51 protein-coding genes (2 of these 51 only partly in view) are annotated in these 57,671 nt (G+C 54.8%); 36 read left to right on the top strand and 15 right to left on the bottom strand.

Going from position 1 to position 57,671, the window contains the following annotated elements; genetic code table 11:
- The 5 genes from WEB64_RS11485 to nadB form a co-directional block, all read right to left on the bottom strand.
- Window positions 1-73, bottom strand: partial view of an HDOD domain-containing protein gene (locus WEB64_RS11485; protein ID WP_368061308.1) — the beginning only. It extends 761 nt beyond the left edge of the window; only the first 73 of its 834 coding nucleotides appear in the window; the start codon lies at window positions 71-73; the stop codon falls past the left edge of the window.
- Between the two features lie 104 nt (window positions 74-177).
- Complete coding sequence (locus WEB64_RS11480) at window positions 178-1,173, bottom strand: folate-binding protein YgfZ (RefSeq protein ID WP_368061309.1); 996 nt, start codon at window positions 1,171-1,173, stop codon at window positions 178-180.
- 62 nt (window positions 1,174-1,235) lie between these two features.
- A complete protein-coding gene (locus WEB64_RS11475; RefSeq protein ID WP_368061310.1) occupies window positions 1,236-1,730 on the bottom strand; it encodes a hypothetical protein in 495 nt (164 codons plus the stop codon).
- The gene (locus WEB64_RS11470; protein WP_368061311.1) at window positions 1,714-1,968 is read right to left on the bottom strand and encodes a succinate dehydrogenase assembly factor 2; all 255 of its coding nucleotides are present in this window, start codon (window positions 1,966-1,968) and stop codon (window positions 1,714-1,716) included. The genes WEB64_RS11475 and WEB64_RS11470 overlap by 17 nt, the downstream gene beginning before the upstream one ends.
- Before the next feature lie 51 nt (window positions 1,969-2,019).
- Window positions 2,020-3,624, bottom strand: coding sequence for an L-aspartate oxidase (gene nadB / locus WEB64_RS11465; RefSeq protein WP_368061456.1), 1,605 nt, complete (start codon window positions 3,622-3,624; stop codon window positions 2,020-2,022).
- Window positions 3,625-3,823: 199 nt separating this feature from the next.
- On the opposite strand from nadB, the gene rpoE reads away from it, so the two are divergent.
- The 13 genes from rpoE to pdxJ all read left to right on the top strand — a co-directional run bounded on the left by rpoE (window position 3,824) and on the right by pdxJ (window position 17,150).
- Entirely contained in the window at window positions 3,824-4,435 is a 612-nt protein-coding gene (gene rpoE, locus WEB64_RS11460; protein WP_368061312.1) for an RNA polymerase sigma factor RpoE, read from the top strand.
- A gap of 51 nt (window positions 4,436-4,486) precedes the next feature.
- The gene (locus WEB64_RS11455; protein WP_368061313.1) at window positions 4,487-5,053 is read left to right on the top strand and encodes a sigma-E factor negative regulatory protein; all 567 of its coding nucleotides are present in this window, start codon (window positions 4,487-4,489) and stop codon (window positions 5,051-5,053) included.
- 15 nt (window positions 5,054-5,068) lie between these two features.
- A complete protein-coding gene (locus WEB64_RS11450; protein ID WP_368061314.1) occupies window positions 5,069-6,082 on the top strand; it encodes a MucB/RseB C-terminal domain-containing protein in 1,014 nt (337 codons plus the stop codon).
- Window positions 6,079-6,513, top strand: a complete 435-nt coding sequence (locus WEB64_RS11445) for a SoxR reducing system RseC family protein (RefSeq protein WP_368061315.1) — start codon at window positions 6,079-6,081, stop codon at window positions 6,511-6,513. Before WEB64_RS11450 ends, WEB64_RS11445 begins: the two co-directional genes overlap by 4 nt.
- Before the next feature lie 128 nt (window positions 6,514-6,641).
- Window positions 6,642-8,051 carry a DegQ family serine endoprotease gene (locus WEB64_RS11440; RefSeq protein WP_368061457.1) on the top strand — a complete coding sequence of 470 codons (1,410 nt, stop codon included), beginning with the start codon at window positions 6,642-6,644 and terminating at the stop codon, window positions 8,049-8,051.
- Window positions 8,052-8,210: 159 nt separating this feature from the next.
- Window positions 8,211-10,937 carry an EAL domain-containing protein gene (locus WEB64_RS11435; protein ID WP_368061316.1) on the top strand — a complete coding sequence of 909 codons (2,727 nt, stop codon included), beginning with the start codon at window positions 8,211-8,213 and terminating at the stop codon, window positions 10,935-10,937.
- 118 nt (window positions 10,938-11,055) lie between these two features.
- Entirely contained in the window at window positions 11,056-12,861 is a 1,806-nt protein-coding gene (gene lepA, locus WEB64_RS11430) for a translation elongation factor 4 (RefSeq protein WP_368061317.1), read from the top strand.
- A 9-nt stretch (window positions 12,862-12,870) separates the two neighbouring features.
- Window positions 12,871-13,671 carry a signal peptidase I gene (lepB, locus tag WEB64_RS11425; protein WP_368061318.1) on the top strand — a complete coding sequence of 267 codons (801 nt, stop codon included), beginning with the start codon at window positions 12,871-12,873 and terminating at the stop codon, window positions 13,669-13,671.
- 17 nt (window positions 13,672-13,688) lie between these two features.
- Window positions 13,689-14,078 carry a DUF4845 domain-containing protein gene (locus WEB64_RS11420; RefSeq protein ID WP_368061319.1) on the top strand — a complete coding sequence of 130 codons (390 nt, stop codon included), beginning with the start codon at window positions 13,689-13,691 and terminating at the stop codon, window positions 14,076-14,078.
- Window positions 14,075-14,764 (top strand): ribonuclease III, encoded by a 690-nt coding sequence (gene rnc / locus WEB64_RS11415; RefSeq protein ID WP_368061320.1) that lies wholly within the window; start codon window positions 14,075-14,077, stop codon window positions 14,762-14,764. The genes WEB64_RS11420 and rnc overlap by 4 nt, the downstream gene beginning before the upstream one ends.
- Window positions 14,764-15,681, top strand: a complete 918-nt coding sequence (era, locus tag WEB64_RS11410) for a GTPase Era (RefSeq protein ID WP_368061321.1) — start codon at window positions 14,764-14,766, stop codon at window positions 15,679-15,681. Before rnc ends, era begins: the two co-directional genes overlap by 1 nt.
- A 7-nt stretch (window positions 15,682-15,688) precedes the next feature.
- Window positions 15,689-16,417, top strand: coding sequence for a DNA repair protein RecO (gene recO / locus WEB64_RS11405; protein ID WP_368061322.1), 729 nt, complete (start codon window positions 15,689-15,691; stop codon window positions 16,415-16,417).
- Complete coding sequence (pdxJ, locus tag WEB64_RS11400; protein ID WP_368061323.1) at window positions 16,407-17,150, top strand: pyridoxine 5'-phosphate synthase; 744 nt, start codon at window positions 16,407-16,409, stop codon at window positions 17,148-17,150. The genes recO and pdxJ overlap by 11 nt, the downstream gene beginning before the upstream one ends.
- A 34-nt stretch (window positions 17,151-17,184) precedes the next feature.
- Here pdxJ and WEB64_RS11395 read toward each other — a convergent pair whose 3' ends face one another.
- The gene (locus WEB64_RS11395) at window positions 17,185-20,067 is read right to left on the bottom strand and encodes a response regulator (RefSeq protein ID WP_368061324.1); all 2,883 of its coding nucleotides are present in this window, start codon (window positions 20,065-20,067) and stop codon (window positions 17,185-17,187) included.
- Between the two features lie 252 nt (window positions 20,068-20,319).
- On the opposite strand from WEB64_RS11395, the gene cysM reads away from it, so the two are divergent.
- The 5 genes from cysM (at window position 20,320) to WEB64_RS11370 (ending at window position 26,305) form a co-directional block, all read left to right on the top strand.
- A complete protein-coding gene (gene cysM / locus WEB64_RS11390) occupies window positions 20,320-21,213 on the top strand; it encodes a cysteine synthase CysM (RefSeq protein ID WP_368061325.1) in 894 nt (297 codons plus the stop codon).
- Between the two features lie 33 nt (window positions 21,214-21,246).
- Window positions 21,247-22,578 carry a 23S rRNA (uracil(1939)-C(5))-methyltransferase RlmD gene (gene rlmD, locus WEB64_RS11385; protein ID WP_368061326.1) on the top strand — a complete coding sequence of 444 codons (1,332 nt, stop codon included), beginning with the start codon at window positions 21,247-21,249 and terminating at the stop codon, window positions 22,576-22,578.
- Between the two features lie 93 nt (window positions 22,579-22,671).
- A complete protein-coding gene (relA, locus tag WEB64_RS11380; RefSeq protein ID WP_368061327.1) occupies window positions 22,672-24,909 on the top strand; it encodes a GTP diphosphokinase in 2,238 nt (745 codons plus the stop codon).
- A 13-nt stretch (window positions 24,910-24,922) separates the two neighbouring features.
- The gene (gene mazG, locus WEB64_RS11375) at window positions 24,923-25,777 is read left to right on the top strand and encodes a nucleoside triphosphate pyrophosphohydrolase (RefSeq protein WP_368061328.1); all 855 of its coding nucleotides are present in this window, start codon (window positions 24,923-24,925) and stop codon (window positions 25,775-25,777) included.
- Between the two features lie 183 nt (window positions 25,778-25,960).
- Entirely contained in the window at window positions 25,961-26,305 is a 345-nt protein-coding gene (locus WEB64_RS11370; protein WP_368061329.1) for a pilin assembly protein, read from the top strand.
- A gap of 108 nt (window positions 26,306-26,413) precedes the next feature.
- Here the strand turns inward: WEB64_RS11370 and WEB64_RS11365 are convergent, their stop codons facing one another.
- Window positions 26,414-26,647 (bottom strand): hypothetical protein, encoded by a 234-nt coding sequence (locus WEB64_RS11365; RefSeq protein WP_368061330.1) that lies wholly within the window; start codon window positions 26,645-26,647, stop codon window positions 26,414-26,416.
- Window positions 26,648-26,823: 176 nt separating this feature from the next.
- Between WEB64_RS11365 and ppc the strand changes: the two genes are divergently transcribed.
- The 7 genes from ppc to WEB64_RS11330 all read left to right on the top strand — a co-directional run bounded on the left by ppc (window position 26,824) and on the right by WEB64_RS11330 (window position 34,538).
- Window positions 26,824-29,466, top strand: a complete 2,643-nt coding sequence (gene ppc, locus WEB64_RS11360) for a phosphoenolpyruvate carboxylase (protein ID WP_368061331.1) — start codon at window positions 26,824-26,826, stop codon at window positions 29,464-29,466.
- Between the two features lie 48 nt (window positions 29,467-29,514).
- Window positions 29,515-30,888, top strand: coding sequence for an HDOD domain-containing protein (locus tag WEB64_RS11355; protein ID WP_368061332.1), 1,374 nt, complete (start codon window positions 29,515-29,517; stop codon window positions 30,886-30,888).
- Between the two features lie 195 nt (window positions 30,889-31,083).
- Window positions 31,084-31,737: an adenylate kinase gene (gene adk / locus WEB64_RS11350; protein ID WP_368061333.1), complete on the top strand. Its 654-nt coding sequence runs from the start codon at window positions 31,084-31,086 to the stop codon at window positions 31,735-31,737.
- Window positions 31,738-31,754: 17 nt separating this feature from the next.
- Window positions 31,755-32,450, top strand: coding sequence for a tRNA (adenosine(37)-N6)-threonylcarbamoyltransferase complex dimerization subunit type 1 TsaB (gene tsaB / locus WEB64_RS11345; RefSeq protein WP_368061334.1), 696 nt, complete (start codon window positions 31,755-31,757; stop codon window positions 32,448-32,450).
- 33 nt (window positions 32,451-32,483) lie between these two features.
- Entirely contained in the window at window positions 32,484-33,281 is a 798-nt protein-coding gene (locus tag WEB64_RS11340; protein WP_368061335.1) for an undecaprenyl-diphosphate phosphatase, read from the top strand.
- Window positions 33,282-33,354: 73 nt separating this feature from the next.
- Window positions 33,355-33,720 (top strand): UDP pyrophosphate phosphatase, encoded by a 366-nt coding sequence (locus WEB64_RS11335; protein ID WP_368061336.1) that lies wholly within the window; start codon window positions 33,355-33,357, stop codon window positions 33,718-33,720.
- Window positions 33,720-34,538, top strand: coding sequence for a class I SAM-dependent methyltransferase (locus WEB64_RS11330; RefSeq protein ID WP_368061337.1), 819 nt, complete (start codon window positions 33,720-33,722; stop codon window positions 34,536-34,538). Before WEB64_RS11335 ends, WEB64_RS11330 begins: the two co-directional genes overlap by 1 nt.
- Before the next feature lie 24 nt (window positions 34,539-34,562).
- On the opposite strand, the gene plsB is transcribed toward WEB64_RS11330, so the two are convergent.
- A complete protein-coding gene (plsB, locus tag WEB64_RS11325; RefSeq protein WP_368061338.1) occupies window positions 34,563-37,028 on the bottom strand; it encodes a glycerol-3-phosphate 1-O-acyltransferase PlsB in 2,466 nt (821 codons plus the stop codon).
- 135 nt (window positions 37,029-37,163) lie between these two features.
- Here plsB and nudC point away from each other — a divergent pair, with 135 nt between their 5' ends.
- From nudC to WEB64_RS11310, 3 genes are all read left to right on the top strand, one after another.
- A complete protein-coding gene (gene nudC / locus WEB64_RS11320) occupies window positions 37,164-38,000 on the top strand; it encodes an NAD(+) diphosphatase (protein WP_368061339.1) in 837 nt (278 codons plus the stop codon).
- Entirely contained in the window at window positions 37,997-38,827 is an 831-nt protein-coding gene (gene murI / locus WEB64_RS11315; RefSeq protein ID WP_368061340.1) for a glutamate racemase, read from the top strand. Before nudC ends, murI begins: the two co-directional genes overlap by 4 nt.
- A 94-nt stretch (window positions 38,828-38,921) precedes the next feature.
- Window positions 38,922-39,746: a transporter substrate-binding domain-containing protein gene (locus tag WEB64_RS11310; protein ID WP_368065602.1), complete on the top strand. Its 825-nt coding sequence runs from the start codon at window positions 38,922-38,924 to the stop codon at window positions 39,744-39,746.
- 44 nt (window positions 39,747-39,790) lie between these two features.
- On the opposite strand, the gene WEB64_RS11305 is transcribed toward WEB64_RS11310, so the two are convergent.
- Together WEB64_RS11305 and WEB64_RS11300 are read right to left on the bottom strand one after the other, a co-directional pair.
- Window positions 39,791-41,962, bottom strand: a complete 2,172-nt coding sequence (locus WEB64_RS11305; protein WP_368061342.1) for an EAL domain-containing protein — start codon at window positions 41,960-41,962, stop codon at window positions 39,791-39,793.
- 17 nt (window positions 41,963-41,979) lie between these two features.
- A complete protein-coding gene (locus tag WEB64_RS11300) occupies window positions 41,980-43,962 on the bottom strand; it encodes an HDOD domain-containing protein (RefSeq protein WP_368061343.1) in 1,983 nt (660 codons plus the stop codon).
- 329 nt (window positions 43,963-44,291) lie between these two features.
- On the opposite strand from WEB64_RS11300, the gene WEB64_RS11295 reads away from it, so the two are divergent.
- The 4 genes from WEB64_RS11295 (at window position 44,292) to WEB64_RS11280 (ending at window position 50,351) form a co-directional block, all read left to right on the top strand.
- Window positions 44,292-45,683 (top strand): MinD/ParA family protein, encoded by a 1,392-nt coding sequence (locus WEB64_RS11295; RefSeq protein WP_368061344.1) that lies wholly within the window; start codon window positions 44,292-44,294, stop codon window positions 45,681-45,683.
- A gap of 159 nt (window positions 45,684-45,842) precedes the next feature.
- Window positions 45,843-47,378 (top strand): fatty acyl-CoA reductase, encoded by a 1,536-nt coding sequence (locus WEB64_RS11290; RefSeq protein WP_368061345.1) that lies wholly within the window; start codon window positions 45,843-45,845, stop codon window positions 47,376-47,378.
- A 318-nt stretch (window positions 47,379-47,696) separates the two neighbouring features.
- Entirely contained in the window at window positions 47,697-49,643 is a 1,947-nt protein-coding gene (gene acs, locus WEB64_RS11285) for an acetate--CoA ligase (protein ID WP_368061346.1), read from the top strand.
- 42 nt (window positions 49,644-49,685) lie between these two features.
- Window positions 49,686-50,351, top strand: a complete 666-nt coding sequence (locus WEB64_RS11280) for a response regulator (RefSeq protein WP_368061347.1) — start codon at window positions 49,686-49,688, stop codon at window positions 50,349-50,351.
- 54 nt (window positions 50,352-50,405) lie between these two features.
- On the opposite strand, the gene WEB64_RS11275 is transcribed toward WEB64_RS11280, so the two are convergent.
- Window positions 50,406-50,963 carry a DUF1415 domain-containing protein gene (locus WEB64_RS11275; protein WP_368061348.1) on the bottom strand — a complete coding sequence of 186 codons (558 nt, stop codon included), beginning with the start codon at window positions 50,961-50,963 and terminating at the stop codon, window positions 50,406-50,408.
- A 158-nt stretch (window positions 50,964-51,121) separates the two neighbouring features.
- Between WEB64_RS11275 and WEB64_RS11270 the strand changes: the two genes are divergently transcribed.
- The gene (locus WEB64_RS11270; RefSeq protein ID WP_368061349.1) at window positions 51,122-52,213 is read left to right on the top strand and encodes a fatty acid desaturase; all 1,092 of its coding nucleotides are present in this window, start codon (window positions 51,122-51,124) and stop codon (window positions 52,211-52,213) included.
- 63 nt (window positions 52,214-52,276) lie between these two features.
- On the opposite strand, the gene WEB64_RS11265 is transcribed toward WEB64_RS11270, so the two are convergent.
- Entirely contained in the window at window positions 52,277-52,831 is a 555-nt protein-coding gene (locus WEB64_RS11265) for a DUF1439 domain-containing protein (RefSeq protein ID WP_368061350.1), read from the bottom strand.
- Between the two features lie 101 nt (window positions 52,832-52,932).
- Here WEB64_RS11265 and WEB64_RS11260 point away from each other — a divergent pair, with 101 nt between their 5' ends.
- Complete coding sequence (locus WEB64_RS11260; RefSeq protein ID WP_368061351.1) at window positions 52,933-53,535, top strand: HAD family hydrolase; 603 nt, start codon at window positions 52,933-52,935, stop codon at window positions 53,533-53,535.
- A gap of 15 nt (window positions 53,536-53,550) precedes the next feature.
- Here the strand turns inward: WEB64_RS11260 and WEB64_RS11255 are convergent, their stop codons facing one another.
- Both WEB64_RS11255 and WEB64_RS11250 read right to left on the bottom strand, forming a co-directional pair.
- The gene (locus tag WEB64_RS11255; protein ID WP_368061352.1) at window positions 53,551-53,742 is read right to left on the bottom strand and encodes a CPXCG motif-containing cysteine-rich protein; all 192 of its coding nucleotides are present in this window, start codon (window positions 53,740-53,742) and stop codon (window positions 53,551-53,553) included.
- A 4-nt stretch (window positions 53,743-53,746) separates the two neighbouring features.
- Window positions 53,747-54,970, bottom strand: coding sequence for a pyridoxal phosphate-dependent aminotransferase (locus tag WEB64_RS11250; RefSeq protein ID WP_368061353.1), 1,224 nt, complete (start codon window positions 54,968-54,970; stop codon window positions 53,747-53,749).
- Window positions 54,971-55,180: 210 nt separating this feature from the next.
- On the opposite strand from WEB64_RS11250, the gene WEB64_RS11245 reads away from it, so the two are divergent.
- Window positions 55,181-56,161 carry a D-2-hydroxyacid dehydrogenase gene (locus WEB64_RS11245; protein WP_368061354.1) on the top strand — a complete coding sequence of 327 codons (981 nt, stop codon included), beginning with the start codon at window positions 55,181-55,183 and terminating at the stop codon, window positions 56,159-56,161.
- A 71-nt stretch (window positions 56,162-56,232) separates the two neighbouring features.
- Here WEB64_RS11245 and WEB64_RS11240 read toward each other — a convergent pair whose 3' ends face one another.
- Complete coding sequence (locus WEB64_RS11240; protein ID WP_368061355.1) at window positions 56,233-57,384, bottom strand: isocitrate/isopropylmalate dehydrogenase family protein; 1,152 nt, start codon at window positions 57,382-57,384, stop codon at window positions 56,233-56,235.
- Between the two features lie 209 nt (window positions 57,385-57,593).
- On the opposite strand from WEB64_RS11240, the gene WEB64_RS11235 reads away from it, so the two are divergent.
- Window positions 57,594-57,671: the beginning of an EAL domain-containing protein gene (locus WEB64_RS11235; RefSeq protein ID WP_368061356.1), read on the top strand. It continues 699 nt past the right edge of the window; only the first 78 of its 777 coding nucleotides appear in the window; its start codon is at window positions 57,594-57,596; its stop codon lies beyond the right edge, outside the window.

Genomic DNA, 57,671 nt, shown 5'->3' with positions numbered 1-57,671 from the left:
TGGGTAACACCAGTTTGTCGTTTTCGATAGCGGTGAGCAGGTCATTCTTGATGGTTTCAACGATCGTTGACATAGATAGTCTTAATCCGTGGGCAGTGTGTTAGGGAGCCTCTGTATAGCTCCTTAGCCTTGATTCAGTCGTAGTTATAGCAAATTATTACGTGGCTGCCTGTCAACTTATGTATCTTTTGGAGCTGATTTTTGACGTTCAATTACCGTGTATGGGAGGTTTTCGAGGGTAACTTCGACAGGCGGAACTGTATCCAGTAACAGGGTTTTGTCGGTTGCATCGTGCCGTAGTACGGCAAGAAGTTCAGCGGTACCGTCGTTCAACATCGCGACATTGACGATATGGCCCACAGGGTGATCGCCAGCGAGAATTGCCTGCCCGGGAATGGGGGTGGTCTGTAGCTCAGCGGTGTGAAGTCGGAACAGGCTTTTTTTCAGTTGACCGAGAAAATGCATCCGGGCGATCACTTCCTGCCCGGTGTAGCAGCCTTTCTTGAAATGGATACCGTCGACATGTTGCCAATTCAACATTTGCGGTATGTAGGTATCCTGAGTGTCCGGCGTCAGGCTGGCCACTCCTGAGGCTATTTCGGTGGCTTGCCAGTCGGCATCTGAGGCGTGACAGGATGACCTCAATGCGCTGTCGAGTTCGGAACTCAGCGGCCCGAGGCGCCATAGTTCGAAGCGTGGCGTGCCATCTGCGGTATCCTGGGTTCTGATCAGCCGATGATTATCGACCATACGGGTGGCGCCCGGTTTATCAAGCGCAACCCCTCCTTCACCAACAAGCGCGTGGTGCCCGATGAGTCCGATGACTTGGGCGTCGTCCACGATGTTCATGGTGGTTCCGCGAAACAGCATCAGGTACTTCTTTAGGTGTGTGATGGTGGCCTCAGCGAGACTTCGGGGCAAGGCCAGCAGAAAATCCTCGTTATGGCGTACCAGGCGGGTCAGAAGATACGCGCGACCCTTCGGGTTGCACGCCGCAGCCCGGGGTGAGTGGGTGTCCGTGGCCTCGTCCAGGCTCTGGGTGAGCTGCCCATGGAGAAACTGCCGCGCCGAAGGGCCGCTGACCCGGACTATCTGTAGATTATCCAGCACCGCATGGGCGGGTTGCGTAAGAGCTTGGCTTGTGCGGGGTGTTGGGTTGACGGCTTCCGGCATGGAGCGCTCCAAAAAGGTTTATCGAAATGAAAGGTCACCGGCAAGTCTGTGGTCTCTGCCTGTTATCGCTCAGTGCTGTCATTATGATCGTCGCGGCTGCGACTCGGGCCAGACAGTCTGAGCCACACTCGAAGTTGTCTGAAGGCCTCAGGGTTGCTGTTACGGGACCACCGGAGTTCAGGAGACAGCGCTATGATAACGATCATCGGTGGTTTTAATGTGGTGTCGTGAAGAGTCAGTTTCAAGAGCGCCATTTTTCCAAAAACACGGCTTTCGGCGCTGGCCCGGGCCCGAAATTGTTTTCCATTACGCAGTCGGGCGAATAACTGATCCTCGTCGACGCTGAGCTGCACGACAGAGTCGGAGGATGCCAGTAAACCACTGGCCCTCGCTTGCCACAGGGCGCCTGCCAGTCCAACCGGACAAAACCATAGCAGTAAGGGTGGGCCGGTCAGGCCGATCAATAATGCCGAGATGACCAATGCCAGCCAGGGCGATGAGGCGATAAACCCCGCACTCAGCGAGGGGTAAAGCCGAACGTCAATCTGGCTGGACACGATTCACTATCATATTGACGATGGACTTCAGCTCGGGATCGTCAGGCTCCCCCCGTTGCATGAACCACTGCCATATATCGGCGTCTTCACAGGTCAGCAATTTTTCATACTTGACCTGATCTTCTCTCGGCAGATCCCGGTACACTTCTTCCAGAAACGGAATCAGCAGCACATCAAGTTCCAGCATGCCGCGTCGGCTATGCCAGTAAAGGCGATTGAATTCTGTGTTATCAGCCATCAGCAGTCTCGTTTAAGGTTCGAATAAAGGTTTCAGCGACGCGGGCAGAGCTCAAGGCGACTTGGTCCGAAAAGTGGTCGGGACCAGGACGGTATCTTTTACCTCATGAAGCAGGCCCGGGTAGTCCAGCGTGTAATGGAGTCCTCGGCTTTCCCTGCGCTGCATCGCAGAACAGATGATCAGATCGGCGATGGTAACCAGGTTACGGAGTTCGAGCAGGTCATTAGAAACCCTGTAGTTACTGTAAAATTCGCCAATTTCCCGGGATAGAAGGTCGACCCGATGTTTTGCCCGTTGCAGTCGTTTTGTGGTTCTCACAATACCGACATAATCCCACATGAAGTGCCGAAGTTCGTCCCAGTTGTGGGATATGACGACGTCTTCATCGGAATCCCGAACCTGGGATTCATCCCAATCCGGGGCTTCAGCAGGCGGCGGTATGTCGGTGGCACAGCGTTCAATATCTGCAGCAGCGGCGCGGCCATAGACCAGACACTCCAGCAAGGAATTGCTCGCCATCCTGTTCGCGCCATGAAGGCCGGTAAATGCGACCTCACCTACAGCGTATAGTTGATTAACGTCGGTTCTGGAGCGGTGGTCGGTCATGATTCCGCCGCAGGTATAGTGGGCGGCGGGCACTACCGGAATAGGCTCCTTAGTCATATCAACCCCAAATTCCAGACACTTTTCATAAATGGTCGGAAAATGACGTCGAATAAAATCTGCTGGTTTATGGCTTATATCCAGGTAAAGATGATCTGCTCCAAGGCGTTTCATTTCGTGGTCAATGGCTCGCGCCACTATGTCCCGGGGCGCCAGTTCGCCCCGGGAATCGAACTGTTCCATGAACCGGGAACCATCCGGTAATCGCAGGTAGCCGCCTTCTCCACGTACAGCTTCTGTAATCAGAAAAGATTTTGCGTGGGGGTGGTACAGGCACGTAGGGTGGAACTGATTGAATTCCATGTTGGCGGTGCGGCAGCCCGCACGCCAGGCGATAGCGATACCATCTCCAGAGGCGCCATCCGGATTGCTGGTATAACGGTACGCCTTACTGGCGCCGCCGGTCGCAATAACCACGAACCTGGCACGGAACAACTCTACATGATTGTCTTCAAGGTTCAGTACATACGCCCCGACACAACGATTACCCGGTAATCCCAGCTTGCGATGGGTGATCACGTCGACCGCAACCCGGGACTCCATCAACTCAATATTGGCGCGGCTAGCTGCCTGTTGACTGAGGGTGCTGGAGACGGCATGGCCGGTGGCATCGGCGGCATGAATAATACGGCGATGGCTGTGGCCCCCCTCACGGGTGAGATGGAACTGCGCGTTATCGTCCTTGGTAAAATCAACCCCGCTGGCGACCAGCCAGTCGATGCTTTCTTTACCATGCTCGACCGTAAAACGCACGGCGTCTTCATGACAGAGCCCGGCGCCAGCCGCCAGGGTGTCTGAAATGTGGTCCTCTACAGAGTCTTCATTGTCCAGTACAGCGGCGATACCGCCTTGTGCCCAAAGCGTGGCGCCGCTGGTGATCTTGCCCTTGCTCAGAACGGCGACACGAAGGTGGGTCGGTAAATTCAGCGCAACCGTGAGTCCGGCAGCTCCGCTACCGATGATAAGAACGTCGTGTTCGTATGATTGTGGCATCAGATCGTTATCGCGGGTCATAATGTGGGCTTGTATTGAACTAAACTTTACGGCTGCTGTCTATTTGCCCGAATGGGAGGCGCCAACGATACGCTGGTGCCGAACACCATAAGGGAGCCGTTTGAGCAGCTGTATGAATCTACCCAGAAGGCAGACGCCCGGCCGTCAGGCCGCCGATCCAAGGCCCGGTAACAGATACATGGCTCCGGAATCAGACAACCATCCCGTCGTCACTGCGGAAAGTCAGACCGATCTCCAACTTGTGAGAAAGGTTAAGCGCGGTGAGCGGTCGGCGTTCGACCTGCTGGTAATCAAATACCAGTCACGGGTGGCGTCGATTATCAGTCGATATGTCTACGATAACCAGGATGTGATGGACTTGACCCAGGAGTCGTTCGTGAAGGCATATCGCGCATTAGAGCGATTTCGCGGTGACAGCGCCTTTTATACCTGGCTTTACAGAATAGCGGTGAACACCGCAAAGAACTTTCTGGAGTCCCGGTCGCGCCGGCCTCAGGGTAGTGCTGATTCAGCTGAAGCGGAGAATTTTGAGGACGGTCGCAAGCTCCGTGACAATGCGAGTCCTGAGCGGCTGCTGCAACGGGAACAATTGCAGAAGGCACTACAAAAGGCGATTGGTGACTTGCCGGAAGAGCTCCGGTCGGCTTTTCTGCTCCGCGAGTATGACGGCCTCAGTTATGACGATATCGCTCGTATCCTTGAATGCCCGATCGGCACGGTGCGGTCACGAATTTTCCGAGCCAGGGATGCCGTTGACCGGCAGCTTGGCCCGATGCTGGATGACATGTAATGACACGATTGGCCAACGCTGTAAACGTTGTGAAAAAAGAGGTTTGAAGCGATGGATGACCGCCTGAAAGAAACCTTGTCGGCAATGATGGATGATCAGGCCGATGAGCTCGCTGTTCGCCGCCTGCTGTCCAACGCTGAGCACCACGAGCTGCGGGGCCAGTGGCGACGCTGGCAGCAAATGCACGACTTGATGCGAGATGATCCTATCTTGCCAGCGCCTGTGGATGTGAGTGCCGGGGTCAGGGCCTCCCTCTTCGGAGAGTCTGCCGAGAGGCCGGGAAGAGCCGCAGCTAACCAGGGGTCCGGGAAAACCTCCCCATGGCGCTGGTCGGCAGCCGCAATGGTGGTGGTCTCGCTGGCGGTCGGGTTCGGTATGGGGTCTGAGTGGGAATCCGACGGGATGGGAGTGGCGGCGTCTGGCCCGGTATCCACCGCTCTGGAAGTCCCGCCAACTGAGGAAGCTGTGCCTGAAATTGCCTTGCAGGGTCTGGATGAAGAACAATGGGAACATTTAAGTCGCTATCTGCTGGAACATGCTCAGCATAACAGCGTTGGCGCTGGTCGCGGATCCATTGGTTACGCCCGCCTGGCAAGTGTGTCAGGTGCAGTCCGTTAAGGATGTCGAGGTAACATGAGCGCCATAGTAAAGCCTGAAAACCGGTATCATCTGATGGTTACTGTTTGGTTGCTGGTCGCGACGGCGATGTCGTCGCCGGTCTCGGCCGAGCAGCCTGATACTGCGGAAGGCTGGCTTATGAAACTGGGTCCGGCGCTGAATATGACCAGTTACCGGGGGGTGTTCGTCTACGCCCGGGGTGATCGAATCAGCACCATGCAGGTGGCACACCGTTACCATAACGGCCAGGTGGAGGAGCGCCTCGTGCAGCAGGACGGCGAGAATGGCGAGATTGTCCGTAAAGGCATGAAAGTTTTCTGTGTGCTGCCTGATCATGGCCGCATCCAACTGGATCAGATTATTCCCTCTGGGCCTTTCGCCGAAGCTTTTTCGAGTCAATTGGTGCCAATCAGTCGCTGGTACATACCGAAGACGCTTGAGGATGACCGGGTTGCGGGCTATCCGGTCGTAGTTGTCGCCCTCAATGCCAGAGACCAGCATAGATACAGCTATCGGTTGTGGCTGGAAAAAAAGACCGGTCTGCTGGTCAAGAGCCATGTGCGGTCTGAGGATGAGATTCTTGAGCGCTTTCATTTCACCAGTCTCGAGATCACCGACGCACTGCGGGACAGTGAGTTCGAAATTCAGCTTCAGGGTCCTGCAATTCAACGCATTCTGCAGTCGCCCGCAACGGACAAAGCCAAACAGCGAATGGACGGTTGGCGTCTGAAGTGGCGGCCGGAAGGTTTTATTCCGGCCGCCGCACCTGGTGCGGGTCAAGGCAGGGTGGTTGCTTTTTCGGATGGCCTGGCATCGTTTTCGGTATTCGTGGAGTCTGCTGTATCGGTCGATATGCCGACCGGTGCCTCCCGCATTGGCGCCACCACCGCGTACATGCGGAAGGTAGAGGTTGGCGACCGGAGCTTCCTGGTTACGGTGGTAGGGGAAATTCCGCCGTCTACCGCGATGCGCGTTGCAGAGTCCGTCGATATTGAAGATGCGTTCGTAGTCGGAAGGCATAAGCCTTGATTTCAGAGCGGGGTCGCGTCGTTGCGGAGAAAGGCGATCAGGTCTGGGTTCAGACCATACGGGAGACTGCCTGCCAGAGTTGCAGTGCCAGACAGGGGTGTGGGCAACGGGCACTTGCCAGTGTGACATCTGGTCGCGCGAATCAGATTTTGGTTGAGAATCATCTGAACGCGCGAGTGGGTGATGAGGTAACGGTATCGATCTCGGAATCGGCGCTGTTACACGCATCCTTGTGGGTATATGCGGTTCCGTTATCCGCACTGGTGACGGGGGCAGTGTTGGGCCAACAGCTAGCACCTGGCTCTGACAGTCTTGCCATAGTGCTCGCCAGCCTCGGGTTGGGGCTTGGTTTCTGGCTGGTAAGCCGTCATCAGCGAACAGCCAGTTCGCGTTTCCAACCGCGGCTTCAGGGTATTGAAAATTTACCCTGAACCTTTACGTTTATTAAGCTGCAGACAGAGTGTGTGGCGAGAGAAAATATGTTGTGTTGTCGATCCTGAAGGAGTTCCAAATGCAAAACGATAATGCTGTCCGCGTCGGGGTAGTCATGAGAAGCGCCATGACGGCCTTCTGTCTGGTGTTTGTGATGGTCTTGGGCCTGGCTGCTCAGACGTCGTCGGCCCGAAGCCTCCCTGACTTCACCGAACTGGTAAAAGAAAACTCTGCTGCGGTTGTTAACATCAGTACAAGTCAGTCGCGGCCTCAAAATACCGGCAATATGCCGTTCAGCGAACGCCAGCTCGAGCAGTTGCCTGAGTTCTTTCAGGATTTCTTTCGTGGGCCCCAGTCACCCTACGGTCAGGGCGACCCTCGCGGCCAGCAGTCGCCGATAACATCCATGGGATCAGGGTTTATCGTCTCTAAAGACGGCTATGTTCTGACCAATAATCATGTAGTCGAGGGGGCTGATGAGATCATTGTTCGCCTCAGTGACCGGCGGGAATTGCCCGCAACACTGGTAGGAACCGATCCCCGTTCCGATCTTGCTGTTCTGAAAATCAATGACGGTGAAGATTTGCCCGTTGTGCGTATCGGCCAATCGAAAGATCTTGAACCCGGCGAATGGGTGTTGGCCATCGGTTCGCCTTTTGGCTTTGATTACACTGTTACAGCTGGCATTGTGAGCGCGGTCGGCCGGGCTCTACCTACCGAAAACTACGTGCCCTTCATTCAGACCGATGTTGCCATTAACCCGGGGAACTCCGGTGGCCCCCTGTTTAATCTTGATGGCGAAGTGATCGGTATTAATTCCCAGATTTACACTCGTTCTGGCGGCTTCATGGGGGTCTCGTTCGCCATTCCTATGGATGAGGCCATGAACGTCTTTGAACAGATCCGTGATAAAGGCTCGGTGGCTCGCGGATGGCTCGGGGTGCTTATTCAGGAAGTTAATCGTGACCTTGCAGAATCCTTCGGATTGAAACGCCCCCGTGGCGCTTTGATTGCTGAAGTCATGGTCGATTCTCCCGCCGAGCAGGCAGGCCTCCGGTCCGGCGATATTGTGCTTGAGTACGATGGCGAGTCGGTTGAGCTGTCTTCTGATTTGCCGCCCATGGTGGGTCGTACGCCGGTGGGCGAGTCCGCCTCCCTCGAAGTTTTGCGGGAAGGCCGCCGAATGGACCTTGATGTAGTGATTGGGAAGCTGCCGGAAGACGATGATATAGCAGGCGTTGAGCCGCAAAATTCCGGTCCTTCCGAAGGTCCTCTGGGCATGACCGTTGAGCCTTTGCCTGCCGAACTGGCGTCATCGATGGGTGTTGAGAATGGAGTGTTGGTAACCAATGTGGCGAGAGGCCCTGCGTTGAATGCCGGAGTGCGTCCTGATGATGTCATCACCGAGTTGGATCGCCGTAAAATAACGTCCGTTGATGAGTTCCGGGAGGCAGTGGCGGATCTGCCTGAAGGTAAGGCGGTATCCATGCGGATTGTTCGTCAGGGGAGAGCGACCTATCTGGTAATGAAGCCTTGATACATCCTTGAGGGGGGCTGCTCGCGGGCAGGTCGCTGCTTTCGCTCTGACCGCGATTTAATTGTTCGCTGTGCAAGGTGCATCATCACTCTATACGTGTTTTTTGCTATACTCTAGCGGCGTTTAACAGGCTAAGGCCATGGACTGGACCCCGCAGAGATGATGAATAAAAAAGATGTACCGCTGCCACGGCTGATCGGGTTTCAAAATGCCCGGTTGGCCTGGCTACTGCTCTTTGTAGGGTTGCTGATCACGGCGGCGCTGTGGGTTTTTTCTGTCGAACTTGTCAAGGATCGTACGGAAGCACGCTTTCAGACCCAGTCCATGCAGTTGAAAACGGCTATTGAAGAGCGCCTTCTAAATTACGAGCAGGTGCTGGCAGGCAGCGCCGGACTATTTGCGGTAACCAACGGTGTCAGTCGCGATGAATGGCGAACCTACGTCAGACGCATCGATATTGAGCGCTATTACCCGGGCATTCAGGGTATTGGCTACACTGAGCGTGTTACCGGGCGCAATGTGGTCGATCATATCGCGCGTATTCGCCGACAGGGCTTGACGGATTACCAGATCAGGCCTGCGGGAGGTCGCACCGAGTATTACCCGATTGTGTTCCTCGAACCGGGCACCGAGCGCAACCAGAGGGCTTACGGTTACGATGCGTTCGATGATCCGGTGCATCGTAGGGCTATGGAGCAGGGCCGAGATTCAGGCGCGCCCACGATGACCGGCAAGGTAGTACTGGTGCAGGAAGAAGTGGACGATAGCCAAGCTGGCTTTTTGATGTATCACCCGGTCTACGCAGGTGCTCAAGTGCCGGACGACATGGCAGAGCGACAGTATTTGCTGCAGGGTTTTGTGTTCAGCGCTTTCCGCATGAATAACCTGATGGACGGTATTGTCGGGTTGATCTCGCCGTTCCTGGATGTTCGTATATACGACGGTGATGTGGTCGCCCGAGACACTCTGATGTACGGGTCGAACCTTGGCTCGCTGGATGATGACTACACGTTCTCCCTGAGCCAGCAAGTCGTTCATGGTGAGCGTACCTGGTTACTCCAGACCCGATCCACCCCTGCTTTCGATTATCTGGCCTCTGACCCTCGACCGAAGATTGTGTTGGCGGCGGGCATCATAGTGAGTCTGCTACTGTTCGCCTTCTCACTGACGTTGGTTCGTTCCCGCTTGCAGACACAGATGAGTACCGGGCGGTACCGTGCTATCACAGAGGGTGCCAGTAACATCACGCTGGTGTTTGACCGACACGGCGCACCGCTATACGCCAGTCCCTCATGTGAGCACATTCTCGGCTTCGCGCCAGAGCAGATCAACAAGCTGCGGATCGACTCCCTTGTACACCAGGATGACTGGCCGCAATTGCTGGCCTGCTTTGAACAGGCCTTGGCAACCCCCGGTCGCCCGGTTCCGATTGTTCGGGCTCGGGTCAAGGACATCGACGGCACCTGGCGCGAGATGGAGGGTTCTTACACTGCCATGCTTGATGAGCCAGGTGTGGGTGGCGTGGTGCTGAGTTTGCGGGACCTTACGGAACTGAAAACCGCACAGTCAGAACTGCACCGCTTGGCTTTCTATGACCCGTTAACGGGGCTGGCTAACCGGCAATTGTTCAAGGACAGGCTGGCCCACACGGTACGCCGAAGCCGCCGGTCGGGTGAGCCTGCCGCGCTGATGTTTATCGACCTGGACGGCTTTAAACGTATTAACGATACGCTGGGCCATGATGCCGGCGACCAGCTTCTGGTGCACGTTGCGCGCTGGCTAACCGGTTGTGTCAGGGAAGAGGATTCAGTGGCGAGGCTTGGTGGTGATGAGTTTGTCGTGTTGCTATCCAGTATCAACGGGCCGCAGGCTGCCGCCAAAGTTGCTGAGACTATTCTGGGCCAGATTTGTCAGCGGGTGCGCATTCAGGAACATGATATCGGAGTAACGGGCAGCATCGGGGTGGCCATGATCCCCCATGATAGCGAAGAACCGGGCACCCTGATGAAATATGCGGATCTGGCCATGTATAAGGCCAAGGAGCGGGGACGAAACAACTGTCAGTTTTTTACCGCTGCCATGAACATTCAGGCTGCGAGGCGCCTGTTGCAGCATGAGGAGCTGTTAAGCGCTCTGGATGCTGACCGTTTTGTACTGCATTATCAGCCCAAGTTTGATCTCGCCCAGCAGCGTGTAATCGGTGTTGAGGCTTTCCTACGTTGGCGTCATCCGGAAAAAGGCCTGATACCGGCGCAACAGTTTATTTCGCTGGCCGAGGAATCTGGTTTGATTGTCCGGCTGGGGGAGTTAGGACTCAGGCAGGCATGCATTCAGATTCAGGCGTTAGAGCGTGCGGGTTTTGAGGGACTCCAGGTAGCGGTTAACTTCTCGTTTAAACAGGTGGTGGACCCGGGCTTTCTGGATATGTTCCGGCAAGTGATTACAGAAACCGGTGTGGCGCCGGAACGGCTTGAGCTGGAATTGCCCGCCGAACTTCTCAACCACGATCCACGTATGCTGAGGGAAGTTCTTGGCGCGCTCCATGATATTGGTGTTTGCCTGATTCTCGATAATTTCGGTACCGGAGCCTGTTCACTGGCGGCCTTGCAGCGGCTGCCCCTGGATGCCGTCAAAATCGATCATCAGTTCATCCGGGATATCCCCTATAACAGTAGTGCCACGGATGTAACGTCTGCAGTCATTGCACTGGCCCACAAACTACGCCTGACGGTAATCGCTGAGGGGGTAGAAACACCCCAGCAACTAAGCTTCCTGAAGGCTGCCGGTTGCGCACAGTGCCAAGGGAACCTGTTCAGTTACCCGTTGGATGAAGATGCCCTGATCGGGTTTCTTGTCCAACAGCATGAGCGCGCTCTGATATCGTGAACATGGCAATAGCGGCCCACAACCGGTAAAATCCCAGCCCTGTTTTCACACCCCCTGACGGACTGGCCATCTGGTTCGTCGGGAATGCATTTTTGTCTTACACGAGCACCCTTTGTCTGTGACCGAACTGAGCCGTATCCGCAATTTCTCTATCATCGCCCATATTGATCATGGCAAGTCCACACTGGCAGACCGGTTTATCCAGATGTGTGGTGGCCTCAGTGACCGTGAGATGAGCGAGCAGGTTCTGGATTCCATGGATCTGGAACGGGAGCGTGGTATTACCATCAAAGCGCAGTGCGTCACGCTTCTGTATACCTCGAAGGTGGACGGTCAGGAGTACAAGCTCAATCTGATTGATACGCCGGGACATGTAGACTTCTCCTATGAGGTTTCTCGCTCGCTGTATGCCTGTGAAGGCGCTCTTCTGGTCGTTGATGCAGGGCAGGGCGTTGAGGCTCAATCCGTTGCCAACTGCTACACGGCGATTGAGCAGGGACTTGAAGTGGTGCCGGTGCTGAACAAGATGGACCTGCCCCAGGCAGAGCCTGAGCGTGTTGCTCAGGAAATTGAGGACATCATCGGTATCGAGGCGTCGGATGCAGTCCGTTGCAGCGCCAAAAGTGGCATGGGCGTGGAAGATGTGCTCGAAGATCTCATTCGTCGCGTTCCCGCTCCGACCGGAGAGATTGACGGGCCATTGCAAGCCCTGATCATCGATTCCTGGTTTGATAATTACCTTGGCGTGGTATCGCTGGTGAGAATTAAACAGGGCTCCCTGCGCAAAGGCGACAAGATCGTTATAAAATCGACCGGACGTTCGTGGAACGCTGAAAAAGTCGGGGTGTTCTCACCCAAGCCGACAGAAACCGGCGTGCTGGGCACCGGAGACGTGGGCTTTGTGGTGGCAGGTATCAAGGACATCCATGGGGCACCCGTCGGTGATACCATTGTTCATAACAAATTCGCGAGTACCACCAATGCGTTGCCGGGGTTCAAAAAAGTCAAGCCCCAGGTTTACGCAGGTCTGTTTCCAATTTCCTCTGATGATTACAACAGCTTCAGGGATGCGCTCGAAAAACTCACTCTGAACGATGCCTCGTTGTTTTTTGAGCCGGAGAATTCTGACGCCCTGGGGTTCGGCTTTCGCTGTGGTTTCCTTGGCATGCTCCATATGGAAATCATTCAGGAGCGGCTGGAACGTGAATACGACATTGATCTGATCACTACTGCGCCGACCGTTATTTATGAAGTGGTGACCAAGCAGGGCGACACGGTCACGGTTTCGAACCCTTCCCAGTTGCCGGACATTGGCTCGGTGGAAGAGATGCACGAGCCCATTGTCGAGGCTAATATCCTGGTGCCCCAGGAACACCTCGGCGCGGTTATCGCTTTGTGTGAAGAGAAGCGGGGCATCCAGCAGAGCATGGTGTTCCTGTCTAGCCAAGTTCAGCTCACTTATGAGCTGCCTATGGCGGAAGTGGTGATGGACTTCTTTGATCGCATAAAATCTGTCAGTCGGGGCTTTGCATCGCTTGATTATCATTTTAAACGTTTTCAGCTTGCCAATCTGGTGCGTCTGGACGTATTGATTAATGGCGAGCGTGTCGATGCATTGGCGCTGATTCTGCATCGCGACCAGGCACACTATCGCGGCCGGGCGCTGGTGGAAAAAATGAAAGAGCTGATTCCCAGGCAGATGTTTGACATTGCCATTCAGGCCGCCATCGGTAACCAGGTAGTGTCACGGGTAACTGTTAAGGCGTTACGCAAGAATGTCACTGCGAAGTGCTACGGTGGTGATGTCAGCCGAAAGAAAAAACTGCTGCAAAAGCAGAAAGAAGGTAAAAAACGCATGAAGCAACTGGGTAATGTTGAGGTGCCTCAGGAAGCGTTCCTTGCCGTATTGAAAGTAGATAACTAGGACGTTTCGATGGATATTGATTTCCCGCTGATACTGGTCGTTCTGACCTTTGCCACTGGCCTGATCTGGCTGGCTGACAAACTGTTTCTGAGAGCCAGACGTGAAGGCCGGATGACCACTGACGGAGCCGCCGTTGCTTCCGGGCCAGGTGAAGCTGAAGAGTTACCGAAGGAGCCGTATCTGGTTGATCTAAGTCGCTCTTTTTTCCCCGTACTTGCGATTGTTCTGATACTGAGATCGTTTCTGGTCGAGCCATTTCAGATTCCATCCGGCTCGATGCTGCCGACCCTGGAAGTCGGGGACTTCATACTGGTGAACAAGTTTGCCTATGGTCTGCGGCTACCGGTCGCCGGTAGCAAAATTGTTGCAATTGACGACCCGGAGCGTGGCGATGTCATGGTGTTCAAATTTCCCGAAGACGGTAAGACCAACTACATCAAGAGGGTCATCGGTCTACCTGGGGATCATATCCGCTACCGTGACAAAACGTTGTTCATCAACGGTGAGCAAGTACCTACCGAGTTTGTAGCCTCCCTGCCGCCGGTTGAATTAAGACGTGAATATCTGACCGATACCGCCCACGAGATTTTTCTGACCATGGGCCGCCGCAATGGTGCCGGGGAGGGCGAATGGGTCATTCCGGATGACCAGTATTTTGTTATGGGCGACAACCGCGACAACAGCAATGACAGCCGGTTTTGGGGCATGGTCCCCGATGAACTTGTGGTCGGCAAGGCGTTTGCGATCTGGATGCACTGGGAATCGCTGACAAGCCTGCCAAGCTTTGGACGTGTTGGCTCTATAGAATAACAGAGGTATATAAAAAGATGAAAAATACAAATCGGTTTTCTGCCCGCTCCCAGCATGGCGCCTCGACATTTGGCATCCTGATTGTGGTGCTGTTCCTTGGCAGCCTGCTGACTCTGGGTGTCAAGCTCGGCCCCATTTACCTGGATGATTACACCATTCAGGAAGCACTTGAGGGTCTGGATGGCACCAAAGGCCTGTCAAAAATGTCGGTCGGGGAAGTGCGCGGCCTTATCAACAAACGCTTGAGTGTGAACAACGTGCGCGGGTTTGATACCAAAGCGATTACTGTAAAAGCCGACGGTGATCAGGTGCAGATTGATGTGGACTACGAAGTCAGAACCGGCCTCGTGAGCAATGTGGATGCGGTGGTTCATTTTCAGCACAGTTATGAGATGACTGGCCAGTGAGTTCTTCCCCTGATCTGGATCAGTTACAACGGCGTATCGGTTACGCGTTCAATGACCCGGCGCGCCTGCTGTTGGCGCTGACCCACCGAAGTTACGGCAATGATAACAACGAACGCCTTGAGTTTCTCGGTGACTCCATTGTGAATATGGTGATCGCCGAATCACTTTATCTCACGTTCGAGAATGCTCGGGAAGGCCAGCTTAGCCGACTGCGAGCAAGAATGGTCAAGGGTGTGACACTGGCAGAAATTGGCCGGGAGTTTGAGTTGGGCCAGTATTTACGGCTGGGCTCAGGAGAACTGAAAAGTGGTGGTTACCGTCGCGAATCCATTCTTGCTGATGCGGTCGAATCCATTATTGGTGCAATCTATCTGGATAGCGATTTTGAAACCTGCCGAACCCAGGTTCTTCGGTGGTTTGAACAGAGGCTTCAGAAGCTGAGCATTCAGGATACCCAGAAAGACCCTAAAACACGCTTGCAGGAGTATTTGCAATCGCGGCAGTTTCCGTTACCCCAATATGATGTTATATCCGTTGACGGGGAGGCCCATGCCCAGACATTCCACGTGTCCTGCGCACTGCCATCCCTCGATCGCAAGACGGCCGGTGTCGGCAGCAGCCGGCGTATCGCAGAACAGCAAGCGGCTCGTAATGCACTAAAGGCATTGGGCGTGGAGAATGAGTAATGAATGACATCACCCGTCCGGAAAACCCAGACAGTCGTTGTGGCTTTGTAGCCATTGTTGGCAGGCCTAACGTCGGCAAATCCACTTTGCTGAATCATATCCTCGGGCAAAAGCTCAGTATTACGTCGCGAAAGCCCCAGACTACCCGTCACCAGGTATTGGGCATCAAGACCGAAGGCCCGGTTCAGGCCATCTACGTCGATACCCCGGGCATGCACGAAGAAGAACCCCGGGCCATCAACCGCTATATGAATCGCGCCGCTACTTCCGCGTTGGTGGATGTGGACGTGGTAGTGTTTGTGGTGGACCAGACCAACTGGACCACCGCCGACGAAATGGTTTTGCAAAAGCTCGAAAGCCTGAAGTGCCCGGTGATCCTGGCGCTCAACAAGGTGGACAAGATTGAGAATCGCGATAGCCTGCTACCGCACCTTGGCATGGTATCGAAGAAACGTAACTTTTCAGATGTGATTCCGTTGTCGGCGTTGCGAGGTACCAATCTTAAACCTCTGGAGGAAGCTGTTGGCCGGTATTTGCCTGAAAGTGTGCACTTCTATCCTGATGATCAGGTGACGGATAAAAGTGAGCGCTTCATGGCTTCTGAAATGGTGCGTGAGAAGATAACCCGTCAGTTGGGTGCCGAACTGCCATACTCTGTTGCGGTGGAGATCGAAGAATTCCGTCGTGACGGTAAAACGCTGCATATTTCGGCGCTGATCCTGGTTGAGCGTGAAGGCCAGAAGAAAATCGTGATTGGTGACAAGGGTGATCGTTTGCGCCGCATTGGCCAGGAATCCCGCCTCGATATGGAACGACTGTTCGACAGCAAAGTCATGCTGAAGCTCTGGGTCAAGGTCAAACGAGGTTGGGCTGACAGCGACCGTGCGCTCAAAAGCCTCGGAATGAACGATTTCTGAGATGAGAATGTCGGGTTCAGTGAGTCAGGAACCCGTTTACGTGTTGCACCGACGTCCTTACCGGGAGACCAGCCTGCTGGTTGATGTGTTTTCTCTCAACGCCGGACGCATGACGCTGGTGGCGCGGGGCGGCAACTCGGCTAAAAGCCCTCTGAAGGCACAACTGCAGCCTTTCCAGCCCTTGCTTGTTGATTGGCAGGGCCGTAGTGATCTGAAAACCCTGACCCAGACAGACATTCGTCACGGTCCTCGCCTGGTCCGTACCGGGGCACTGTACAGCGGTCTCTATATCAATGAGTTGCTGCAGAGGATATTGCCACCGGGGGATCCCTATCCCGATCTGTTTGGCACCTACATAGAAACCCTTTATTCACTTTCGGAAACTGACGAGATTGAACCGGTACTCCGTCGATTCGAACGTGCGCTGGCAGAAGCCATGGGCTTCGGGTTTGAATGGGGCCAGGCGACCGATACGGGGCAAACAGTGGAGCCAAGTCTGGACTATGGCTATGATCCGGAACAGGGGATTGTGTCATCCGTATTGCAGGATGTCCGCCTGAGAAAACTGCCGGGCAATGTCTTGTTGCAGCTTGAAGCCGGTGATCTTGACAGTCCGGTCTGCCGGCGCCTGGCCAAACGCGTCATGCGGGTGCTGGTTGACCACCTCCTGCAGGGGCGGCCACTTCACAGTCGAAACCTTTTTAGTCATAGCCGAGGAGAATCCCATGAATCCTAGAGTATTGCTTGGTGTCAACGTTGACCATGTAGCGACTCTGCGTCAGGCTCGGGGCACTCGCTATCCGGACCCTGTTCAGGCCGCACTGGTGGCCGAGGAAGCAGGGGCCGACGGTATAACGATACATCCACGGGAAGACCGGCGTCACATTCAAGAACGGGATGTGATGTTGCTCAAGGAAATGCTTAATACCAAGATGAACCTGGAGATGGCTGTCACTGATGCCATGCTGGTATTTGCCGAGCAGGTTCGGCCGCAATGCGTTTGCCTGGTGCCCGAGAAGCGCGAGGAGTTGACGACAGAGGGTGGGCTGGACGTCGAAGGTCAGGAAGCCCGTATCGCCAAAGCTTGTGAACGGCTGGCCCGGATAGGCGCCGAGGTGTCGTTGTTTATCGACCCTTCTCCATCGCAGATTGATGCCGCGATTCGCTGCGGGGCACCTGTCATTGAGCTTCATACCGGTGAGTATGCGGAGGCAGGCAGCCCGGAGGCGGCGGACGTGGCCTTTACTACCATCACCGACGCCGTCGCCTACGCCCGCAGAAAAGGTTTGATCGTCAATGCCGGGCATGGCCTGAACTACCATAATACCGAACGTGTTGCGGCTATCCCCGGGATCAACGAACTGAATATCGGCCACGCGATCATTGCGCGTGCGGTATTCACCGGGCTGAAGGACGCAGTGCGGGATATGCGGGCCATAATAGACAGCGCTCGGGCTACCTCTGCCTGAAAGCCCCCTAGGGCGCCCATAGACGATTCAGAAGTTAATCAGAGGCTCCCTTGGTTCTTTTGGGGTCCGAGTGGCTGCGGAACAGTTGTTGCCAGTCCGTTTGTTCGCTCCAGATGTCGAGCCGTTCAATAGCGGCCAGGACATCGTTCTTAGCTTCTTCAAGGTTGGCTGTTGAGCGTTTGAGGGCGGTTTCCAAACTGCTGGCGGCACTCCTCAACTCCGGTACACCACAGTAGCGCGTTGCGCCGTGCAGTTTGTGAATACATTCCAGCATACCTTCGAGGTTTTGCTCCGCCCAGAGTTGCTTTACTGCCTCGACATCGTGCGGTAGTTGTTCCAGCAGCATACTGAAAAGTTCTTCCGCCAGATCGGTTTTGCCCGCCGCCAGCCTGACACCCTCTTCCACATCTACGCAGGTTTTCTGTTTCTGACGGGTAGAAGGGCGCAAGCTGCGCCGGGTGTCCCGCACTTCTGGGATATTGAGCCCCTGGGGGCTGCTGCTGGTGCAGTTAAAGCCCGTATAGTCGCGGATGGTATCCATTAATTGTCGGCTGCTGATCGGCTTGGAGAGATAGCCGTCGAATCCCTGCTGCATTAATCGGTCCTGTTCTTCAGCCAAGGCGTGAGCGGTGAGGGCAATGACAGGTGTTTTGTGCAGCTTGTCGTCCAGAGTTCGAAGCCTTTCTGTAGTTTCTATGCCGTCCATGCCAGGCATTTGCAGGTCCATAAAGACCAGGTCAAACGCTTGCTGCCGTGCTTTGCTTAGCGCTTCAAAACCGCTGGCGGCGCCCTCCGCAGGGATATTGAAGTCATTGAGAAGCGTGAGCACGAGCTTCAGATTTGCTTCATTATCATCCACTGCCAGCACTCGCGGGGACACCGAGGCCCTGCCGTCAGCGATGCGTGCGGCGGTGGGCAAGGTCTGGTCGTGTTGGAGGATGCCGTGCACCAGCATCAGCAGTTCATCGTAAAGGGACTCCCGGCAGACGGGTTTGGTGTTATGGCCGCTGGCAAGACCTGACAAGGCGTTATCATGGGTTTCCAGTGTTGGCGTCATCAGTAGGGTGCGACAGTCCCTTTCAATCTCAAGGGTTCTCAGCAGATCCCGATACTGGCTTGAATTCAGCAGGTGACGGGTAATGCCGACAATGGCGGCCGCGTAACCGGCCTGCTTCTGCTGAGCGATCTCAACTTTTTCCAGCAGGTCGGGGAGGCTGGAAGCGCGATCAACACCGACACCCCAGTCCCGTAGCATGTGCTCAACCGCCAGGCCTGTGGTTTTTTGGGTTTCCAGATAGACGACACGCTCTCCTCTCAGAGCATCCCTTTTCATGCTGCTATCGTTGGTGGTCGACAGCTCGGTATTAAGTGTAAACCAGAAAGTGGACCCTTTTCCGAGCTCGCTTTCCAGACCAATTTTACCACCCATTTCCTCTACCAGCCGTTTTGAAATTACCAGCCCCAGGCCGGTGCCGCCGTATTGGCGGGCGGTGGACGCGTCTGCCTGGCTGAAAGCATTGAACAGTGAATGCTGCTGAGCCCGGGAGAGTCCGACGCCAGAATCACTAACGCTGAGTCGCAAAGTGACCCGCTGGGTTTCGGGATTTTCTTCTTCCAGGCTCGCTCGCAACACAACTTCGCCGGTCTGAGTGAACTTGATAGCATTATTGACGAGGTTGGTTATGACCTGTTTGACCCTTAAGGGGTCCCCTATCACATTATCCGGTACATCGTTATAAACCAGAGGAACCAGATCCAGGTTCTTGCTATGGGCCGCCGGCGCCAGCATAACCATGACATCTTCAACGATGTCGCGAAGCTGGAAGGGCACACGGTCAAGAATCAACTTGCCAGCCTCGATCTTCGAGAAGTCGAGGATGTCGTTGATGATGGTCAGCAGAATTTCGGAGGATTTCCGAATCGTGTTCAGGTGATCCCGCTGCTGTTTCGGTAGCGGACTTTTCAACAGTAATTCGGTAAAGCCAATAATACCGTTCAGCGGTGTGCGGATCTCATGGGACATATTGGCGAGAAATTCAGACTTGATGCGACTGGCTTCAAGTGCTTCCTTGCGAGCCAGATCCAGCTCGATATTCTGGATCTCAATGGTTTCCAGCGTCTCTCGCAAGTCCTCTGTGGCCTGGTCAACGTTCTGCTGCATTTCGGCCTGGGCTTTGCTGAGTTCCTCCGCCATGGCATTCAGGCCTGATTCCAGTTGTTCAAACTCGGGGCCAGCTGCGGTGTACACCCGGGTATCCAGTTTGCCTTCCTTGAGCCTGGCCACGGCGTTATTCAGCTCGAATACCGGGTCGGTAAACGAGCGGCTCATTCGCAGGGCGATCAGAACATTGATGCCCACCCCGGCTATGATCAACAGCAAACTGATCAGAAGGGCCTTGTAGGTTTCCTTGTCCGTTCGCAGATGAGACATTTCAACTGCCACCCAGCCAATGGGCGTAACGGCACTGGGCGCAGTGTTGCGGGATTCCATCTCCAGCATGCTGTCGAGCATAAGATCCTGCAGGTAAACCGGGGTTAAAAAACGGGTGCTGTCGTTACCGGGCAGTCGGAAGGTTTCCGGAGAGTTCAACAAGTCCGCTTCGATCGGGTTTTCCAGCTTGGGGCCGGTGTGGAGAAGACGCTTTCGATTGGCATCAAAAAAAGTCAGTGACCGGACGTCTTTTTCTTCCAGGAGCGCATTGGAGAGGCTGTTGAGAAGGCTGCGGTTCGCCGTAAACATGCCGTACTCGGCGCCGGCAGCGAGCTGCCGGGATAGAGAGTCGCCACGATCCCGAAGCAGTTGCTCGATATTGCTCACCCAGCTATAGCTGAAGAAGATGCCGAGCAATAATGTGGTTAGCAGGGTGGGTACCAGCGTAACCACCTGTACTTTCTTGCGAATGCCCCAACGACGCATGGCGAGGTTCCTGATTTCGCCCAACCTGATTCATCCGTATCGGTCGGGTATCGTCCCTGTCAGAATAGTAAAACCGGGACCTTGCCTCTGCTCCGGTTTGGTTATAGCCCACAGTCATTTTAATAGCGATAAGCTGTATTGGGAGACTGTGATTGTTCCGCGTATGATGCGAAGCCAGAGTGTAACACAGGGTGCCTTTGAATAAGCGTGTTCAGCGCACTCCGAAATTGGCTGTCAGGAGCGAAAAACCCGATGCATTTCCCAACCATAGAAGAGTATGTCGGCCATACACCGCTGGTGCGTCTGCAGCGTTTGCCCGGTAATACCAGCAATATCGTTCTGGCGAAACTGGAAGGCAATAATCCAGCAGGTTCCGTAAAGGATCGCCCTGCTATAAGCATGATTCAGGAAGCGGAGAAAAGGGGTGATATCAAACCTGGGGATACGTTGATCGAGGCAACCAGTGGCAATACCGGTATTGCTTTGGCGATGGCTGCGGCTATAAAGGGCTATCGAATGGTGCTCATCATGCCAGCCAATGCCAGTGAGGAACGTAGGGCATCCATGCGGGCTTATGGGGCGGAAATTATTTCTGTAAGTAAGGACGAAGGCATGGAGGGTGCCCGTGACCTGGCCGACCGTATGCAATCCGCGGGCAAGGGTTTTGTGCTGGACCAGTTTGCCAATCAGGACAATCCGCTGTCACATTATCGCACCACCGGCCCTGAAATCTGGGAGCAGACCGAAGGTAAAGTTACCCATTTTGTGAGCTCTATGGGCACCACTGGCACTATCATGGGGGTGTCCAGATATCTGAAAGAACGCAATCCGGATGTCCGGATAATTGGCTTGCAGCCTAAAGAAGACGCTTCGATACCGGGTATCCGGCGCTGGCCAGCGGCCTATATGCCGAAGATATTTGATGCCGCAAGAGTCGATGAGGTCATAGATATCGGTCAGCGCGAAGCAGAGGATAGTATGCGGGCGCTGGCCCGGGAAGAGGGCATATTCTGTGGTGTTTCCTCAGGCGGATCCATAGCAGCGGCATTGCAGCTTTCCAGCAAGGTTGAAAACGCCGTTATTGTGGCCATCATCTGTGACCGGGGCGATCGCTACCTTTCAACGGGCGTGTTTCCTAGTGCCTGATTCAGTCAATTGTTACCCAGGAATGAGAGAGTTATGAGCAGACGACGCAGGAAAAGCCTGCCGGTCGAGCCGGTTCAGTGCGATATTGAAAAGCTGAGCCATGACGGCCGTGGTATTGCTTACCGGGAGGGTAAGATCCAGTTTGTGGATGGGGCCTTGCCGGGGGAATCCGTGGTAGCCAAAGTGGTGGGTTCCCGAAGCAAATTTGATGAACTGCGAACTCTCGAAGTACTGACCGCGTCTCCCGAACGTGCCACTCCACCTTGTGATTACGCTGATCTTTGCGGTGGCTGTAGCCTGCAGCATATGACCGGCGATGCCCAAATACAGTTCAAGCAGAAAACCCTGCTTGAAAACTTTGCGCATTTCGGTGGCATTGAGCCCTTACATTGGGAGCCACCGATGCGTTCACCTGATCTTGCCTATCGACGCAAAGCGAGGCTGGGTGTGCGCTTCGTGCCCAAGCGTGATTCGGTGCTGGTGGGGTTCCGTGAAAAGCGTAATACGTTTCTTACGGATATCAACCGCTGTGTTGTTATGGACGTGCGAATTGGGGAGCGTATTACGGATCTCAGGGACATGCTGTATGGACTGGAAGCGCACAATACCATCGCCCAGATTGAAGTGGCGTGCGGTGATGAGACTGCGGCATTGGTCTTCCGAAACATGGAGCCGTTGTCGGCCAAGGATTATGAAACCCTGGTGAGCTTTGGGCAGGCCCACGATTTGCATATCTATCTGCAACCAAAAGGCCCCGATACGGTACATCGGATCTGGCCGGAGCAGGGCGAGGAACGATTGAGTTACAGGATCGACGCGTTCGATCTGACGATGCAGTTCCACCCCATGGACTTCACCCAGGTTAATGCTGACATAAATCAGCAGATGGTGGTCCGGGCGGTTGAGTGGCTGGAACTTGAGCCAGACGACCGGGTGCTGGACCTGTTCTGTGGCCTGGGCAATTTTACCTTGCCTCTCGCCCGCCAGGCTGGCCAGGTAATTGGAGTAGAGGGTGATGATGCCATGGTTATCCGTGGTCGTGAAAATGCCTCGCTCAATGGGGTGGATAATGTCACCTTTTACGGCGCAAACCTTCAGGCTGACTTTACGTCGGAGCCATGGGCGGCAGAAGGTTTCGATAAGATACTGATTGACCCGCCCCGTTCCGGCGCCCAGGAGATTTGTGAGTATCTGGCGGCGTTCGGAGCAAAGCGTATTGTCTACGTGTCCTGTAATCCGGCCACTTTGGCGAGGGATGCGGGGGTACTGGTCGGTAAAGGCTATAGTCTTATTCGTGCGGGTGTGATGGATATGTTTCCCCACACCACCCATGTGGAGTCGATCGCCGTCTTTGAGCGGGCTTGAGTAAACATAGGGAGTTGTTCAGAGGCTCCATAAAGCGATGGAGTGACGGGGACGTTTACCGCCCGTCATTCCCGCGACAATAATGGAAGTGGCATGGTAAAAGTTCGTGAAGGATACGCCCTGACACCGGATGGTCAGGTGGACATAGAGAGCTGGGTGCGCCAGATCCAGTCTCAGACCAATCTGGTTGACGTAGACCAGTTCCGGCGTGCCTGCGAAAAAGCCGCCGAAATCGATCTGCAGGCTTTTCGTGAGGATCGTCTCTGGGCGCCTGGCTCCAGCAGTTTTCGAACCGGCCTCGAAATGGCTCAGGTGCTGGTGGAACTGCATCTGGACCAGGCCAGTCTGGTGGCCGCGATACTCTACCGCGCAGTGCGGGAAGAGCGGGTACCCTTGGCGGATATCCGCAAAGAATTTGGCGATGAAATTGCCAGACTGATCGACGGCGTGCAGCAAATGGCCGCCATCTCGGCGATACATCACCCCCTCAAAGGTGCTGTGCTCGGTCAGAGTCAGGGCCAGTTGGATAACGTCCGTAAAATGCTGGTTACCCTGATTGACGATGTCCGGGTAGCGCTGATCAAGTTGGCCGAGCGAACCTGTGCGATTCGGGCGGTCAAGGATGTCTCCTCCGACAAACGCATGAGGGTCGCCCGGGAAGTTTTCGATATCTATGCCCCGTTGGCGCAACGGCTTGGTATCGGCCATATAAAGTGGGAGCTTGAGGACCTTTCGTTCCGTTATCTCCATGAATCTGCGTACAAGAAAATCGCTAAACTGCTGGATGAAAAAAGGCTGGACCGGGAGAGCTATATCCGTAACGCTCTTGCCACCCTTGAAGCAGAGCTCAAGGTGGCGGGAATCAAAGGGGATCTCGCGGGCCGTGCCAAGCATATTTACAGTATCTGGCGGAAAATGCGGCGTAAAGGCATCGACTTTTCCCAGGTATATGATGTCCGGGCGGTACGGATTCTGGTACCTGAGATACGTGACTGTTATGGCGCACTCGGTATTGTTCACGGCCTCTGGCGCCATATTCCCAATGAGTTTGATGACTATATCGCCAACCCCAAGGAGAACGGTTATCAGTCTTTGCACACAGCCGTTATAGGCCCTGAAGGCAAGGTTATGGAGGTGCAGATACGCACCCATAAGATGCACGAAGAAGCCGAGCTGGGTGTTTGTGCCCATTGGCTCTACAAGGGAATGGACAAGGGCAACCGATCCACCGGGTACGATGCCAAGATCAATTGGCTGCGACAGGTACTGGAGTGGCAGGAGGATCTTGGAGATTTGTCCGGCCTGGAAGATCATATTAAAGGGGACATTGCCTCCGACCGGGTCTACGTTTTCACGCCGGAAGGCCATGTGGTGGATCTGCCCCACGGCGCAACACCCGTGGATTTTGCCTACAGGGTTCATACCGAAGTCGGGCATGCCTGTCGTGGGGCTCGACTGAACGGCCGTATCGTGCCGTTAACCTACCCTTTGAAAACAGGGGATCAGGTCTTCATCCTGACGTCCAACAACCCCGCTCCGAGTCGTGACTGGTTAAACCCCAGCCTCGGGTATATTCAGACTTCCCGGGCCCGGGCCAAGGTTACCCACTGGTTTAAAGAGCAGAATCGTGATCGCAACATAGTGGATGGTCGCGCCATTCTCGAAGATGAGTTCAAGCGGCTTTCGATCTGCGATATCAACCTTGACCAACTGGCAGTCAAGGTCAATCTGCGAAACGCGGAAGATATGTTTGCTGCGGTTGGGGCGGGGGATTTGCGTCCCACTCATGTGGCCAATATCGCCCAACACCTGCTGGAGCCTCGCACCGAGCAGCTAGATTTAAAATTTACTGCTCGCCGCAACAAAGAGTACGGCACCGAATCTGATATTCAGATTCAGGGGGTCGGGAAACTCAAGACCCAGGTGGCCAAATGCTGCAAGCCACTGCCCGGCGATCCGATTGGCGGATACATTACCGTTGGCCGTGGCGTCACCGTGCACCGCCAGGACTGCCTGACCTTCCTGCACCTACGGGAGTATGAGCCGAACCGAATCATTGAAGTGAATTGGGGCGGCAAGCCCGAATCCGTCTACCCGGTGGATATCGAGATCGAAGCCTACGACCGATCCGGGTTGCTCAGGGACATCACTCAGGTGCTTTCATCCTCCCGAAGCAACGTTCTGGCGCTGAATACGACCTCCAATACCGACGACAACTCGGCAACCATGATGGTAACCGTAGAGATTTCCAGTCTTGAGCAGTTGGCACGTTTGCTGGCCCAGATTCGAAATCTGCCGAACATTCTCGAGGTCAGGCGTAAACGCCACTAGACTGGAGTCAGCGATGTCCTACTCGATCGAAGATCTGAAATACCTCATGTCGCGGTTACGCGACCCGGCCACCGGGTGTCCCTGGGACATCCAGCAGACGTTCCGCAGCATTGTGCCTCATACTCTGGAGGAGGCGCACGAAGTAGCCGATGCCATTGAACAGGCTGATTATCCCCACCTCAAGGATGAGTTGGGTGATTTACTGTTTCAGGTGATTTTCTATAGCCAGATGGGTAGCGAAGAGGGTCATTTTGACTTCGATGCTATCGTCGATAATCTGGTGCAAAAACTTATTCGTCGACACCCTCACGTGTTTCCCGAAGGTACCTTGGCCAGTGAAGTAGATCCGGATAACCGGCCCGGGGTTGAGGATATCAATGCAAGCTGGGAGCGCATCAAGGCCGCAGAAAGAGCAAACGTACCGAATCAGCGCGCGGCTAATTCTCTTCCAAGCCGTCTTGAGGGTATAGCAAAAGCTCTGCCTGCGATGGCCCGTGCTGAAAAGCTTCAGCGCCGAGCCTCCCGTCATGGCTTTGACTGGCCCACGGTCGCGCCCGTATTTGACAAGCTCCACGAAGAAATTGATGAGCTCAAAGAGGCCTGGCAAAACGCTCAGACTGACCCGTTGGCACAGGATGATGTAGAGGACGAAATGGGTGATCTGCTGTTTGTGTGTGTCAATCTGGCAAGGTTTATGAAAGTTAATCCTGATCAGGCCTTGCGCCGAACCAATGCTAAATTTGAGGCGCGCTTCCGGGCGATTGAAAGTCGTCTGATGAGTGAAGGCAGAGAGATGGAACAGGAGACACTCGAGTCACTTGATGAGATCTGGCAGTCTGTGAAAGGTATCGAAAAGCAGTCGACTTGAGTTGCACCCGCAACTTAAACCACACCGATAGGTACAATCCGTAACCATTTTAAAGGCCTCAAACAGTGGGCTTCGTCTACACTTCGAGTGACAATAGTCATATCAAAGTGGTTGACAGCGATCACGAGTTGCACAGAATCGCTAACCGGACATTTCCGGCGCAAAAAGCAGGAGTTTTTGCTCATGAAGATTAAGGATCTGGTGAAGTACTGGGACAAGCACGCACGCGGTCGGCTGACCCGTGATGCCTACTTTATGGCCTTGTCAGATCAGCATCACCAGCGACTGGAGAAATTGTCGGCCCTGTACCCGATGAAGTCGTCCCAGGATCTTATCCGGGATCTTATCTCCGCTGCCCTGGACGAGCTGGAAACCAGTTTTCCCTACCAGCAAGGAACCAAAGTTGTCGCCTACGATGAGGATGGTTTCGAGATTTACGAAGATCAAGGGCTGACACCGAGGTTTGTCAGCTTGAGCCAGAAACATATCCAGAAATTGAAAGCGCGCCAGCTCGAATCGGTCGCCTGACAGCAATGAGGCAGGCCGGTGTGGGTTACTCACCGGCTGTTGATTCGTCCGACTCGAAGCTGCAAAAGTGGCCGCGTACGGTCGTTCCAGTGCCTTCCGGGCTTTGAGTTACTGATCCTTGGTTGTCAGCTTATCTTTAAGTGGGCTCTGACGGACGAGATCGTCAAGCGCTGCCGCAATCATATCGTTAAGAATGTCACTTTCGCTTCTATCCGGATAGAGTTCCGCCAGTGCCGCCAGACGTGCTGCATCCTCCAGTGGTAATCTGAGATTATAATCGTGAGTTCGCTCTACGGATTCTTTCTTTTTCTCCCAATGTTTGGGTAAATCAGTAACCTTCATGGACGCTCCTCAAAGTATTTTTAGGCCATTCTTCAACAGAGAACCTTTGAACCGGTAAGTCTGTCGCTGTGCCATGGATCATGTTCAGCGCTGCGACCGAATAGGCAATGGACTTGGTTTGATGTTCCTTAGTATCGTAATAACCTTCGGTCTTCGTCAATTTAAAAGGATGTCCTGTGACAGAATTGCACCCGGATCTCAGAGAAAACGTACGCCTGTTGGGAGATTTGCTAGGCCAGAGCATTCGCCAGCATCCGGGCCAGGAATGTTTTGACCTGATTGAAGAGATCCGGGCCGCTGCGAAATCCGACCGGCGACAGGAAAGTGGTTCCGGTCAACGCCTGGTCAGTCTGCTGAGTAATCTTCGGGATGACCAGTTGCTGCCGGTTACGCGCGCCTTCAATCAGTTTCTGAACCTTGCCAACCTCGCTGAGCAATACCATGGTGTGCGTCGCAAGCGAGGTCATTCATCCGATTTGATGGTGGAGTCGCTGGACGATGTGTTCGGTCGCCTCAAAGACAAGGGCATCCGGCCGGAAGAACTGCATCGAAGAGTTGCTGAACTCAACATCGAGTTTGTGCTGACCGCCCATCCTACGGAAGTCGCGCGACGAACTCTGATCATGAAATATGATGAGATATCCGACTGCCTCAGCAAACTCGACCATGACGATTTGTTGCCAGCGGAGCGGGAGGAAATTATCACCCGATTGCAGCAGCTGGTTACTGAAGCCTGGCACACCGATGAAATCCGGTACGAGCGCCCGACAGCTATTGATGAAGCCAAGTGGGGATTTGCGGTCATCGAAAACAGTCTCTGGCAGGCGCTGCCACGCTTTCTCCGTGGACTTGACCGCTCATTGACTCAGGCTACGGGCCAGGGGCTGCCCTACGATGCGGCACCGATTCAACTGGCCTCCTGGATGGGAGGAGATCGAGATGGCAATCCCAATGTAACTCATGACATCACCCGCAAGGTCTTTCTGTTGGGTCGCTGGATGGCGGCGGATCTGTACTTGCGTGATATCCAGTCGCTCAGATCCGAACTTTCGATGTGGCAGGCCAACGAGGCGCTCACAGCCGTTGCCGGGGAGAGTCGGGAGCCCTACCGGGAAGTGCTGGCTCGGCTGCGCGAACGGCTCATCCGAACCCGTGACTGGGCGGAGGCTCGGGTAAACGGGCAGCCAGCGGATAGCACCGATATCCTGTTCGAGAACGAAGACCTTACCGGCCCACTGGAGCTTTGCTATCGATCTCTTATGGACTGTGGGCTGGAAATCGTAGCCAACGGGCCATTGCTGGATACGTTGCGCCGCGCCCACACGTTTGGGCTGCCATTGATTCGTCTCGATATCCGTCAGGAAGCCACCCGTCATGCCCAGGCTGTCGCGGAGATCGTAGACTACCTCGGATTGGGCGACTACTTGTCTTGGCCCGAAGAAGACCGCCAGGCGTTCCTGGTGACAGAGCTCCAGGGCAGGCGACCGTTTTTGCCAAGGCTATGGGAGCCTTCGGATCAAGTCCAGGAGGTGCTTGCGACTTGCGCCGTGGTGGCAGAACAGACACCCGAAGCACTGGGCTCCTATGTTATATCCATGGCCAGCAAACCATCCGATGTGCTCAGCGTTATCCTGCTGCTCCGGGAGGCGGGCATGGCGCACCCGATGAAAGTGGTTCCGCTGTTTGAAACTCTGGACGACCTTTCCGGCGCACCCGCCAGTATGACCGCATTGTTTGAGGTTGACTGGTATCGGAAATACTGCAATGACCGCCAGGAAGTGATGATCGGTTACTCGGATTCGTCCAAAGACGCTGGTCAGATGATGGCGGCCTGGGCGCAATACCAGGCCCAGGAACAGCTGACGGAAGTCGCTGGCCATTACGGAGTACACCTCACATTGTTCCATGGCCGAGGCGGTACGGTGGGGCGTGGTGGCGGCCCGGCCAATCGTGCGATTCTCTCGCAACCGCCAGGATCGGTAAACGGCAGTTTTCGAATCACTGAACAGGGAGAGATGATCCGGTTCAAGTTTGGCCTGCCCCGACTGGCAGAGCAGAGCCTTACGCTCTACACCACGGCCGTCATCGAGGCCACCCTGGCGCCGCCACCGGGCCCGGAGCCAGCTTGGCGGGAAATGATGGACTGGCTGACAGAGCGTTCGCTGAAGTCATACCGGGATTTGGTGCGGGATAACCCCGACTTTGTACCTTATTTCCGGCAAGCTACGCCTGAGCAGGCCCTGGGAAAACTGGCCCTGGGTAGTCGACCTGCCCGTCGTAAAGTCGATGGTGGTATCGAAAGCCTGCGAGCGATTCCCTGGATTTTTGCCTGGACCCAGATGCGGCTGATGTTGCCAAGCTGGCTCGGCAGTGATGTGGCGCTCAACGAGGCCGCCAGTTCGGGGCGGATGGACATGTTACGGGAAATGCGTGAACGATGGCCGTTCTTCCAGACCTATGTGGATATGTTAGAGATGGTTCTTGCCAAGGCAGACTTGCGGATTGCCAGCTATTACGAGCAAACCCTGGTCGAACCTGCTTTACTACCGCTGGGCGAAGCACTCAGAAGCCGCCTGTTGATCTGTATCGATCAGGTAAAATCCTTGAAGCAGCAAAACTCTCTGCTGCAGGCAGAACCGGTCTTCGCGCATTCCATGAAAGTGCGCAATCCCTATACGGACCCGCTGCATTATCTGCAGGCGGAGTTACTGAAGCGGGACCGCGAAAGTGAAGATTCTGGTCAGGTGGCCGAATTAGTGGAAAGGGCCCTGAAAGTAACCATGGCGGGCATCGCTGCTGGTATGCGAAATACCGGTTAATTCTGACCGGCTTCGGTCTAAATATTCCTCATACACAAGGAGAGCTGTGTGGCTCTGGCTGCCCGACTTGACGAGTATCTGAACCGCGAGGGTGTCGGCTGTCAGACACTGGAGTTGAATCCGCTGCCGACGTTTGATGCCGCTGTCCTGGCTTGCGGCCAACCCCAGAGCCAGGTGCTGAAGGCAACCCTGCTGATTGATCTGGAGGGTGTGCTCATGGCGGTGCACACTTATGACAGCACGCTCGATATTGGTGCTCTTAACGGTTTCCTTGAGCGCCGCCTTCAGCCCCTCACTGGCAAGCAGACGGAACGTCTGTTTGGCGACTGTGAGCCCGGATTCCATCCCCCGATAGGCGCGGCTTACGATGTCCCGGTTATTGTCGATGAGACCGTGTTCGAGCTGGCCAGTGCTGCCATGGCCTGCGGTACGGACCATTCACTCGTGGTTATGGATGCAAGGGCTCTGCGTTCCGCCTTCCTCGGTGCCCGGAAGGGTCGTATCGTTATCCTCGGGGCCGACGACGCTAATGGACGAGATAAGATTACGCTGGATGAAGTTGCCCTGCAGTTGCAGAAACTTTACCGGTTGCCCCCGATGCCGGCTCTTGCGCTGCGAATATTGAGATTGACTTCCAATAACGAAGCCACCGCTCGCGAACTCGCGGAGCTGATCGAATTCGATCCCAGTTTGACAGCTCAGATCCTGAGGTACGCGCGTTCAGCCCTGTTCAATTATCCGGGGCAGATCGATTCAGTTCAGGAGGCCGTAGCCCGGGTGCTCGGATTTGACCGGGTGGCGCACATTGCGATTGGGATCGCCTCGGTGCAAGCTTTTGATGTACCACGTAAAGGCATGCTGGGGATGGACGAGTTCTGGCGCCACTCGCTCTATTGTGCGTTTCTGTGTCAGCAAATGGCCCCCAGAGTTCATGGGGACAAGAGCTTGGCCTATCTTTGCGGCTTGCTCCATAACTTCGGGTTGTTACTTGTCGGGCACCTTTTTCCTTTGGAATTTGAGCAGTTGAATACGCTGCGGGAAGCAAACCCGGATCACAGTATGCAATCCCTCGAGCATCAGGTTTTTGGTAGCGGTAATGGGCAGGAACTGCTTGCCATAGGGCATGGCGCGATTGGAGGTATCCTTCACAAACTTTGGCAGTTACCCGATGCGGTGATCAAATCCGCGGGGGTACACCAGCGCCCGGATTACCATGGTGAGCATGAGCAATACGTGTTGATGGTGCAATTGGCCAATGGTTTGTTAAAAGAGAGCGGTATCGGCGACGAGTTTAATCCCGATGATCTGGACAGGCTGTGCCAGCGTCTTGGCCTCACAGAAAATGATTTAAAGAGCATCAGAGCCGCGGTGACAGCGGTTGCGCCAGACCTTGATGCGCTCGCCAGGTCTTTGACGAACTGATTACCTACTTTGGTGGGCCGGACCTGCGACCGAGGTCGACTTTCTCTTCCTGGCCCGACTTCGTATAATGCGCGATCATAAAAATTAAGGGTGGCCTTTTCAGACGGGCCAGGCCCATCCGGGGTGGCTTGATTTTTACCAGCACCGGACAGGCCGCCCCATCAGATTTATTCGTTAATCGGGAGCAGCACCACTATGAGAATAATTATGCTAGGCGCACCTGGCGCCGGTAAGGGCACGCAGGCCCAATTTATCACCGAGCGCTTCGACATCCCGCAGATTTCCACCGGGGACATGCTTCGGGCTGCCGTCAAGGCTGGTTCTGAGCTCGGCTTGAAGGTCAAGGAAGTCATGGCGACCGGCGGACTGGTCTCGGATGAAATCATCATTGCCCTGATTGAAGAACGTGTAAAACAGGAAGATTGCAGGAACGGCTTCCTGCTTGATGGGTTTCCCAGAACAATTCCTCAGGCCGAGGCGCTGAAAGATCAGGGTATCGTGATCGATTATGTGGTTGAGATTGCCGTTGAAGATGAAGAAATCGTCCATCGGTTATCTGGCCGTAGGGTTCATGAGGGCAGTGGTCGGATTTATCACGAGAAATACGATCCCCCCAAGGTGGCAGGCAAAGACGATGTAACCGGTGAGGCGTTGATACAGCGTGCGGATGATAAAGAAGAAACTGTTCGTAAGCGTCTGGATATTTATCACTCACAAACCGCACCGCTAATTGGTTACTACCAGGACTGGTTTGCCAAGGAACCCGCCGCTGCGCCCAAATATGTACGCGTTAAAGGCGTTGGCTCGCTCGATGATATTCGCAACCAGATCCTCGAAAAACTCCAGTAAACTCGCGGGGTACGGCATTGAACTTGCTGGCAGTCGATACATCAGCAGAAGGCTGCTCGGCGGCAGTGCTCAGCCAGGGGCAGATTTTTTCGCGCTTCACCCTGGCCCCTCGTGGCCACACCCGTTTGCTGATGCCGATGGTGAGGGAGCTGCTCGTTGAGAGCAAAATCGCATCCTCTGAGCTCAACGCGGTGGCTTTTGCCTGTGGTCCGGGATCATTCACCGGATTGAGAATTGCAACGGGCGTAGCGCAGGGCCTCGCTTACGGGCTGGATGTGCCTGTAGTTCCGATCTCTTCTCTGGCGGCGGTGGCCGCGCAGATGATCGAATCACAACAGGTTCCCGAAGGTGCCAGTATTGCGGTTGCCTTTGATGCTCGTATGAGCGAAGTCTACTGGGGTTGTTTTGAAAATGTGGCCGGGTTGCCCGCTCTGATTGGCGAAGAGCGGGTTTGTCTGCCGGGTGACGTATCGATTCCCCCAGGGCCGACCAGCTGGTATGGCGCAGGATCAGGCTGGATACTGCAGGATCAGATGCCAGCAACAGTGGTCGGTGATATGGTCCAGATCAACCCGGCAATGGTGCCCCATGCTGCCGATGTGGTCCGGTTAGCGAAACAAGCCTGGGACGAAGGGCGGCATGTGCTCGCAGCAGCGGCCAGGCCGGTCTATCTCCGCGATGAAGTGACCTGGAAAAAACTTCCAGGTCGTTGAAAAAACTCTAACCCCCTTGCAGGATTTCAAGCCATGGAACTTTGGCACATCATTGTGTTGGCTATTATTCAGGGCTTGACCGAATTCCTACCCATCAGCAGTTCGGCACATCTTATCTTGCCTTCGGAAGTTTTTGGCTGGCCCGATCAGGGCCTGGCCTTCGATGTGGCCGTCCACGTCGGTACCCTGGCTGCCGTTGTCTGGTACTTTCGCCGGGATGTGTGGCAACTGTCTTCTGCCTGGGCCCGTGACACCCTCAGTCGACGTGTTGGGCGGGACAGCGGGCTGGCCTGGGCAATTATCGCGGCTACCATTCCTGCGGGTCTCGCAGGGATTGTGTTCAATGACGTCATTGAAACCCACCTCCGTTCCAGTCTGGTCATTGCGCTCTCGACCATCGGGTTTGGTCTGGTGCTTTGGTGGTCCGACGCCGTGGGGCGTCAGACCCGTGGCCTCGCCCGGCTCAGCATGAGAGATGCGGTGATCATCGGTCTTGCCCAGGCGCTGGCGCTCATACCCGGCACCTCGCGTTCAGGAATAACGATGACAGCAGCGCTTTTTCTCGGTTTTAACCGGGAATCAGCGGCCCGTTTTTCTTTTTTGTTATCGATACCACTCATTGCCGCAGCTGGTCTGCTTAAGACTTTCGAGTTGATAGAACAGGGGGCGGGCGCCGATTGGACCTCTATTGGCCTCGGCGCGTTGCTATCCTTTATCAGTGCGGTGGTGTGTATTCACTTGTTCCTGAAGTTTCTGGAACGGCTCGGCCTGATGCCTTACGTAATCTATCGAATGTTACTGGGAGCGCTGTTATTGTTTCTGCTCTGGTAAAGGGCTTTTAAATTGTAGCGAGCCATTCCATACTACGCGCTACGGGGCTCTCGAATCGTGTCGGGATGATTTCATGGTTACTGGTGTTAATCCTAATAATGCTTATCCGTCAGGGAGTGACTCGACCACTCTCCGGGAACGGCCTGATATTGCCCGTAATTCCTCGGTTAGTGGCCCCAATGGCACGTCACAAGGTATTCGCGAAGACTTGGCTGCGCCCCGTGCAGACATCAATGGGCGTCAGACCAATCTCATTGATACTGCAGCGATTGAACGCCGTGTCGAAGCCCGGCGGGCGTCAGAGGACGTGCGTCTGGAGCGTTTCCGTGCCGATGATGTGCCACTGGCCAATGTTCGCGCCCTGGAAGCATTTGCGGGTGTTGCCGGTTTCCGAGAGAACGTCGACGTTGAGCTCGCCGGTATCGATATCGTTGTTTAATGTCCTCCCCTAGTTCTCCCGCCCTGGCGGTAGGTTGTAGCCCGCTTGCCGAGCATCAGTCCGTGCGACAGGTCGCGGACGCGTTGCAGCTGCCCTTTCTGGGCATTGTCAAACCCCGTAATGTGCTCAATTTTGGGGTGCTGCTGTTCGCTGATGAGTCTGGATTGTCACTGCAGGTAACCGGCCCAAAGGCCCCGGGCCCGGTGCGGGCCGAATTCGCTTCTGGCAAAGCTGGCTATCGCCTTGAGCATGGCGGCGGCACCGGACAGCTTATTGCCCGCGCGATTGGTTTACAGAAAACCCGAATGACCCTGCATGTGCTTGATGCCACCGCAGGGCTGGGCCAGGATGCGTTTGTGCTGGCAGGGTTGGGTTGTCGCATGACGTTAATGGAGCGCTCACCCGTCATTCAGGCGTTGCTGGCCGATGGTCTTGCGAGAGGGCGGCTGAATGACTCAGTTGCCCCAGTGATCGAACGTATGCGCCTGAGAAGCGAGGACAGCATTCACTGGTTGGCAGGGGGCGACGGCGAGGTAGCGGACGTCATTTATCTGGACCCGATGTTTCCGCATCGGGACAAGGCCGCACTGGTAAAGAAAGAGATGCGTGTGTTCAGGGCGCTGGTCGGAGACGATGAAGACGCCCCCGAACTGCTGGCCGCTGCGCTAACCGGGGCGAGATACCGTGTGGTTGTGAAACGGCCGAGAAAGGCGCCTTCCATAGAGGGGCCCAGGCCCGCCATCCAGATAGAAGGTAAAAGCAGTCGCTACGACATATACCCCGTCAAGGCCCTGCCTGTTTCCACGACCGGTCAGTAATCGTCGGTCTTGAAGCCTGCGGACTCAAACGCCCAGCATGGTGACCTGCTGAATTGCCTGGCGTTTCTCCACGCTCAACACCAGGCGTGCATCTTCCGCCACTTCATCCAGACCTTCGGAATAGCACAACTGACCGTCTTCGTCGGTGGTGAGAACTTCGTTTTCCTGCAGGTTCGCAATAAAATTCCGAAACAACGATTTGTCAAAAAACTCAGGTGCGTTGAGGCCGAAGAGGATCGACATCCGCTCTGCCATTTGGGTGCTCTGTTCTTCCAGTTCTGCCGCGTTGATCTTGCCGGAGCCGTATTTCCGCAGGACCGCAATGGCAATGTGGTAGCGCTCCAGGGTCTGTATGATGAAGCGGGAGAGCGCCCTGAGTCTAAGCATTGGTTCGGTGCCTTCCTCCGGGCGGCAGATCCGTGCCCCGTCCACCTTCAGCATGCCATGATCAACCAGGGCATCGATCCACTGGTCCATCACGCCTTTAACCTGCTCAGGCTGGTATTGCAAAAACAGCTCCGACTGCAGGTAGGGATACACTACGCTGGACAGCGAGACGACCTTCTCGCGGGTCAGTGAGATGTTATTTTCAAACAGGCAGGCAATCAATGAAGGTAACGCAAACAAATGCTGGATGTTGTTCCTGTAGTAAGTCATCAGAATGGCGTTGTTACCTGCGAGGGAGATGATGTCGCCCAGTTTCTGGGGTTGCCGGTTAACCAGCCCCATGGACTCGCAGTAGTCTATCCAGCTCTTGCCATTGCCCTCGGGGAGGGTGATGGTGTCAGCGTATGGATGGGTTTTCAGCAGGCCCGCGTATTCATCCATCAGGCGGCTGAGCTGAACCTCGTCCATAGCCAGCCGCTCGGTACTGAGCAACACAGTGGCCGTCATACCGATCGGGTTGACGGCTACCGATGCGTTGATTCCGTTAGCGACCCGTGATGACAGGCTTTCCACTGCTTTACTGAGCCATGCGGGACGATACTCCTGATCGTAGGCTTCGTGCCGCCAACTGGGATGAGTGTCATCCAGTACATCCGAAAGCGGGATTGCTTTGCCAAAGTTAACTGCGACCCGGCCGAAGGAGTTGCGCAGGGTTTTGGCCGTTTTCACGAGTGCAAAAATATTCTCTTTCTGTTTTTTCTTACCCCGCAGTTCCCCGAGGTAAGAGCGACCTTCCATAACCTTTTCATAGCCAATATACACTGGCACAAAAACGATAGGCTTCTGGTGATCGCGCAGGTAGCTGCGAACAGTCATGGCCAGCATGCCAGGCCTGGGCTGGAGCATGCGGCCCGTGCGGCTGCGACCACCCTCGACGAAGTACTCAACCGAATACCCTTTGGAGAACATAACATGGAGGTACTCATTGAACACGGTGGCGTAAAGCGGGTTGTCCTTGAAGCTGCGGCGCATGAAAAAGGCACCGCCCCGGCGCAATATTGGCCCCACAATGGGCATGTTCAAATTGATCCCGGCAGCAATGTGCGGCGGCATCAGGCCATTTTTATAGAGCACATAGGACAGCAGTAGGTAATCAATGTGAGACCGGTGGCAGGGCACATAGATAACGGCATTGTCCTGAGCCACATCCTGAGCCACCTGAATGTTGTTAACCGCAACCCCGTTGTAGATTCGGTTCCATAGCCAGCTTAAAGCGACCTCCATGACACGGATGGTCACAATTGACATGTTCGCCGCAATTTCGTCCGCGTACTTACGGGCTTTCAGTCGGACTTTTTCAGGTGGAATGTCATCCCGCCGGGCGGTTTCCCGGATCGCATCCCGGACCGCTGGTGTGCGCACCAGACCTTCGACCAGCGTGCGCCGGTGAGACAAATCGGGACCCAGCACGGCCTGGCGTACCCGGCGAAAATGAGTTCGGAGAATGCGGGCCAGCTTCCGGACAGCTTGTTCTTCGTTATTGCGGTATTCGTCGACCACTTCGCTGAGGGAAATCGGCTTACTGAACTGAACGTAGGTGTTACGGCCGTGGACCAGGATGATCAAAAATTTCTGCACGCGTCCGGCTACCGACCAGGTGTCCGAGAGTAGCAGTTTAACCAGGGATTTGGCCTTGTCCGGGGAACGGCCCCAGAACAGAGATACTGGCACGATCTGTATATCGAGGGTGGGATCTTCAACGCCGAGCTCAACTATCTGCCGCATCCTCGGCGTGAGCACGGGGGTTTGCCGATGCCGGAACAATCCACCGGTTCGACGGTACAAAAAGAAAAAAGAGCGGTCTGTACCTTTATGAATCGGCAAGGGCACACGGGCTGACGGCAGCCCGGCCCGCTCGACTTCCTGTTCCAGCACCAGGCGGCTGGACATTGAGCTGTACTGAAGGACGTAACATACCGGTTTGTCAGGGTCGAGCTCCAATGCTTCCCGGCTGCCTCCAATGACATCTGTCCGAACCCACAAAAACAGCAGCTTACGCAGTAAGGTCAGGATCAGGCCAGTGAGGCCCGGCAATAAACGCATAGCATGGCTCCGGTTACCGTAACTGGCGCTAAGTGTACTTGGTCGCGGGCTGCGGGCAAAGCAGTCTGGCACTGCTTATGACGCCATCCCGGATGTGGTACATTCTGTTCAATTCTATCAATCGGGAAGCTGGAAATGGTCGAATGGGTTGCAGGTTGGTCCCGGGAGGCACCCGAGCCGGATGCGGGCGTCGTAGCGATATGTGATGGCTTTATACTTCGTGCTGAAAGCGGCTGGCTTCACGCCTGGTCGGACGCCAGGGATCATCTGGCTGAAGGGATGGAGCCGATCTTTGTGGGCCGCCTGGGTATACGGCCGGTGTACGTGGCAGAAGTAACAAATGCGAGCCAAATCTCTGGTCTGGAATCCGTGCACCTGAGGGATGTTTTTCTGACCGCTGACGATGCTACCGCTACGATGGTCGGCACCGCCGCCCAGGTTGCACAGTGGTGGCGAGATCACCGCTTTTGTGGCCGCTGTGGACAGGCCACTGACTATCATCCGAACGAGCGTGCGCGCTGGTGCACCAGCTGTAAAATACCCTGGTACGCTCGAGTCGCGCCTTGTGTCATTGTGGTTATTCGGCAGGAGGGGCGAATGCTATTGGCCCAGTCTGTTCGTGCTCGTAAACACTTTTACAGCCTGATTGCAGGTTTTGTCGAAGCCGGTGAGAGCGCCGAGGAAGCTGTGGCCCGGGAAGTTCTGGAAGAGACTGGTCTGCAAGTGACTAATATCCGCTATTGTCGTTCACAGCCATGGCCATTTCCCCATCAACTGATGCTTGGTTTCTTCGCAGACTATGTTGGTGGCCAACTGGTTCTGCAGCAGGATGAGCTGGTACACGCTGACTGGTTCCGTCCCGGGGAGCTGCCGCCAGTGCCGCCCGATGCGACCATTGCAGGTCGCCTGATCAGAGCCATGGAAGAGGAAATCAGGGCCGACGAGCTCCGAGCACAGGAGTCTGGCGGTTGAGGGCACCCGAAATATTGGTATTCGATTCCGGCGTTGGTGGCCTGAGCGTGGCCGGGTGCATACGGCGGCAAATTCCGGGCGCCCATCTGACTTACCTGGCAGATAATGCCTGTTTTCCCTATGGCGATCAGCCGGAAGAGCTGGTCAGTGCCCGATGCGTCTCGTTGGTTCAGCAGGCACGCCGTTATCATCCGGTGGATGTCGTTGTGATTGCCTGTAATACTGCGAGTACGGTGGTATTGCCGAGCTTGAGAACAGCCACCGATATACCTGTGGTCGGAGTTGTTCCCGCTATAAAACCTGCAGCAGGGCTATCTCAAAATGGACGAATCGGATTGCTGGCAACACCGGCGACTGTGAAGCGCGCCTATCTTGAACAACTGGTTAGCGAGTTTGCAGCGGATTGCATCGTGGAGCGGGTAGGGCATCCCGATCTGGTGCGGTGGATAGAAGCCTGGGTAGCAGGGGCGTCGCTGCCAGAAGCGCAACTAAGTGCTGCGCTGGAGCCTTTCAAAGCGGCCAGCGTGGACACAGTAGTGCTTGGCTGCACCCACTATCCACTGATTCTCGACACCCTGAAGAATTTGCTCCCAGATGTTCGATACTGGATTGACTCTGGTGAGGCGATCGCCCGGCGGACTGTTCACTTGCTGGCGGAAGACGGTTTCGGGAGCGAGACCGTCCTTTCAGGGGCTGCGTTGCAGGAGGTCTGGTTTACCGGCGAGGTCCCGACGGGTATTGAAGGTTATCTCGAGAAGGTTGGTCTGCCAGCGGCCCGAATTGTGGGGCATTGGCCAGAGACCAAAAGCTCTGTAGTCGTCGGGTGACCTTAGGGCGGTGTTTTATTCGATAATGGAAGGTTTTGGTGACTTTGTGGCGGTTTATACTTGGCAACTATGAGGTGTTTAGGTGAGGTCTGATTTGAGTTATTGGAGTCGCGACCTCCCTGGGATTCTGCTGACGTTTTCCCTTATGTTTTCAGGGTGGCCGGGTTCAGCCGTAGCTAGCGATCAGCCAGTCACTGTAAACTATCTGGTTGTTGATGAAAAAACACAACCTTTCCAGATTGTCAGCGATGGCCAGAGTCGTGGTGGCATCATCTCAGATATTGTTGAAACTGTTTTCGCTGACTCCGCTTATGCGGTAAAGCATCATGTTATGCCGGTCAACCGGGTTCGCCAGAGTGTCACTGATTTTAAAGTTCAGAACTGGGTGACGTTTGATTCACCGGTCTGGGATTCGTTCGGAGACAAGGGTGAGCGCGTTGGTGTATCGCTTTTTGAAACCCGCCATGTCCTGATGACCTGCAGTCCGGCGGTGCCATTAAAGGTTTCATCCGTTGAAGACCTCGCAGGACTCTCGATAGTCACCTTACGCCACTTCGATTATCTGGGGTTAACCAAAGCGGCGGAGGGAGGACTTGTTCGCTCGATTCCGGTAGACCGTTATGCAGCGGGGCTGGAACTTGTAAGGCATGGGCGGGTAGACGGATTTATAGAAATGGTTTCCCGCTTGCGATATCACCTGACAAAACTTGAGGGTGATTACGCCTGTATCCGAGAGGTTGACGTCAGTGCGATCATTCCGAATTATCCTATCCAATTGTACGTGGATAGCCGCTGGCCAATGGCGTTCAAACAGTTTGTCGCGGAAAAATTGGACGCCATGGACCGGGAAGGTGAGCTGGAACGGATATTCCGTCGCTATGTAGCAGACGATGCCCCTTGGCCGCCACCCAGCCAATGATCGTTATTGTGAGGCGCTGCTCCAGGCGGCGCGCCCGGCATTTGTCAGACCACTGCTCTTATTTGCTGGCGATCAAGCAACTTTGAAATAGCGTCTGCGGGCTGAGCTGGGCCATAGAAGAAACCCTGAACCTGGTGGCAGCCCAATCCTCTCAGATAGGCCAGTTGCGCGTCCGTTTCAACACCTTCCGCGATAATGTCCAGTTTAAGCCCGTGAGCCATTGCCACGATAGCGTTGACAATACAGGCGCCGTCTTCGCCGTTGCGAATAGCGCGGACAAACGACTGATCTACTTTTAACGTGTGGATAGGCAGGTGGTGAAGGTAGTTCAGTGAAGAGTAACCGGTGCCAAAATCATCGATGGCAATCCGAACGCCAAGATCGGCCAACTGCCGAAGCTTCTGGCTGATTTGCTCGAGGTCATTCATGATGACGTTTTCGGTAATTTCGATTTCCAAGTTTTTGGCGGGGAACCCTTCAGTCTTGAGCTGTCTGGTCAGGTGCTCGACAAATCTCGGATGCTCCACTTGAATTGGAGACAGGTTCACGGCCAGTCTTAAATTTTTGTTGCCATCGAGTATCCATTCGTTGACCTGTCGGCAGGCCTGAGACAACACCTGCTCACTGAGCTCCACAATCAGTTTGGTTTCTTCGGCCAATGGCAGAAAATCTCTGGGGTAGAGCAATCCCCGCTCCGGGTGCTGCCAGCGAACCAGCGCTTCCAACCCAACGATACGTCCACTATTGGCGCAGACCTGAGGTTGGTAATAAACCCTCAGTTCATTGTTCTCGAGGGCCTGTCGCAGATCTCGTTCGAGACTTAGGCGGTTGGCGGTATCGATGCTCATGGATTCGCTATAAAAGCGATAGCCGTCCTTGCCGCGCGCCTTTACGTGGTACATGGCAATGTCTGCATTCTGAATCAGCTGATCCAGCGACATACCTGCCTCTGGGTAGATGGCGATACCGATACTGACACCGACAAAGACCTCGTGTTCGCCCAACTGAAAGGGCGCCTTGAGGGCATCAATCAGCTTCTTGGCGATGCGGCGGGCATCGTCACTGTGGTTAATCGCGGGCAGTAGTAACGTGAACTCATCACCGCCGAACCTTGAAAGAGTGTCACCTTTACGGATGCAGTGCTCCAGGCGTTGGGTGACGGCCTGTAACAGGAGGTCACCCATAGCGTGACCGAGAGTATCGTTAATCACCTTGAAGCGGTCCAGGTCCAGAAACATGACGGCAAGCTTCTGTTTACTGCGACGGGCGTGGGTGATTGCGAGGTTTAGCCGGTCAGTAAACAGCGCCCGGTTAGGCAACCTGGTGAGCAAATCGTGGTAGGCCTGAAAATTAATGAACGCTTCCGCTTCTTTGCGCTCGGTCACGTCTCTTGCAGTGCCATAGAACCGCGCTTTGCGCCCTGGAGTCCGACCATTGAAATCTGCTGCAAGGGGCCATGTTTCATGGTCAATCGGAAACGCCGTGATCTCAAAATGGCGGTTGGCTTTCTGGCTGCCACGGGTTTTGAGTCTTACTTCAAGGGTTCTCGGATTTTCGGCGGTAATACTTGAATCACGAAGGGCATAGGTGCCGCGAGCAACGTCCTGCTCATCAAGGATGTGGCGAAAATGCTTGCCGTGAAGCTCTTCGCAGTTGTAGCCCAGCAGCGATTCAATTTTGCTGTTGACGAAACAGAAGCGTCCTTCTCCATCAAGCATGAAGACGATATCAGGTGAGCTGTTAACAATGTATCGGTGCAGCGCTTCCGACTTTTCAAGCCGTTGCTGCACATCAGCATGGGCTCTGACCAGCGACTGTCTGCCCAATACTGCTTCGAGCGTGGCGAGCATTTCGTCCGGGTCAAAAGGTTTCCTGATGTAGTCCTGGGCACCCCTTCGCAACGCACGGCTGACCGCATTGAAAGAGCTCTCACCGCTGACTACGATAATGCAGCACTTGGGTTGGACCTTCGCTGCATGGGACATAACCTCAAAGCCATCCATTCCTGGCATTCTCAGGTCAAGCATGGCGAGGTCAAAGGTACGGGTACTCAATTGGTCGCAGGCTTCTTTCCCTCCGAGAGCCTGGGTGACCATATAGCCCTGCTGCTCCAGCAACGAGGCGAGACTTTCCAGCAATCTCAAGTCATCATCGGCAACGAGTATCCTGGCCATCGCTGTGTCGGCCGGTGGCGAGTGCTTCGGTTCCCGTGTCATCGCGCGTCGCCCATGGTTTATGTCTGACCTTTGGTGTAATCCGGTGCCGCTGGCAGAAGCACCCTGAAACTGGTGCCAGAGCTTCCCGTGCGGTAACCAATGATGCCCTCCATGTCATCCACCAGTTGTTTGACAATGCTCAGCCCCAGTCCGCTGTGAGCTGCTCCCTTGCTCGATTGTACCGGCTTGAACAGTCCTCTTTGAATATCGGATGGTAAACCCGGACCACTGTCTTCAATAACCATTTCAATCCATTGCCGGCCTTGCTGCCAGACAGGCGAGGCACTTGCGAGCCTGAGCTTGCCCCCCTCCGGCATGCACTCTACCGCGTTCCGGACCAGGTTCAGAATCACTTGTCTTACCGGTGCCCGGCCTGCAACCAGTGCCGTTGATTCTTCACTCAACATCAGAGTGCAATCAATGTCTCCATCTCTGAACAGGCAGTCCTGAAAAAGGTTATGCAGGGCTTTCAATTCCCGATTAAGGCTCGTAGGTTCGTCGTTATCGTGGTTTGGTTCGTGGCTCTCACCCATTTGCACTAAGAGGTTACCCGCGCGCTCAAGCTCCTCGCGGATAATATCCAGCTCTTCCCGTACCTGCTCGTCTTGAAGTCGCCCACGTAATTGAAAAATATACTGACGAATGATTGTTAACGGGTTGCTGATCTCATGAATGTGTCTTCGAATCGTGTCCTGAGCGAGGGCCTGATCGATGTCAATGGCTTCAACATGACCGCGATCAGTCAGCTCATTGTCAGACACCAGACGGGCCAACCGTTCGCAGAACATTTTAGCAAGCTCCAATGTCGAAGCCATGTGGCCGTCTTCGGCTCCGATCACAAATACACCGTGACAGCCGACTTCGGCCAGGACTGGAACAGCCAGCAGAGAGGGGGTGTTGAGCAGCGTCATCAATTGTTTGTCGAGTACGCTGGGCGTTCGGTCAGCCAGCCAAAGCGCTTTACGATCCCGGAAGCTTTCAGTGAGTACGCTGCCCGCCGGGGCCGGAATTATGGTCATGGCGGGCGGCTCGCCCTGACTGTCTGACATCAGGGTCAGGGCATCATTGTGGGCCTTGAAAAACAGGCTGGGGTAACCGGTCAACAGGGTAAGGTTGCTGACGGTACCGGCGAGCACTTCAGGCACCGGATCTGAACGGTTGACCAGGTTGAGAACCTGATCTGTCATGGCCTGACGAATAATGGTGTTGCGCAATGTCTGGCTTGCTTCCTGACCGTCATAGGCTTGCTCAAGAGCAACTCCCAGAGACTTCGCCAGTGCAACAACCTCCTGATTAATCCGCGACGTTAGTTCCCGGGTAAGGTCTTCACTGAGACTGAAAATGGTGCTCGCAGCAGCAATTCCGGCGGCATCGGAGTGCGCCAGTCGCGTTGATAGGTTGATCAGTTTGACCAAATGAGCCGCATCCTGGATCTCGGACGCCGGAGCCTGCTGATGTAGCATGGCGTCGGACGCCATTGGTCCCAACCCCCAGGCTTTAACGAGCTGTGCACCGATCTCTGCCTGATGGGAGAGATATTCCTGCTGATGGTCGTCCGGTGCCATTTTCAGGGCAATGAGTTCGCCAATGTTATGGAGCATGCCCAACATAAAGGCTTCATCAGCAGAAGGGTAGCGAGTGAGCGTAGCAAGAGTTTTTGCGGTCAATGCGGTGGTAAGTGAATGACGCCAGAAATCACGAAGTTGCTGCCACTGGTCCGCACCCAAGTCGAACATGAGCTGCCGGAGCGAAGCGGTAAGTACCAGGGTACGCACCTGCTCGGTACCAAGCCGGAGCAGTGCTTGATCAACCGAGCGAATTTCTCCAGATCGACCGTAAAGTGATGAATTGGCCAGCGCCAGTACTCGCGCCGTGAGAGCTGTATCCGTCGCGATAATATCGCTGATATGTCGGTAACTGTCTTCTTTTCGGCACGCTTCCAGCGCCCTGATGGTCACTTCGGGGAGACTGGGTAACTGTGTGTCGGGCGATATCTGCATGGACCTACCGGTCATATTTATCTGACACTTCATTCATTATTATTGTTAAGCCAACAGCTTAAACAATATAACCCACTAATTAAACAAAGATTGTTGGAAATTTGATCAAAGTCTGATTCGGTGGCCATCCCGTGGCTACCGACATTGACATCATTCTGCTTCATCCATCCGATATTGCCACGCAAAATATTGTCAATTTGTAATGATTGTGCCTGAAGTGTCGCCGGGCTGGCTATATTGCATTGCAGGTTCACGGTACACTGAAGGTAATGGACTAATCAGTTTTGTTTCTTTGACCATGGTGTTGAACTCAATAGCAAGAGAGGTCGATGACGGATTCAAAGCATGTGTCGGCCAACCCCAGGGTTATTGCCGTTACCGGCGGTAAAGGCGGCGTTGGTAAGACCTCGATTGCGCTCAATCTTGCCCTGACCCTCGCACGCGAAGGCCAGAAAGTCGCGCTGCTCGATGGAGACCTGGACCTCGCCAACGTGGCCATCATGCTGGGGCGGTATCCGAAGCAAACGTTGGAGCACGTGTTGCGCCGGGAATGCACGCTTGATGAGGCGATCATGGAAGGGCCTTCAGGATTGCACATTATTCCAGGTGCGTCCGGAGTGCAGCGTTGCATGGAGATGGGTGTTGCGGATAGCCTCGACCTACTCAGGGGTCTTGCCGCCCTGGAGCGTCGCTACGATTACATCCTGATAGATACTGCAGCCGGCTTGCAGCCGGTCGTGCTTCACATGATTGCGTCTGCGGCCATGGCCTGTGTGGTCGTTACACCAGACCCGACCTCATTAACGGATGCATTTTCGCTTATCAAGGTGTTGCAGCGGCGAGGTTACCGGCGTACCCCGAGTGTATTGGTAAATATGGCTCGTGGTGCCAGTCAGGCACAGTCCGTGTTCCAGCGATTTGCAGCGGCCTCACAGCGCCACCTGGGTGTGCGGCCACATTATCTGGGGGCCATCTGGCGTGATGAAACCCTGCGGCAATCGGTGATCACCCAGCGCCCGGTGGCAATGATGTCGGAGTCTGATCCATCCTGCCGACAGTTTCGGTCGTTGGCGGATATGGTGAAGGTCCGGTTGGAACAATTACCGCCCCGAAAGGCTGGCATTGCAGCGTATTGGTATCAGGCCGTTCGAAAGTCCGAGCAGGATAAATCGGCAACAGAACCCTCAGCGCCATCCCCGGAACCTGAAGCATCACGGGAAGAGTCCTTAACCCCTCACGAACAGCCTGCGGCTCTATTCAAAGCACCTGATTCACTTAATGAAGAGCTTGCGACCAGAGTCCGCCAGACGGTTATTGAATTTGGTGATTTGTTGTCTGATCCGTCAGTGCCCCCTGTGCTGCGTTACGAAGCATTTACAGCCTGCTTTGCACTTCTTGGGCGCACCATGGACGGTGACACTATAGAGATTATCCAGACCGGGCTGGCAGCCCTTGACTGGGAATCGCTGAACTCTACTCAGCGTGCTCATCTCGCTACCCATCTCCAGCACCTGGCAAGCCAGATCGCGCCCGGGTTGTCGACGCCGGAAGCGAGCCACCATGCCCGCCCATATTTTGCCGGGGAGCCTCGTTACGATCAGGTTATATTCGGTGACCAGGAACGCCTTCTGAAGGCCCTGCGTGAACAACCCAGTAACATCTCTCTGGATCACTTTCTTCGCGGGCTGGCGAGTAAGCCGGATAACCAGTCCGAGCGTTAAACAGGGTATTTCCAGGTTTTAATGACTGCCGTCTACGTTGCTGATTTTTGCTGCACGTCACCTTGCTGTCATTCATACTGTGCGATTATTGATCTTCAACGTTGTGGGTCTCTTAAATATCATGGATTTGAAAAAATACTTAGAGAAGGAGTTCCACTGATGACAAAGCAGATGTCCGGTGCCGGTGAGTCACCATCCAGGGTGTTGGAGCAGCTTCGTGGGAAGCATGTTCTGATCACAGGCACCAGCGGTTTTCTCGGCAAGGTAGTGTTGGAGAAGTTGATCAGGGCCGTGCCCGACATCGGGGGAATTCACCTGCTGATCCGGGGAAACGCCCGTCACCCGAGCGCGCGGGAACGATTCATGAGCGAGATTGCCTGTTCGTCGGTCTTCGAGCGACTGAAGCTCGAAGGGGGTGATGAGTTCGAATACTTCCTTGATACCAAAGTGCATTGTGTAACCGGTGAAGTGACAGAACCGTTTTTTGGAATGCCAGAACCAAAATTCGTACAGCTTGCCGGGCAGGTAGACGCGATCATCAATTCTGCCGCCAGCGTTAACTTCCGGGAAGAACTGGACAAGGCATTGGCTATCAATACCCTATGCCTCAATAACATTGCAGCGTTAGCCCAAGCGGGTGACGGCCTGCCTGTGATTCAGGTCTCCACCTGCTACGTCAACGGCATGAATTCGGGGCAGGCTTATGAAGAGGTTGTGAGCCCGGCAGGGGCGGAGATTCCCCGCAGTCCGGACGGCTTTTTCGAAATTGAAGAATTGACATCGTTGCTGCAGGACAAGATCGCCGATGTACGGTCCCGTTATGCCGGTAAGCAGCTTGAAAAGAAACTGGTGGACCTTGGCATTCGGGAAGCTAATCATTATGGCTGGAGCGACACCTATACCTTTACCAAATGGATGGGTGAGCAGCTACTGATGAAGTCTCTGGGAGGGCATTCACTGACCATTTTGCGACCTTCCATCATTGAGAGCGCACTGGAAGAGCCCGCCCCGGGCTGGATCGAAGGCGTGAAGGTGGCTGATGCCATTATCCTCGCGTACGCACGTGAGAAAGTGACTCTTTTCCCTGGTAAGCGCAGTGGCGTGATCGACGTGATACCGGTGGACCTGGTTGCCAATAGCATTATTCTGTCGCTTTCGGAGGCATTCCAGGAGCCCGGCCGCCATCGGATTTACCAGTGTTGCAGTGGTTCATCGAATCCGATCAGCTTGGGTAAGTTTATCGACCACCTGATGGAGGAGGCTCGCACGAACTATGCGGCCTACAATCACTTGTTCTACCGCCAACCAACCAAACCGTTCATAGCGGTTAACCGCCGTTTGTTTGATGCGGTTATCGGAGGAGCAAGACTTCCCCTGTCGATCGCGGATCGACTACTAAAGCTCACGAGCCAGAATCGTGAACTCAAAATGTTGCGCAATATCGATACAACTCGCTCTCTTGCTACTATTTTCGGGTTCTACACCGCACCGGACTATATTTTTCAGAATGACCGGCTCATGGCGCTGGCCGAACGGATGGGTAACCTGGACAAAGCGATTTTTCCGGTCGATGCCCGGCAGATCAACTGGGAAATTTACCTGAGAAAGATTCATCTGGCGGGCCTGAACCGTTACGCGCTCAGTGAGCGCAAACTGTACCGCCTGAAAACCAATAAAGTCCGTAAGGCCGCATGATAGGTCGGTAATCAACACTCCCGGTGTCGATGCGCCGGGATCAATGGATCCCGCAGTAACACGCACTCCAGTTTATCCCGCGCATTTCTCCTACGGCGAACTATGCTTGTAGAATCAAAAAAGCTTAATGAGAATCATCTGAACCGTGCAATGGTTCATTGCGAAGGACCTTCATAATTAGGACGTTAGTCTAATTCATTGACTTAACTGTGCGTGTTGAACTAGGGCGATCCGCTTATCAGGCGCCGAAGGCGCAGGCAGCTCCGTTTCAACAATTCCGATAACGACAACAGACGCATAAAACTAGGGGAGCACATAATGACAAATAAACAGGTTTATCCGGTTACTCCGGAATTTGCCAAACAGACCCTGATTAACCGCGAGCAGTACGATGAGATGTACCGCCAATCCATTGCCGACCCCGATACCTTTTGGGGTGAGCAGGGTAAGCGCCTGGAGTGGATCAAGCCGTTTTCCAAGGTAAAAAATAGCACCTACGATTACGATAAACTGTCGATCAAATGGTTTGAGGACGGCACTCTGAACGCCGCTGCCAATTGTCTTGACCGCCATATCGAGAAGCGTGGCGATCAGACTGCCATTATTTTCGAAGGCGACGACCCATCCGATTCCCACCATGTTACCTACCGGGAACTGCACGCTGAGACCAGTAAGTTCGCCAACGTTCTGAAGACTCTCGGTGTCAAGAAGGGTGATGTGGTCACCATTTACATGCCGATGATTGTCGAAACGGCAGTTGCGATGCTGGCCTGTGCCCGCATCGGTGCGATTCACTCCGTCGTGTTTGGCGGTTTCTCGCCGGAGGCCCTGGGCGCACGGATAGAAAATGGTAAATCGAAGTTCGTCGTCACCGCTGATGAGGGCCTTCGTGGTGGCAGAAAAGTCCCGCTCAAGAAGAATGTCGACCTGGCGCTGTCCAGTGGCAAAGTCCCGGATGTAGCCAAGGTAGTGGTTGTAACACGCACCGGTGGCGATGTGCCCTGGGATGCCAAACGCGACGTGCGGTTTGAGGACTTGATGAAAACCGCCTCTGCCGAGTGTCCGGCTGAGCCCATGAATGCCGAAGATCCTCTGTTCATGCTGTACACCTCCGGCTCTACCGGCGCCCCCAAGGGTGTATTGCATACGACCGCTGGTTATTTGCTGTATACCGCGATGACCCACGAATATATCTTCGATTATCACGAGGGTGACGTGTACTGGTGCACCGCGGACTTTGGCTGGGTGACCGGCCACAGTTACATCCTGTATGGCCCGCTGGCGAATGGAGCGGTAACTGTGTTGTTCGAGGGCGTGCCGAACTATCCGGACACCTCCCGGATGGGGCAGGTGGTCGACAAGCATAAAGTCAATATCCTCTACACTGCACCTACCGCTATTCGCGCGCTGATGGCCGAAGGTGAATCCTGCATGGAGGGTACTACCCGAGAAAGTCTGCGTCTGCTGGGCTCGGTGGGTGAACCCATCAATCCCGAAGCCTGGGAGTGGTACCACCGGGTTATCGGTAATGGCAAATGCCCGATTGTAGATACCTGGTGGCAGACCGAGACCGGCGGTATTCTTATATCCCCGATGCCCGGTGCCGTTGATCTGAAGCCAGGCTCTGCAACCTTGCCGTTCTTCGGAATCCAGCCTGCCATCGTCGATGCAGACGGCAATATCCTGGAAGGCGCCTGTGAGGGCAATCTGGTTATCCGCGACAGCTGGCCCGGTCAGATGCGGACGATCTATGGAGATCATGAACGTTTCAGACAGACCTATTTCAGCGCCTATAAAGGTATGTATTTCACCGGTGACGGTGTCCGCCGGGATGAGGATGGTTATTACTGGATTACCGGTCGGGTTGACGACGTCCTGAACGTTTCAGGCCACCGTCTCGGAACAGCGGAAGTAGAAAGTGCGCTGGTTGCCCACAGCAAGGTGGCTGAAGCCGCTGTTGTCGGCTTCCCCCATGACATCAAAGGTCAGGGCATCTATGTCTACGTTACTCTGGTGCATGGGGAAGATCCGAGCGATGAACTCAAAAAAGAGCTGATTCAATGGGTGCGCAAAGAGATCGGGCCAATCGCATCGCCGGATGTTATCCAGTGGGCGCCTGGTTTGCCAAAAACCCGTTCGGGCAAGATCATGCGGCGTATCCTGCGTAAGATTGCAGCGAACGAACACGATCAGTTGGGCGATACCTCCACTTTGGCTGATCCGGGTGTTGTCGACGAACTCATCAAGCATCGCGCCGATAAATAGCGTATAAAGTCACCAAAGATCACTTTGCAAGGAATTGGTTGAATGGCGCAACACATTATCATCGCTGACGATCACCCGTTGTTTCGTGCTGCATTAAGGCAAGCGGTGAATCAGGCAGTGCCGGAGGCTCTTACGGTTGAAGTGGAGAGCATCAAAGCATTGCAGGAAGCGGTGGATGCGCACCCGGACGCAGATCTGGTTTTGCTGGATCTGAATATGCCGGGTGCTCATGGATTCTCGGGGCTGGTGTTTATGCGAGGCCAGTATCCCGGGTTGCCTGTGGTTGTGGTCTCAGGCTCCGAAGAGTTGCAGGTGATGCGTCGCTCGATAGATTATGGGGCGTCCGGGTTCATTCCGAAGTCGGCGCCGCTACCAACCATTACCCAGGCGATCCAGGATGTGCTGGGTGGTGATGTCTGGCTACCGGAAGGTGTGGCAGAACGAATCGAGCGCTTGCAGGGTGACACCACTGACTTCTCCGAAAAACTGGCATCACTTACCCCCCAGCAGTTCCGGGTGTTGGGTATGCTGGCGGAAGGACTTCTGAACAAACAGATCGCCTACGATCTGGAAGTGTCTGAGGCAACCATCAAAGCCCATATTACAGCAGTATTTCGCAAGCTTGGCGTCCGCAACCGAACCCAGGCTGTGATCGCAATCCAGCAAATGGAAATAGATCCTTCCGATACGTCGTTGTCAGGTAGTTAGGAGTTAATCAGAGGCTCCTTAGCGCACTTTGATCTGGTGAGTCCGCTTACTTTGCTACTCATCAATAGCTGCTTTCCAGAGCTTATTCCAGCCTTGCTTTCCCAGTTTCTCCAGCGCTGCAATATTCGCTTCGTAGATGGCGTCGGTGTCCTCCATGCTGTCGACAGCTCTTTCTATGCTGCTTTCCCGGAGTAGATGCAGTATCGGATAGGGCGAGCGGTTGGTGTAGTTTTCCAGGTCGTCAGGCTCGGTGCCTGCAAACTGGTAGCAGGGGTGAAAGCTGGCAATCTGCAGGGTTCCCTCAAGGCCGAGTAACTCGACCGCATGGTTTGCGGTCTGCAGGAAGTCATTGAAATCCTCGAAATCCAATAACACCTCCGGATGGATCAGCAGCGTCGTCTCAACAATCTCTGCCCGCTTAGCCAGCAGGGAAGTGAGAGCCGCAGTCAGATCTTCCAGCAATGCCTCCTGAGTCAGAGCTTCAGAAACTTCAAAGTGGACCTGTCCTTTCAGGTAAGGCGCTCTGGCGAAGGGGCAAAGGTTAAGTCCGATAACGGCTTTTTCCAGCCAAAGCTGTGTGGCGGCGATAATTTGCTGGGAATCTATGGTCATAACGGGCGCTCGGTAGCAGGCGTGGCCGGATCATATAGGCTTGGGTGCTGAATGTCTTTTCTGACCTTCATCAAAAATTTATCGAAATGCCATTGCCCTGTCACACCTGTTTCTGTAAATTCAGCTTACAAATGTACGCTGAAATTTATAGGTGAGTGATGAACGCTGCTGTTAAACCTTATTATTTAGGGCTGGTGAGTTATGGAAATCCGGACGAGCGTGCGCTACGCGAGCGTATGCGTAAGGAGCTGCCAGCCGATACCTTTCAGACTCAAAGCTGGCGGGCGATCTGGTTTTTACCCCTTCAACTGGTGATCTGGGGTGGTATTGCGACCATCCTAACGGCGGGTTTGCCCTGGTATGCCAATCTGCTCATCGGTTTGGCGGTCGGGCATACCATTGGTTCCCAGGCTTTGCTTGCCCACGAGGTGTTGCATGGTTCCCTGGGTATGAGCAAACGCTGGCAGAACTTCTTCGGGTGGCTGGGGTTCGGCCCGATGATCGTGCCGCCGGAATTCTGGCGTAAATGGCACAACGTCGTTCACCACGGCCACACGAATATGGGGGATTCGGATCCTGACAGTTTTGGAACGCTGCGCCGTTACAAGGTAGACCCGAAACAGAAGAAATTCACCAAACTGGCACCGGGTTCGCGTACTTGGTATAGCTACCTGTTCCTGACTTATTCTTTCAGTTTTCATGCCCAGTTGGTGCTGTGGTTCCAGGCCAAACGCCGCAAACAGTTCAAAGGTATGAAGCGTCGTAAAGCCATCATTCAGAGTGCGCTTTGCGTGGCTGCCTGGCTGGCTCTGGCAGTGTTTTCCGGGCCGCTGGCGCTGTTCACCGTGGTGGTTCCTTTTATGGTGGCCAATGCGCTGGGCCAGGGCTACATATTGACCAACCACTTTTTGCGGCCGCAGACAGCCACCAATAACCCGCTGGATAACTCCATGAGCGTGCGTACGTTACCCGTTCTTGACCGCTTACATTATCGATTCAGTCATCACATCGAACACCACTTCTTCCCCAAAATGGCCTCCAATAAGGCGCCCCGGGTCAGGGCCTGGCTCGAGCAGAATTACGCAGATCGTTATATCGCGCCTTCGCACTGGAAAGCGATCAAGCTACTTTATTCCACCCCAAGGGTATACAAATCCGCTACCGTGCTGGTCGATCCGAATCATCCGGAGCGGGAATTCGACCTGTTGCCTTTGCAGCAAGAAATGAGCGCAGCTGCGCGGCGGAATTAAGAGCGGAAGAAAAAACCGCCCGCTATCTCCAAGATCGCGGGCGTTTTCATCGGGGCGGGGAGGTTATTCGGCGGTGATAAATTCCAGGCGTCCCGGCGCAACCCGTATATCCATGGGTACGATGCCCAGCAAGCGTTGACCGAAGTCATTTTCATCCAGCCGATAAACCGGCACGGTTTCCAGCATTTGCGCTACCGCTCGCATGAGAGTATCAGCGACTGGCTTGAGCTCACCTTTGAAGTAGGGGGAGTCAATCCGGCTGTCCAGCAGCTTCAAACGGCGCAGGTATACCGCCTTCTCCTCGCTGTCATAAATTGGCGCGCCCTCCAGTTTGAGGATGATATCCACCGGAATTCGCGTCATTAACGCATTCAGGGATACCTGGCCCGTCAGGTCCAGTACCGCTACATCCCGGCCATCGGGTCCCAGGGTGATATCGGCATGGCTCATTGAAACACCCAGAGGTGAACCAGCCCGCATCTGTTGGCGATCAAAGTCCTCGATGGCCGTCTGTAAATGGCCCTCCAGAGCGCCTTCACTGATGGAGTAGGGGGACAGTGAGGCGCAGCCACTGAAAAACAATGCTGCCGTTAAAGGCAAGATAAAAAGGCGTTTCATCGTCGGAACTCCGTTTAAAGACCTGTATCCTGAGACACCGGTCGGCTTAGGGCAAGTGCGTATTTATTTAATAGCCAGACGGGACACTGACAGGAGCAGGCATGCAAAAGCTGACAAAGGCGCTGGCCCGCAAGTTTCGCGGTGTAGCATTCGATCTTGACGGTACTCTGGTCAATTCAGATCTGGATTTTCGTGCCATCCGGAGCGATCTCGGGTTTCCTGAGGGCGTCGGTGTACTGGAACACATGGCCACGCTTACTGACGAGTATCAGCGGAAAAAAGCCCACAAAATACTGCATCGCCATGAAATGGCGGGTGCCGAGCGGGCGACCTGGATGCCAGGTGCGGAGAGCCTGCTCGAAGCGTTGAACAATGCCGGTGTGCCGATGGCAATTTTAACCCGTAATAGCCGTTCTGCAGTGCGAGCCACCTGCAGAACATTGGATATTCCGGTCGGGCGCATCCTGACCCGGGAGGACTGCGCTCCGAAGCCAAGCCCGGAAGGCTTGCTAAAAATTGCCCGGCATTTTGACCTGCCAGTGGAACGGATGCTGTATGTGGGAGATTTTATCGATGACCTCACTGCCGCTCGCCGGGCAGGCATGGCGGGCTGTCTGTACCGAACCGACCGTAACCGGAGACTGGCCCCGGAAGCACGCTTCGTGATTGATCATTTCAAGGAGTTGCGGGTGTTGCTCAGGTAATGGGTGGGGTGGGGTCTATTCGTTCTCGGCTGTCGCGGTGACCCGCAGTTGCCGATCCTCTTCAAACACTGCGTGAATCAGAATCGGCTGGCAACAGACCTGGCAATCCTCAACATATTCCTGATCTTCCGCTGAAGGGTCGACGCTGATTTCCAGCGTCTCCCAACAGTAGGGGCATTGGATGGTGGCGGATTCCAGGGCAGACATCGCGTCAGAACTGCTGCTTTGCCATCCAGGGAATGATTCTGTCGAATGCATCCTCGATGGTTTCGCAAGGCGCTGAAAAGCTGAATCGCAGGGCATTGGCGGTGTGCTCGCCAAACGCATCCCCGGGTACCACGCAGACGCCGGTTTCTTTGAGCATGCGCAGGGCGAGGTCGGAACCGTCAACGTGCATGGGCAGATTAGGGAACGAGAAAAAAGCGCCTCCCGGATGATAACCGGCCAGATGAGGTGTCCGGTTGATCAACTCGACGATCTTGTCCCGGCGCTCCCGGTAGATGTTGACCATGTCGGTGATGCATTGCTGGTCACCCGTCAGCGCGGCGACACCCGCATATTGTGAGGGGGTGTTGGCCACCGAAGTGGTAAACATATGAAAACGCCGCAGCGACTTGATGGTGGCCTGGCTGGAGATAATCCAGCCTATCCGCAAGCCTGCCATGCTGAAGGTCTTGGAGAAGCTACTGATACACATGATGTTGTCGAGATCGACGCTACATCGCAGCACGCTGGCGTATTCGTCCTCATCGAAAATCAGGTGGTCGTACACCTCGTCACTGTATATCTGGATACCGCGATAAGCGCACTCTTCAACAATGGTCTCAATGGTGCTGCGAGGATAGACGGCACCGGTAGGATTGTTGGGTGAGTTCAGGATCACCGCGAAGGTTCGCGCCCCCATGGCTTTGATCACTTCATCAGGATCCAGTTGGTGGTTGTCCTCAATCCGGGTTGGCACGTATTTGACCTCCCCGCCATTCATCCGGATCAAAGGTGCATAAAGCAAAAACGAAGGGTCTGTCACGATAAACTGACGGCCTGGCGCAGAGGTCGCCGCAATCGCAAGATACATGGCCTCGGTGGCGCCGCTGGTGACCAGGATGTTATCGCGGGTCAACTTGCGGTCATAGCGCTTGCTGTAATAATCCCTCAGGGCGACCAACAGCTCCGGCAGACCGGCGTCCATGGTGTAGCCGGTCTGGCCAGCATTAAGTGCGTCGATATAGGCATCGATAATGTGCTTGGGTGTTGGCAGGTCTGGCTGACCGATAGACAGGTGAATCACGTCTTTCATGGTAGCTGCAAGGTTGACCATCCGACGAATGCCCGGTACCGGGATAGCCTGCATGGCAGGGTGCCAGCGAGCCTTGGTCTTACGATATTTAACCTTGCGCGGCTCGGTCTGTCCGCTGGTTTTCGCGGCGTCTGGCATGTGCACCTCCTGAGGGCATAGAAGCAATTTTCTTCCTGCAGGTTAGTGCTTAATGAGGGGGCCGACAAGGCCTGAATCACAGTGTTTTTTCAATTTCATTTCAAACCATGGTTTCTTGGCCATAACGCGCATTTGACCGCTTTGAAACGAGGCACCAGACTACAGGAATCCAGAGGTTGTAACCTCGCCCCAGACCAGAGAGAGACCGCTATGAATCGCCCGGATAAGCAGATCGTCGTCACCGTCCTGACCGCACCCGGCGAGCCGGAGCCGCCAGGTTTGGACGCGCTTCGGGCAAGAGCGGAGGTGCGTTTTGCGTCGGATGAGCAGACCCTGCGGGACACCTTACCGGGCACCCACGTCTTGATGGTGACGGATTTTCGCACCGAAGCGTTGGTAGCAGCATGGCCGACCGCTGACAAACTGGAGTGGATTCATGCCACCAGTGCCGGAGTTGATGCCCTGATGTTCCCGGAATTGATTGATGGCCCGGTAAAGGTCACCAATGCCCGGGGCATATTCGACCGCACGATTGCCGAATATGTTCTGTGCACCATCCTGATGTTCGCCAAGGATTTCCCGCATTCTATCCGATTACAACTTGAGCACCGCTGGCAGCACCGTGATACCGAGCGAGCGGAAGACAAGCAGGTTCTGGTTGTGGGAGCGGGTTCCATCGGACGACAGATTGCGCGACTAGTGCGGGCAGTGGGGATGATCCCCCACGGTATTGCCCGCACGGCCCGCAAGGAAGACCCGGATTTTGTAGCGGTTCATGGCAATGACCAGCTTTATGAGCAGCTGGGTCAGGCCGATTATGTGGTAATCGCTGCACCTTTGACCCCCCAGACTGAAGGTCTTTTTGATGCGACGGCGTTTGAAGCCATGAAAAACACCGCGCGGGTGATCAATATCGGACGCGGCCCGGTTGTGAATACTGACGACCTGTTGGAAGCCCTCAACTACCATGTGATTGCCGGGGCAGCACTGGACGTCTTTGAGGAAGAGCCCTTGCCTGCGGATCATCCACTCTGGGCCATGGAAAACGTCATCATGACAGCCCATATGTCTGGTGATTTTATTGGCTGGCGGCGTGCGCTGACCGATCAGTTCCTGGAGAATTTTGATCGCTGGCATCGGGGCGACGAGCTGTTCAATTCCGTTAATAAGGCGCTGGGTTACGCTGGATAATTTTCTAGATAGCTTTCTGGATAACTTTACGGATGGGGCAGGCCGCCCGGAGAGGGCGGCCTTTCAGGTGTTCACTTCAATCTGGCAATAATGGCATCACCGATTGCACGGGTGTCTCTCCGGGCGGAGCCGTTCGCTGCCAAATCTGCCGCCACCGCATTAAAGAGAACCTGTCCCGCTGCTTTCAGTCGTTCATTGCTGCGGCCCAGCCACTCCAGCATACGGGCAGTGGTGAACAGCATGGCGGTAGGGTCGGCCAGGCCCTGGCCCGCAATATCGGGGGCGCTACCATGGGTTGGCTCAAACATGGAGGGCATATCCGGGTTGTCCGGGTTGAGGTTGCAGGAAGGTGCTACTCCCATGCCACCGGATAACACGGCTGCCAGATCGGTCAGAATGTCGCCCTGAAGATTGCTGGCGACCACCACATCAAAATGCCACGGGCACTGAACGAATTTCATGCAGGCTGCGTCGACCAGCTCGTGATGGGTAGCGACGTCAGGGTACTCTTTTGCAATCTCTGCGAAGGCTTCGGAGTACATATCTCCCCAGTAGCGCAACGCATTGCGTTTGGTGACGATGCACACCTGGCTTTCGCAGGTCTTGCCATCAAGGGTTGAGAATGAGCGTTGTTTGCCTTCGGTTGCTCTGGCTTTTGCGCGCCTGCGGGCCTGCTCGAAACCGTACCGGATAATCCGGTCTGTGGCGCGACGGGTGAATACTTCCATCTGCGTCGCCACTTCATCGGCGGTGCCCTGCCGCAGGCGGCCACCCTGGCCGACATACTCGCCCTCACTGTTCTCGCGGATGACCAGCATATCAATATCTTTCGCGCGTTCATCTGCCAGAAACTGACGGGCGCCCGGAAGCAATCGTGCAGGACGTTCGCATACCCATTGGTCAAAGCCTTTGCGCATTTGCAGCAATGGCGCGAGCGATACGCTGTCCGCCAGCAGGTAACGGTCTGGGTCATCCATGGGGCCCGGATCACCCAGCGCTCCCAGAAGAATCGCGTCAAAGGTCTGAAGCTGCTGGAGAGCATCGTCCGGCATAACCTCGCCGTGCTGCTCATGCCAGGCGTGAGAGGGCCAGGGAAATCGGGTCCATTCCAGCGCCAGGCCGTGGTGTTCGCGAAGTGTTTCCAGGCATCGAATAGCTTCGGCGACAACTTCGGGGCCAATACCATCACCGGGGGTTACTGCGATTCGGGTAGTCTCGGGCATGGAATGCGCCTCCTGAATGAATTGAGTAGGCTCACAGATTGTCGGATTACCTTTCTACACGCAAGCCATAGGCTTCTTTACACTGTGATTGATTCGTTACAAAGTACGTCTGTATTGACCAAAGGAAGTTGCAAACCGGTGCTCATAAGAGCGTTCTGGCGGTGCTATCGTATAGGCAAGTATTTTTGTGCTTTTGGAGATAAGCGTCAGTGAGTAATTTCGAAAAATTGTTCGATCAAAGCCAATGCGAGCAGTGTGCCTGTGGCGACGGTTTGGATTTTCAGTTC

Source organism: Marinobacter sp., from assembly GCF_040882185.1.
Lineage (GTDB): Bacteria > Pseudomonadota > Gammaproteobacteria > Pseudomonadales > Oleiphilaceae > Marinobacter.
This window is presented reverse-complemented; position numbering and strand designations above follow the sequence as displayed.

What these genes read in the sequence shown, in the direction of transcription:
- WEB64_RS11480 (WP_368061309.1), bottom strand. Translation starts at nt 1,173, where the DNA reads ATGCCGGAAGCCGTCAACCCAACACCCCGCACAAGCCAAGCTCTTACG.
- WEB64_RS11470 (WP_368061311.1), bottom strand. Translation starts at nt 1,968, where the DNA reads ATGGCTGATAACACAGAATTCAATCGCCTTTACTGGCATAGCCGACGC.
- nadB (WP_368061456.1), bottom strand. Translation starts at nt 3,624, where the DNA reads ATGCCACAATCATACGAACACGACGTTCTTATCATCGGTAGCGGAGCT.
- rpoE (WP_368061312.1), top strand. Translation starts at nt 3,824, where the DNA reads ATGGCTCCGGAATCAGACAACCATCCCGTCGTCACTGCGGAAAGTCAG.
- WEB64_RS11455 (WP_368061313.1), top strand. Translation starts at nt 4,487, where the DNA reads ATGGATGACCGCCTGAAAGAAACCTTGTCGGCAATGATGGATGATCAG.
- WEB64_RS11450 (WP_368061314.1), top strand. Translation starts at nt 5,069, where the DNA reads ATGAGCGCCATAGTAAAGCCTGAAAACCGGTATCATCTGATGGTTACT.
- WEB64_RS11440 (WP_368061457.1), top strand. Translation starts at nt 6,642, where the DNA reads ATGACGGCCTTCTGTCTGGTGTTTGTGATGGTCTTGGGCCTGGCTGCT.
- WEB64_RS11435 (WP_368061316.1), top strand. Translation starts at nt 8,211, where the DNA reads ATGATGAATAAAAAAGATGTACCGCTGCCACGGCTGATCGGGTTTCAA.
- lepB (WP_368061318.1), top strand. Translation starts at nt 12,871, where the DNA reads ATGGATATTGATTTCCCGCTGATACTGGTCGTTCTGACCTTTGCCACT.
- WEB64_RS11420 (WP_368061319.1), top strand. Translation starts at nt 13,689, where the DNA reads ATGAAAAATACAAATCGGTTTTCTGCCCGCTCCCAGCATGGCGCCTCG.
- era (WP_368061321.1), top strand. Translation starts at nt 14,764, where the DNA reads ATGAATGACATCACCCGTCCGGAAAACCCAGACAGTCGTTGTGGCTTT.
- recO (WP_368061322.1), top strand. Translation starts at nt 15,689, where the DNA reads ATGTCGGGTTCAGTGAGTCAGGAACCCGTTTACGTGTTGCACCGACGT.
- pdxJ (WP_368061323.1), top strand. Translation starts at nt 16,407, where the DNA reads ATGAATCCTAGAGTATTGCTTGGTGTCAACGTTGACCATGTAGCGACT.
- WEB64_RS11395 (WP_368061324.1), bottom strand. Translation starts at nt 20,067, where the DNA reads ATGCGTCGTTGGGGCATTCGCAAGAAAGTACAGGTGGTTACGCTGGTA.
- cysM (WP_368061325.1), top strand. Translation starts at nt 20,320, where the DNA reads ATGCATTTCCCAACCATAGAAGAGTATGTCGGCCATACACCGCTGGTG.
- rlmD (WP_368061326.1), top strand. Translation starts at nt 21,247, where the DNA reads ATGAGCAGACGACGCAGGAAAAGCCTGCCGGTCGAGCCGGTTCAGTGC.
- relA (WP_368061327.1), top strand. Translation starts at nt 22,672, where the DNA reads ATGGTAAAAGTTCGTGAAGGATACGCCCTGACACCGGATGGTCAGGTG.
- mazG (WP_368061328.1), top strand. Translation starts at nt 24,923, where the DNA reads ATGTCCTACTCGATCGAAGATCTGAAATACCTCATGTCGCGGTTACGC.
- WEB64_RS11370 (WP_368061329.1), top strand. Translation starts at nt 25,961, where the DNA reads ATGAAGATTAAGGATCTGGTGAAGTACTGGGACAAGCACGCACGCGGT.
- WEB64_RS11365 (WP_368061330.1), bottom strand. Translation starts at nt 26,647, where the DNA reads ATGAAGGTTACTGATTTACCCAAACATTGGGAGAAAAAGAAAGAATCC.
- adk (WP_368061333.1), top strand. Translation starts at nt 31,084, where the DNA reads ATGAGAATAATTATGCTAGGCGCACCTGGCGCCGGTAAGGGCACGCAG.
- WEB64_RS11340 (WP_368061335.1), top strand. Translation starts at nt 32,484, where the DNA reads ATGGAACTTTGGCACATCATTGTGTTGGCTATTATTCAGGGCTTGACC.
- WEB64_RS11335 (WP_368061336.1), top strand. Translation starts at nt 33,355, where the DNA reads ATGGTTACTGGTGTTAATCCTAATAATGCTTATCCGTCAGGGAGTGAC.
- WEB64_RS11330 (WP_368061337.1), top strand. Translation starts at nt 33,720, where the DNA reads ATGTCCTCCCCTAGTTCTCCCGCCCTGGCGGTAGGTTGTAGCCCGCTT.
- plsB (WP_368061338.1), bottom strand. Translation starts at nt 37,028, where the DNA reads ATGCGTTTATTGCCGGGCCTCACTGGCCTGATCCTGACCTTACTGCGT.
- nudC (WP_368061339.1), top strand. Translation starts at nt 37,164, where the DNA reads ATGGTCGAATGGGTTGCAGGTTGGTCCCGGGAGGCACCCGAGCCGGAT.
- WEB64_RS11305 (WP_368061342.1), bottom strand. Translation starts at nt 41,962, where the DNA reads ATGACACGGGAACCGAAGCACTCGCCACCGGCCGACACAGCGATGGCC.
- WEB64_RS11300 (WP_368061343.1), bottom strand. Translation starts at nt 43,962, where the DNA reads ATGCAGATATCGCCCGACACACAGTTACCCAGTCTCCCCGAAGTGACC.
- WEB64_RS11295 (WP_368061344.1), top strand. Translation starts at nt 44,292, where the DNA reads ATGACGGATTCAAAGCATGTGTCGGCCAACCCCAGGGTTATTGCCGTT.
- WEB64_RS11290 (WP_368061345.1), top strand. Translation starts at nt 45,843, where the DNA reads ATGACAAAGCAGATGTCCGGTGCCGGTGAGTCACCATCCAGGGTGTTG.
- acs (WP_368061346.1), top strand. Translation starts at nt 47,697, where the DNA reads ATGACAAATAAACAGGTTTATCCGGTTACTCCGGAATTTGCCAAACAG.
- WEB64_RS11280 (WP_368061347.1), top strand. Translation starts at nt 49,686, where the DNA reads ATGGCGCAACACATTATCATCGCTGACGATCACCCGTTGTTTCGTGCT.
- WEB64_RS11275 (WP_368061348.1), bottom strand. Translation starts at nt 50,963, where the DNA reads ATGACCATAGATTCCCAGCAAATTATCGCCGCCACACAGCTTTGGCTG.
- WEB64_RS11270 (WP_368061349.1), top strand. Translation starts at nt 51,122, where the DNA reads ATGAACGCTGCTGTTAAACCTTATTATTTAGGGCTGGTGAGTTATGGA.
- WEB64_RS11265 (WP_368061350.1), bottom strand. Translation starts at nt 52,831, where the DNA reads ATGAAACGCCTTTTTATCTTGCCTTTAACGGCAGCATTGTTTTTCAGT.
- WEB64_RS11260 (WP_368061351.1), top strand. Translation starts at nt 52,933, where the DNA reads ATGCAAAAGCTGACAAAGGCGCTGGCCCGCAAGTTTCGCGGTGTAGCA.
- WEB64_RS11255 (WP_368061352.1), bottom strand. Translation starts at nt 53,742, where the DNA reads ATGTCTGCCCTGGAATCCGCCACCATCCAATGCCCCTACTGTTGGGAG.
- WEB64_RS11250 (WP_368061353.1), bottom strand. Translation starts at nt 54,970, where the DNA reads ATGCCAGACGCCGCGAAAACCAGCGGACAGACCGAGCCGCGCAAGGTT.
- WEB64_RS11245 (WP_368061354.1), top strand. Translation starts at nt 55,181, where the DNA reads ATGAATCGCCCGGATAAGCAGATCGTCGTCACCGTCCTGACCGCACCC.
- WEB64_RS11240 (WP_368061355.1), bottom strand. Translation starts at nt 57,384, where the DNA reads ATGCCCGAGACTACCCGAATCGCAGTAACCCCCGGTGATGGTATTGGC.